Source organism: Streptomyces sp. NPDC030838, from assembly GCF_055572035.1.
The window spans coordinates 166961-223072 of sequence record NZ_JBVIED010000018.1; the positions used below are offsets into that span (position 1 = coordinate 166961).

Here is a 56112-nt window from a genome sequence, read left to right on the forward strand (position 1 = left end):
GCCGTCCTCCAGCGCCCGCACGAGCCGGCGCTGGCCGAGCGCTGGCTGGGCGGCCGGCGCCCCGGCCGCGACGTGCCCGCCGTCTACCTGGAGCACAACGCCCCGGACGGCGGCGTACCGAACACCCGGCACCCGTTCGCCGACCGCGACGACCTGACGCTCGTGCACGTCACCCACTTCAACCGCCTGTTCTGGGACAACGGCGGCACCCGCGCCGAGGTGATCGAGCACGGCGTGGTCGACCCGGGCCACCGGTACACGGGCCGGCTCTCCCGGGCGGCCGTCGTCGTCAACGAGCCTGTACGGCGCGGCCGGTACACCGGTACGGACCTGCTGCCCGCCCTGGCCGAGGCGGCGCCGCTCGACGTCTTCGGCATGCGCACCGACGGGCTCGCCGCCCACCTCGGGCTGGCCGAGGACCGGTGCCGGTCCGCCGACCTGCCGCAGAGCGAGCTGCACGCGGCAATGGCCGAGCGGCGGCTGTATCTGCACCCGGTGCGCTGGACCTCGCTCGGCCTGTCGCTGCTGGAGGCCATGCAGCTCGGCATGCCGGTGGTGGCGCTGGCCACCACGGAGGCGGTGGAGGCCGTACCCCCCGGCGCGGGCGTGCTGTCCACCCGTCCCGAGGTGCTGGCCGAGGCCGCCCGCCGCTATCTCGCGGAGCCCGAGGCGGCGGCCGAGGACGGGGCGCGGGCCCGCCAGGCGGCCCTCGCGCGGTACGGGCTCAAGCGCTTCCTGAACGACTGGGAGCGCCTGATCACGGAGGTGCGCTCATGACCGCATCGGTCGGTTCCCTGACCGCCGCACCGGACGCCGGTGGCCCCGGCTCCCTCGACATCACGCTGGTCTCCGAGCACGCCAGTCCGCTCGCCGCGCTCGGCGGGGTGGACGCGGGCGGACAGAACGTGCACGTCGCCGCTCTCGCGGGCGCCCTCGCCGACCGCGGGCACCGGGTGACCGTCTTCACCCGCCGGGACAGCCGGGAGCTGCCCGACCGGGTGCCGCTGCGCGACGGGGTCGAGGTGCACCATGTGCCCGCCGGACCGCCCGAGCCGCTGCCCAAGGACGAACTGCTGCCGCACATGGACGAGTTCGGGCGGTATCTCACCCGGGTGTGGCGGTCCCGGCCGCCCGATCTGGTGCACTCGCACTTCTGGATGTCGGGCCTCGCCGCCCTGCACGCGGTGCGCGCGCTGGACCTGCCGCTGCTGCACACGTATCACGCGCTCGGCACGGTCAAGCGCCGCCACCAGCAGCTCGCGGACACCAGCCCGCCGCAGCGCGTCGCGCTGGAGACCGAGGTGGGCCTGGGCTGCGACCGGGTGATCGCCACCTGCCGGGACGAGGTCGTCGAACTGGCCCGGATGGGCGTGCGCGCCGACAAGGTCAGCGTGGTGCCGTGCGGCGTCGACACCGACCTGTTCACCCCGCAGGGCCCGGCCGTCCCGCGCGGCCCGCATCCCTACCGGCTGCTCCAGCTGGGGCGCCTGGTCCCGCGCAAGGGAGCCGCGGTGTCCGTCGCCGCGCTGACCCTGCTGCCCGACACCGAGCTGGTGGTGGTCGGCGGCCCGCCCGCGCACCGGCTCGACGAGGACCCCGAGGTGCGCCGGCTGCGCGAGATCGCCCGCCGCGCCGGGGTCGCCGACCGGGTCCGGTTCACCGGCGGGGTGCCCAGCCGGCAGGTACCGCCGCTGCTGCGCGGCTCCGACGTGGTGCTGTGCCCGGCGGACTACGAGCCCTTCGGCATCGTCCCGCTGGAGGCCATGGCCTGCGGTGTCCCGGTCGTGGCCAGCGCGGTCGGCGGCCAGCTGGACACCGTCGCGGACCCCGGCACCGGGCGCCTGGTGCCGCCGCGCGACCCGCGGGCCCTGGCCCGGGCGGTCGCCGATCTCCTCGCCCGGCCGGAGGCCCGCCGGGCGTGCGGGGCGGCCGGCCGCCGCCGGGTGCTGCGCCGCTACACCTGGGGCCGGGTCGCCGCCGAGACCGAGGCGGCGTACTGCGCCGTCCTGGAGGCCGCCACGGCCGTGACGGAGGTGGTCTGAGGAGCGTCCGAGGGGCTCCTAGCGAGCACCGTCCGTCCACGCCGTCACCGCTGCGAGCACCGACGTTCGAAGGAGGTGCGGGTCCCGCCGCCGTCGCCGCGACGCGGTACGCCCGACCAGCATGAGCGAATCCCCTGCACTCGCCGCCGCCCGGTCGCACTGCCGGTCCCTGGAGCAGGCCCTCGTCCGGCTGCGCACGGACGGCCTCGGCCGGATCGCGGACTGGGGCGGCCGGCTGGCCGCCGTCCTCCCGGCCGGCGGCCGGCTGCTCGCCGCGGGCAACGGCGGCAGCGCCGCCCAGGCCCAGCATCTGACCGCCGAGCTGGTCGGCCGCTACCGGCAGGAGCGGCCCGCGTTCTCGGCGATCTCCCTGCACGCGGAGACCTCCAGCCTGACCGCCATCGGCAACGACTACGGCTTCGACCAGGTGTACGCCCGGCAGGTCGCCGCGCACGGCCGGCCCGGGGACGTGCTGATGCTGCTGTCCACCTCGGGCCGCAGCGCCAACCTGATCAGCGCGGCCGTCGCGGGCCGCCGGGCGGGGCTGCGGGTGTGGGCGCTGACCGGTCCCGCGCCGAACCCGCTGGCCGAGGCCGCCCACGAGGCGCTGTGCGTGGAGGCGGACACCACGGCCACCGTGCAGGAGGCCCACCTGGTCGCCGTGCACCTGCTCTGCGAGGGCTTCGACGCGGCCCTCGGCACCCCGGCCACCGTCCGGGACCGGGCCACCGTCGCCGGGAGGGTGTCATGACGGGGCCCCGGCCGCTGGTGGTCGTCGGGGACGTGCTGCTCGACGAGGACGTCGAGGGCGTCGCCACCCGGCTGGCCCCGGACGCGCCCGCGCCCGTCGTGGACGTCACCGACGACCGGCGCCACCCCGGCGGGGCGGGCCTCGCCGCCGCGCTGGCGGCCCGCGGCGGCCGCGAGGTGACCCTGGTGACCGCGCTCGGCGACGACGCCGCCAGCGAGGCCGTACGGCGGCAGTTGCGCGGCCGGGTCCGGCTGGTGGAGATCCCGCTGCGGGGCAGTCTGCCGGTGAAGACGCGGGTGCTGGCCGGCGGGCGTCCGCTGGTCCGCATCGACCGGGGCGGCGGTGAGCCCGGGGAGCCCGACGAGGCGGTGCGGGAGGCGCTGACCCAGGCCCACGCGGTGCTCGTCGCGGACTACGGGCGGCACACGGCGAGCGCCGTACGCCGGCACCTGGAGGCCGTCGTCCCGCGCACCCCGCTGGTGTGGGACCCGCACCCGAAGGGCGACCCGCCGGTGCCCGGCGCCCGGCTCGTCACGCCGAACGCGGCCGAGGCGCGCAGTCTGTGCCCGGGCGACGGCGAGTCGCTGCGCGCGTACGCCGAGCGCGGCTCCCGGCTCGCGGACCGCTGGCAGGCGGCGGGCGTGGCCGTGACGCTCGGGGAGCGCGGGGTACTGCTGACCCGGCCCGCCGCCGGTACGCCGATGCTGGTCCCGCCGCCGTACCGGGCGACCGGTGATCCGTGCGGCGCGGGCGACTGCTTCGCCGCGACCACCGCCGCCGCGCTCGCCGACGGCGCGCTGCCCGAGGAGGCGCTGCAGCGGGCGGTCGCCGAGGCCGCCGCGTTCGTGGCGGCGGGCGGTGCCGGGAACCCGGCGCTGTGGCGGACGGAGCCCGACGCCCCCGCCGGTCCGGTGCCGGGCACCGACGCGTTCGCGCTCGCCGAGCAGGTGCGGGCGCGCGGCGGCACGGTGGTGGCCACCGGCGGCTGCTTCGATCTGCTGCATGCCGGGCACGTCGGGCTGCTGGAGAGCGCCCGGCGGATCGGCGACTGCCTGATCGTGTGCCTCAACTCGGACTCCTCCGTGGCCCGCCTCAAGGGCCCGGGCCGGCCGATCAACCCGGTGGCGGACCGGGCCCGGGTGCTCCAGGCGCTCGGCAGCGTCGACGCCGTCGCGGTGTTCGACGAGGCCACCCCGCAGGCGCTGCTCAGCCGGCTGCGGCCGGACGTCTGGGTGAAGGGCGGCGACTACTCCGTGCAGGAGCTGCCCGAGGCGGAGACGCTGCGCGCGTGGGGCGGGCAGGCGGTCGTACTGCCGTACCTCGACGGCCGGTCGACCACCCTGCTGGCCCGCCGGGCCGCGCGGGCCGCCGTGTCGCTGAAACCCGGTGGGCCGGCGGCGTGAGCGTGCTGGTGCTGCGCGCGCTGGGCCTGGGCGACCTGCTCACCGCCGTCCCCGCCCTGAAGGCGCTGCGGCGCAGGCTGCGGGGCCACGAACTGGTGCTGGCCGCCCCCGGCCGGCTCTCGGCGGCCGCCACGGCGACGGGCCTGGTGGACCGGCTGCTGCCCGCCGAGGCCCCGGGCCGGGCCGTGCCCACCGAGCTGGCATGGCCGGGACCGGCCCCGGACGTCGCCGTGGACCTGCACGGCAACGGCCCGCCCAGCCACCTGCTGCTCCAGCGGCTCCGCCCACGCCGACTACTCGCCTACGCGCACCCCGGCACGCCCGAAATCCCCGGCCCGGTGTGGCGCGACGACGAACACGAGCGGGACCGCTGGTGCCGCCTGCTCACCTGGTACGGCATCCCGGCCGACCCGGCCGACCTGTCCATCCCGCCGCCCGCGACACCGTCGCCCGCCCCCGAGGCCATCGTCATCCACCCCGGCGCGGACGCCCCCGCCCGCTGCTGGCCGAAGGAGCGCTTCGCGGCCGTGGCACGGGAGCTGCACGCGGCGGGCCATCGGGTGGTGGTGACGGCGGGCGCGGGCGAGGCCGCCCTGGCCGCACAGGTCGCGTCGGCGGCCGGGCTCCCCGCCTCCGCCGTCCTGGGCGGCAGCGCCGACGTGCCGTTCGACCGGCTGGCCGCGCTGGTCGCGGGCGCCCGCTGTGTCGTGGTCGGCGACACGGGCCTCGCCCATCTGGCCACCGCCCTGGGCACGCCCTCGGTCGTCCTGTTCGGCCCGGTCGCCCCCCGCCTGTGGGGGCCGCCGCCCGATGCCCGGCACCGCGTGCTCTGGCACCCCGGCGACGACACCTCCGCCCGGCCGGGCGACGCCCACGGGCGGGTGCCGGACGAGCGGCTGCTGAGGATCACCGTGGGGGAAGTGCTGGCGGCGGTGCGGGACCTCCCGTGGGCTGCCGGGTGCGGAGCGTGGGTGGCTGGTCGCGCAGTTCCCCGCGTCCCTTGAGGTGGGTCCACTGGTTCTACCTGGAAGGGGCGCGGGGACCTGCGCGAACGGGCCCCACCGGGACGCACCCGGCGACGAATCCGACGCCGCCCGGCTCAGGCCGCCGTCTGAAGCTCCGCCCGGCGCTCCCCGGTCCGCAGCGGCCTGACCGGCGTCGGAGTGCGGCGCTGCCGCAGCAGGAAGCCCGTGCCGATCGCGCCGGCGATGATCAGGCCGCCCGCGACGAGGGCGCCGCGGGCGCCGGCGAGTTCCATCAGGAGGCCGAGGGCGGGCGGGCCGGCCAGGCCCCAGCCGGTGCTGATGCTGCCCCACACGCCGAGGACGCGGCCGCGCATGTGGGCGGGCGGGTCGGTCTGCAGCACGGTCGTGCCGGCGGTGTCGGAGACGGATTCCACGATGGCCATGGGCAGGACCAGGACCAGCAGGACGGCGAGCGACGGCGACAGTCCCGCCACCACCTGGAGCAGCGCGCCCGCCGCGGCCAGCGTGCCGACGAGCCGCACGGACGGCTTGCGCAGCCGGGCGCCGAGCACCGCGCCGAGGATGCCGCCGACGGCGAGCACGGTGGAGACGGTGCCGAAGGATCCGGCGTCACCCGCGAGCGGGCCGGTGACGAGGACGGCGAGGGTGAGGCCGTAGTTGCGGCCGAAGACGGCGCTGATGCCGGTGATCCCGGCGAGCGCGACCAGCCGGGGGCGCCGCGCGAAGAACGCCAGCCCCTCCCGGACGGTCATGTCGCCGCTCTCGCGGCCCTTGCCCTTCGCCCGGGAGCCCCGCTGGGCGGGGATCACCGCGCGGGTGCCCGCCCCGGCGATCGGCCGCAGGAACGGGATCACGGAGGCGACGAAGAAGAACGACAGACCGTTCGCGGCGTAGGCGGCGGCCGTGCCGAGGAAGCCGACCGTGACACCGGCGAACGCGGTGCCGGCGAGCCGCCCGGCGCTGTGCACCAGGGAGCCGACGCCGATGGCGGACGGGACGTCCTCCGGCCGGACCAGGTCGTTGCCCAGCAGGGCACAGGCGGGGCCGTCGACGGTGGCGATGGTGCCGGTGACGGCCGCCAGCACCAGCAGCACGGTCAGGTCGAGCCGGTCCGTCGCCACGAGCAGGGCCGTCGTCAGGGCGACGAGGCCGAGCAGCGCCTGGCTGACCAGGGCGGTCAGCTTCCGGGGCCAGCGGTCGACGGCGGCGCCGCCGAGCAGACTGATCAGCAGCGCGGGCGCGGCCTGCACGGAGATGGACAGGCCGGTCGCGGCGGCGGACCCGGTGATCTGCAGGACCAGCAGGTTCTGGACGGTGAGCTGCATCCACGTGCCGGCGTTGGAGACGAAGTTCGCCAGCGACCACCAGCGCATGCTCCGGTAGCGCAGGGACCGCCACGGCGAGCGGGACGCGCTGGGCGGGGGCACGGCGTCGTCGGACGCCGGGGCGGGGTCGGTCGGGGGCACGGGGGCAGCGTTGGTATCAGGCACGGCGGAGGAATCAGACACGGCGGTACTCGGCAGGGTGTTCCGGGGACTCGGGAGGATCGGGACATCCGTGGGAGTCGGGAACACCGGCTGCGCTGCGCGGTCACTCCACGGGATCTTTCGAACGAGCGTCGCCCATCGTGGCAGAAGGGACCCCGCGGTCCTGACCGGCCGCCCTCGCCGGAGCGGTGCCGATGCGGCCCCGAGGCGGCAAATCCGGGGCTGGCCAGGGGATTTGGCGCAACTTGTGCACTTCCTCACAAGGCTGCGGGGGCCTTCCCGGGACCTGTGAGCGAGTGCACAAGCACCCTGGGAATCCCGGGGAATTCCCCCTGTCACCCCCTCCCATTCACACCCCCGGGCCCGCGTTACGCCCGCCCCGGCACGGGCACCCGGGTCTCTGGGCGGGCCCCCGCCCGGGAGCCGCCGTAGCCACGATGGAGGGAGTGGACATGGGACACGGAGGAAACGTCATCGACGAGCTGGTGACGGACCACCGGGAGGTCGAGACGCTCTTCGGCAAGATCGAGGCGCTCCCGCCGGGCCACACGGACCGCAAGGTCTACGCGGACCAGGTCACCATGGAGCTGGTGCGCCACTCGGTCGCCGAGGAGGCCCATCTCTACCCGGCCGTGCGTGAGCACGTGGCGAACGGGGACGCCATGGCCGACAAGGAGCTCGAGGATCACGCCAAGGCCGAGCAGATCATGAAGGATCTGGAGGGCTGCGACGCGGACGATCCCGAGTTCGACCGGTTGATCGGCATGCTCATGAACGAGATCCGCTCGCATGTGGCGGACGAGGAGGGCAACCTCTTCCCGATGCTGCGCCAGTCCTGCCCCGCGGAGACTCTCGACGAGCTGGGCGACAAGGTGCGCCAGGCGAAGAAGATGGCGCCGACCCGTCCGCACCCGTCCGCCCCGGACAAGCCCCCGGCCAACAAGCTGCTCGCGCCCGGCATGGGATTCGTCGACCGGATGCGCGACATGCTGACGGGCCGCGGCAAGAAGGACTGAGCCCCGACCGGGGCCGTACGTCCTTCGGTGAACCCCCCACCCGCACTCGACCGCCATGGAGGTGTCATGGCCGGCATCACACCCCCCGACCTGCAGAAGGCCCTGTCCGGCGCGGAGTACCCGACGGACGCCAAGAAGCTGGCGAAGGTCGCCCGGGACAATCACGCGCCCAAGGAGATCACCGACCGGATCAAGCACCTGGGCAAGCAGGAGTTCCAGAACCCGGCCGAGGTGAGCAAGGCGGTGTTCCGCAACGAGTGACTCCCGCACGCGTACGGCGGCCGTGGCGCTCTGCCACGGCCGCCGTCGTGTGCGTCGTGTGCCGGGAGCGGCCGACCGGTTCAGCCGACGTAGCCGACCGGTTCAGCCGACGTACCGGCGTGCGGGCGACGACCGCCGCGCCTCCTCCAGGGCGGCGATCCGGGCCTCCAGCTCGGGCGGTACGGGGTCGCGCTGCCGCAGCACCCAGGGCAGCCCGGCCGCCGCGTGGGCGAAGGCCCGCGCCGAGGCCCGGTCGTGCGGCACCGTGCGCAGCAGGTACCAGGTGCGGCGCAGCGCCGACGGCCAGGGGCGGCGCAGCCAGGTGAACCACAGGGTGTTGCGCAGGCCGAGGACCCGCCGGTGGGTGCTGTCGCGGACCGGGGAGGCGGCGTGATGGATGGTGATCTCGGGGACGTAGCAGAGCCAGTGCCCGCGGCGCAGCAGGTCGGTGGCGAGCAGTTCCTCCTCGCCGCCGAGCCACAGCCCGGGGTGGAAGCCGCCGGCGGCGCGGAAGGCGTCGGTGCGCATCACGGTGGCGGCGGCGAGGAACGAGCCGAGGGCGGGGCCGGGCAGCCAGTCGGGGCCGGTGAGGGGCGAGTCGCGCAGTTCGGCGACGACCGGGTCCTCCTCGCCCGAGGGCTCGACGACGATCCGGGCCGTCACGGCGGCCAGCCGCGGATGGGCGTCCAGCAGGTCCGCCGCGTGGCGCAGCGAGCCCGGCTCCCACCAGGTGTCGTCGTCGCAGAAGGCCACGTACGGGGTCCGCGCGTACCGCACGGCGAGGTTGCGGCCGATGGCTCCGAGGTTGCGTCCGGGGCGCAGCAGCAGGACCTCCGGGTGGTCCCGGGCGACCGCCTCGGCGGTGCCGTCGTGCGAGCCGTTGTCGGTGACGATCACCGGGGGCCGTTCCGGCAGGTCGCGCAGGGTGCGCAGGGTGCGCAGCAGTTCGGGGCGGCGGTCTCGGGTGATCACCACGACGGTGGTACGGCCGTCGGGGCGGGCGGCGTGGTCGGTCACGGCCTCCTCCCCTCCAGCAGCCGGGCCGCCTGTTCGACCCGGGCGGGCAGCGGTGCGCGGTGCCGGAGAGCGGCGGGCAGCCGGGCGAGCACGCCGCGCAGGGCGGCCCCGGCCGCGGGCTCGCCCCGGGCGGCCGCCGCGGCGAGGCGGGCGGTGCCGCGCAGGGCGACCGGGGCGGGGCGGCGGAGCCAGGCGGTGAGCAGCTCGTTGCGCCACTGGACGGCGGAGCGGCCGGGCCGCCCGCCGGGGTCCGGGTGGTGCAGGGCGGTCACCGAGGGCACGTAGGACACGCCCCAGCCGCGCGCGGCCAGGTCGTAGGCGAGCAGGGTCTCCTCGCCGCCGAAGAACAGCACCGGGTGGTAGCCGCCGGCGTCGAGGAAGGCCCGGCGCCGCACCACGGCCGCGCAGGCGAGGAAGCCGAGCACCGGGGTGCCGGGGAGCCCGGGGTCGGGGGGCAGCGGGGAGGCGGCGAGGACGGAGTTGAGCGGGTCCTCGACGGCGTCCGGGCCGACGAGGGTGCGCGCGGCGAGCAGTCCCAGCCGGGGGTGCGCGTCGAGGAGGTCGGCGGCGGCGGTCAGCGCGCCCGGCGCCCACCACGAGTCGTCGTCGCTGAACGCGACATACGGCGTGGTGGCGTGGCGTACGGCGAGGTTGCGCCCGAGTGCCCCGGTGTTGCGGCCGGGGCTCAGGACGCGCGCGCCCACCGGATGGTCCAGGACCGCGGCCGCGGTGGCGTCGGCGGAGTCGTTGTCCACGACGATGACCGGCGGCCTCTCGGGCAGCTCGGCCAGCCGGTCCAGCGTGCGCAGCACGCTCGCGCGGCGGTTGCGCGTGATCACGGCGACGGTGATCCGCCCGACCGCGGGCTCGCGCGGCGGGACGGCATCGGTCATGGCCTGCTGGTGCACGGGGATCGCCTCACGTCCTTTCCTCCAGAAGCCTGCACACGGCGCCGACCACAGGGACCGACAGTCAGGGCCTTGCTGATACCCGGAGATCGCCTCACGTCCTCTCCTCCAGAAGCCTGCGCACGGCGCCCGTCACGTCCTGGGCGGTGCTGTCGTCCGGAGGGAGCAGCACGCTGGGGACGCCGTCCGGGCGGCGTGGTGCGCCCGGGGGGACGAGGGAGACGACCGGCGTGCCGGTGGCGGCGGCGAGGTGGGCCGGGCCGGGCGCGCCGGTCACGACCACGTCGGCGGCCCGCAGGACCCCGGCCAGCCGCCGGGGGTCGGTACGGCCGCCGAGGTCGACGGCCGTGTCCCCGCTGACGTGCCGGGTCAGCGCGGTCTCCTCCGGTCCGCCGGTGACGACGACGCGATGCCCGGCGTCGGCGAGCGCGGCGACCGCCGCCGCGCAGCGGTCCGGGTCCCAGGCGCGGCCGGGCGGCCCGGCGCCGGGGTGGACCACGACGTACGGGCCGTTGCCGGTGAGGACGGCGGTGTCGGGCGGGGGCAGGACGCGCAGCCGGCCGTCGTCCCCGGCCCGGGGGCGGAAACCCAGGGCGGCGGCGGTGTCGAGGGCCGCCCCGGCGCCGGGGTCGCCGCAGGCACCGACCCGATCCACGTGCGCCATCCGCAGCAGCCGCTCGGCGGGCCGCGGGCTCTGCCCGTCCGGGGTGACGAGGAGCGCCACGTCGTAGGCCCCGGCCCGCAGCCGCCGTACGAGCGCGTCCTCGTCCGCCGCCGCGTCCTCCGGGGGCTCCCACGGCGGCTCCCATACGACGACGTCGTCCACGTGGGGCAGCAGGCGGGCGGCGGGCGCGCCGCCGGGCCCGCACAGCACCGTCACCGGGTGCGCCCCGGTGGCGACGGCGCGGACGGCGGGGCCCGCGAGCAGGACTCCGGTGAATCCGTCGAGCCGTACGACCAGCGCCTTCACGGCCCTGCCACCCCCTGGCCGCCGGGCATGGCCCGCTCGGCGAAGTAGGCGATGGTCCGCTTGAACCCCTCCTCCCAGGGGACCCTCGGCGCCCAGCCGTAGACCTCCCGGGCGAAGGTGGTGTCCGGCCGGCGCCGGGCGGGGCCGTGGGCCCGGCCGGGCCGGTACTCCAGGCGGGACGGGGAGCCGGTCAGGCGGATCACCCGGCGGGCGATCTCCTCGACGGTCGCCTCGTCGTCGCCGCCGATGTTCACGGGCCGCACGGCCCGGCTGGCGGCCACCCGCAGCACGCCCTCGACGACGTCGTCCACATAGGCCAGCGACCGGGTCTGGCTGCCGTCGCCGTCCACGGTGACGGGGGCTCCGGCGAGCGCCTGCCGGACGAAGGTGGGCAGCGCCTGGCGGCCGTCCGACCGCATCCGCGGACCATAGGTGTCGAACACCCGCACGATCCCGGCGTCGATGCCGCGGGCGGTCGCACAGGCGGTGGTCAGAGCCTCGGCGAACCGCTTGCCCTCGTCGTGGGCGCTGCGCGGCCCGACCGGGTCGACCTGCCCCCAGCAGTCCTCGCGCTGCGGATGCGCCGCCGGGTCGCCGTAGACCTGACAGGCGGAGCCCAGCAGGAACCGCGCCCCGTCGCGCTCGGCGACGGCCAGCGCGTTGCGGGTGCCGGGGCCGGCGGCGTCCAGCGCGGCCAGCCGGCAGCCGAGGCAGTCGGCGGGCGAGGCGGGTCCCGCGAAGTGCAGCACCAGGTCGTAGGGCCCGGGAAGGGCATCCGGGCAGCCGGGGGCGCTCACGTCCCGCTCCAGGAACCGGAACCCGGGTCGTCCGGCCAGATGGCGGACTTTGTCGGCGGCCCCCGACGACAGGTTGTCCACACAGTCGACCCCGACACCGGCCTCGATCAGGTGTTCGCACAGATGGGAGCCCAGAAACCCGGCGCCCCCGGTGACCAGGGCCCGTTTCCAGCCGGGCCGTGACATCGGCAGCGGTATCGCGGAGAACGCCATCGGCGTCATGACACGGCCTCCCTTCCGTCGACGAGGGACCACTTCGCGTTGTGGAGGGATGGACGGCGAGCGGCGCCCGAGTGCCCCGCGGGGCCGTTTTCATACTCCGCCGTCCGGTGCCGCTGTGCCACATGAGGCCGCCGGGGCTCCTGGGGTCACCCGCTCGGGGGTCTCGTTCGCCCATCCGCCCCCGCGCCGTCGACGTCCGGCCACCCGGCCGGACGTCGCCGTCTGGTGCACTTCCCCTGGTTCCTGGGACAGTTGACGAGACCTCAGGGGGGACGTGTGACGAGACGTCAAAAGCGCTTCCACGCAGGCAGAACGGTACTGGCACTCCTCATGGCACTCGGCTCGACGGCCGGTGCGGCCCTGGTCGGGGCGGCACCGGCCGACGCCGCACCGGCGGCGGTCGACATCGCACCGGGCGTGGTCTACGAGGAGTTCGACCTCCAGGCGGCCAAGGGCCCGGCCCGCGCGCATGTTCTGGACGTCGACCTGCGGCATCCGAAGGTGAGCCTCGATCTGCTCTACCCGGGAGCGGTGGCCACGCGGTCCACCGTGTCGCGGCTCGCCGACGCCCAGGGCGCCGTCGCGGGCGTCAACGGCGACTTCTTCAACATCACCGAGGTCCAGCACCCGGGCGTCGAGGCGACCGGCGCGAGCGTCGGACCGGCGATCGCGAGCGGCCGGACGCTGAAGGCTGCGGTGCCGAACGGGCAGCGGTTCGGCCCGGCCCTGCCGCCCGGCACCTCCACCCGGGATGTGTTCGGGGTGGGCGTCGACCGGCGGGCCCGGCTGGACTCCCTGAGCCTGGACGGATCGATCACCACAGCCGAGGAGCGGGTGCCGCTCGGCGGCCTCAACCAGTACGCGCTGCCGGTGGGCTCCGTCGGCGCGTTCACCGCGGACTGGGGCAACGCCTCCCGGGTGCGCGCCATCTGCGGCACCGACACCGAGCGGGCCGCGCCGTGCAGCACGGACACCCACGAGGTGACGGTCCGTGACGGACGGGTGGTGGCGACCGACCAGCATCCGGGCGGCGGGCCGATCGCCCGCGGCACGACCGTGCTCGTCGGGCGCGAGGCGGGGGCGCAGTGGCTGCGCAAGCTCGCCGTGGGCGATGCCGTGCGGGTACGGCACCGGTTGGTGGCGGCCCGGTCCCACGGCGTGCCGTACCACTTCGCCGTCGGCGGGTATCCGGTGCTGTCCGGCGGGCAGCCGCTGCCCGGCCTGGACAACCGGACCGCGGCCGTGCGCTCCGCGGTGGGCCTCGCGGACGGCGGACGGCGGGTGCTGCTGCTCTCGCTGGACGGCTCCCCCGAATACCGCACCGGCCTGACGATCGCCGAGCTGGCCGAGGTCATGCGGCGGCTCGGCGCGGTCGACGCCTTCAGCCTCGACGGCGGCGGCTCCTCCACCCTGGTCGCCCGCGCACCGGGCGAGACCGCCGTGACCGTCCGCAACCATCCGGCGGGCGGCGCCGAGCGGCCGGTACCGAACGGGATCGGGGTGTTCTCGAAGCCGTGAGGGCCGTAAGCGCGGCGCGCACCACGTCATGCAGCCCGGAATTACGGTGTGACTCGCCCGTCCGGGCTGTGTCTGCCGTCCCGCACAGCCGATCATCTCAAGCTTCACGCTCAAGGTCACGGCGCTGCCGGTACAGAGCGTCAGCGGTCTCCCGGGTATCGGGGTGTCCGGGGCCGAGCGCCCTGACCCGCAGCTCCAGCGTCCTGGCGAAATACTCAAGCGCCTCCTCGGCCCGGCCCGCTCTCTGGTAGGCACGGGCCAGAAGATCCATGGTGAAGAGGGTATGCGGATGCTCGGAGCGGAGGAGGTCGCTCTGCGCGTGGACGATCTCGCGGATGGAATCGGCCAGACAGGGTCCGTGCCATGACCGCTCACGCAGCAGCATGGCGAAGGACGCAATACGCAACGCTAGCCGCTGGTCCGGGAGTCCTGCGGCGAGTCGCTGAAGCTCCGCCAGCCGATCGACACGGGAAGTGGCCAAGGCCCAGTGCGCCGCACCTGCGATAGCGATGGCGTCGAGAGGTCGACCGGACTCCGCTGCCCGCCGGGCTCGGAAAGCGGTGGCACCGTACCGGCGGGCCGCATCGTCGCCCAGTCGGTAGGCGGCCTGCGTCAGCAAGTCGTAGGTCCTCACCCGGACATCCAAGGGGACGCTCCGCGTACGCCTCCAAGCCGATCGGAGCTCCAGCAGACGATCACGCGCCGCGGCCGCACGCCCCTGCTCCAGGAGGTAGTCGCAGGAGGCAAGCAGGGCGTAGCGTCCGGGCGACGTCCTCAGAAACCTCGGGTCAACGGCCTGGAGGGCGGCCGCGCTCGCCTCCCAGGCGGGCCAGTAATCCCACTGAGCGACGCCTTCGCTGCTGGGCACCGTGCCGAGCATCATCATCTCGGCCAGGCACGCGGCCCGGTCGAGCTCGGCTGGTGACAGGTCAAGACGCCACAACTGGCAGGTGAACCAGTCGAGACGGGCTTCACCGTCAACGACTCGGACGAGCCCTCGTCGCCCCAGGTCGTTCAGCACCGTGCCCAGGCTGTACATCGGTATCCGCTGGGTCGGAGGCAGATCGTCGAGGGCCGAACGCCACCTGTGCGGGAGCGGATGCTCCTCAAGAAGCGACACGGGAAACGGCTCACCGTTCATCAGCGCGAGCGCGCCCAGAACGTCAAAGGGAGCGAGACCACCAACCTGCGGCACGTGGCCCACGGCGCGGCGGAGTTCACCCGTCAGTGAGGCAGAGGGGCCGTCAGGCCGTCCCGCTTCGAACATCACATGGGCGTGGGTCTTCGCCTTACGGAGGAAGCCATCGACGGTGACACCCGGTGAGAACCAGCGGAGGGCCTGGGTGAGCGCCAGCGGCAGATCGCCCAGCTGCTCGGCCAGCCGATCGGCGTCCCTTTCGGACAGCCCTTCCAGATTTGACGTCAGGAATTCTACCGATTCCCCGCGGCTGAAGGGTTCGACCTCCACGACCCTGGCCAGGTGCCGCCATCTGTCGGCCGGCGCGCGTGAGACGACGATGAGCTGGAAGCCGTGGTCCAGCAGTGTGTCGGGAAGGGACTCGGGGCCGGGAACGTCATCCAGGCGCAGTAGCACCGGAGGGCGCAGCCGGGGAATGAACTCGTTGGTGAACTCTTCCAGTTGCGCCTGAAGCTCATCGGACCAAGAGATGCTCGACAGGTACTGCCCGGAGCACTGAGGAAGCACCTCGCATCGGATCAGATGCGACTTCCCGACGCCTGGACCGCCGGTCACTACCACGATGCCGTCGCGGTTCAGCCGCTGGACGATCATGTTCGCGAGTGCCGGGCGTCTGACAGCGGCAAGTTGTCCAGTTCCCCGCCCGGACATCCCACCAGCCGAGTCCTCCGGAAGGGTCACCCAACTCGCCTCTCATGGGCTCGGCTTCGCGCCGAGGATTCAGCCGGCTGCGTCTGGCCGCCGGTCGCCGGTCAGCTTGTAAACGCCTTACGCACCATGGGAGTTACGTCACCGCACATCCGCGTACCAACGCTGGTCGGTGCTCAGGTGGTCGAAGCTGACCCACTCCTGCGCCAGCCGCTCGCCGCGCAGCATGAGGGCACAGGCCGCGTCGCGGTGCCTGGGGTGGAGCCAGGTGGCCAGTTCCTGTGCTCTTGCGGGCGCGATCTTCGCCTCCTTGGGCAGACAGCGGCCCGGTGTGCCGAGCTGGAGCAGCGCGTCGTACAGCTCGACGGCCGGGCGGATCGGCGGGAGGCCGGCAGGGGCGTGCCTACCGGCTCCGACCGGAATGCTCAGGCCGCTGACGTCGAGGTCTCCGAAATAGACGATGTCGGAGACCTGGTTCTTCGGAGTGATGCTCCCGATGGACCTCTGGAAGGTGCGGCCGATACCCCAGGCGACATGGCCGATCCGGTGGTCGATGTGCCGGAGCATGTGGGAGATCGACCAATAGGTGGTGGAGTTCTCGACGACGAGGAGTACACGCCCTTTGCCGATTATGTGGTATCCGCTGTCCTCTTCCAGTTGGGTCGAGCGGAATTCTTTGGTGAGCAACGGCGGATCGACTTGGAAGGAACTGATCAGGCTCAGCAACCGCTTCTTGTCAGAGAAGAGCGGCTTCGCCTTCAACGTGTCGAAGACTTTCTCCGCCGGGTGCTTCGGCTGCTGGAAGTAGTGATGCTGTCCGAAGATCTTCAACGCCCGCTCGCGAAGGGGGATCCGCATGCCCTCGTTCCCACGGTGCAGCCAGGTGTTCAGCGCCTCATAGGCGGCGCGGATCTTGCCCGTGGTGTGCGGCAAGGCCCAGTAGTCCTCGACCCACGACAGTTTGCTGTGCCAGGGTGGCATCGGCGGGATGCTTTTGCCGGCGGAGCGCATGGGCGCCAGGCTGATTGTCAGGGGTAGCGGAATTCTTTCGCCATCTGTCTTGGGTGAGGTCTTTATCCGGGCGGCATCAGCGAGTTGACGTAGGTATCCCGAGAGCACCCGGTTCGGCAGCTCCTTCTCGTTTCCGGTAAATCGCGCCATGCGATAAAATGACGTCTTTACGTCAGCAATCGACACGCGTTTCTCCGTGGTTCCCTTCCAGCCGCGATCGAGCTGTTGCTCATACAGCAAGGTCAGGAGTTCAAGCGCCTCCTCGCTCGGGTCTTCGGCCGGGGCAGGAAGGTCATTCGCTCTCATCGGGTCTTTCATCCTTGGTGAAGTAGCGGGCTGCCGAGATCTGTGGACCACCCGCCGTCGACAGGGATTCGTCCAGGTAGCGCCCGAAGACCTCGTCCACGGACAGGTACTTGCGCCGTGCGCGGAGGTCGGCGTCGTTGCGCAGTCTGATCACCAAGGGGAAGGTGTCCAACGCCGTGGTATCGAAGAGTCCGGTGGTGTAGATGAGTTGGACACCGAGCATGCGGGCGACGGACTGCTGAAGTCTCAGCAGGTAGGTGGCAGACGCCCGGCCGATCGGGTTGTCCAGGAAGAGTACGCCGGAGTGCTGGTTGCCGACCCGGCCTCGGTCGTTGGCACGCAGCGCGGCCATGGTGCAGTACAGCATGATGGCGGTGGTGAGAATCTGACCGCCGGAGAACACCGCCCGGATGTCGGACACGGAGACCCGGTCCGTGCGCAGTACGGTGTCGGGCTTGAGGATCGTCACCTTGAATCCCTTCGGCGCTCCGGCCGCCGCGACCCCCTTCAGGATCAGAGAGATACCGTCGCGCTTCGGTTCACGACCCGCGGCGACGGCTTGCACAGTGCTCTTGGCCGTATCGTCCACGAGCAGGCCCATGCGGTCCATCAGGGCCTCTTCGGAGATCTCTGCGAACTTGATCCTGAGAAACTTCTGGCCGGACCAGTCGCCGAGTCCCTTCGGTAGCCGGGAGAACCGCTCTGCGCGCCGCAGTGTGTCCAGCGCGTCGGCGACCTGTTGTGCCAGCTGTTGGACGATCGCCTTGCGATGGCGGTCGATCGTCTCCAGGTCGTCGGTGAGCGACCGGAGGCGTCCGCGCAGGGCAGCGGCCCACTCGGCGGCACGCTTGGGGAGCTCCGCCCGCTCGCCGGCAAGAATGATCTTGCGGCTGTTGGTTTCCAGTGTCAGGAACTGATCCCGGCTGGCATGGCGGACAAGCCGGTCGGCGTACCGGCGCTCCTCATCCTCCGCCGCCACCTGCCGTTTGCGCGCATCGTCATGGGCCGTCCTGGCTACCTGGTGGTCCGCTCTTGCGGCGGACAGGTCGCCCTCGAACGGTTCCGGATCGATCAGCTCTGCGGGTTCGAACTCCGAGAACTCCTCCCCGCCCAGCAAGAGGTGCTCGAACCCCAGACGGGCAGTCTGAGCATGTTGCAGAGACTCCTTCAACCACCGGTCGTGCCGGTCCAAGTCCTCCACCACCTGCCGGGCCCTCTCTCGCGCCTGCTTCGCCTCTTCGACGAGCCGCAGACCGTGACCGACATGGCGCGGCCTTTCGAACGGAGTCAGGTCGACCTCGGCAACGGGGGTGACGAACTTCTCGAACTCCTCCTTCCTGATGGTCTCCCGTGCGCTCAGTTCGGCAGCCCGGCTCCGCAATTCCGGTGCCGCCTGATCCGCGAGCCTGCGGGCCAGCTCGCGGGAGGCGGCGTCTGCGCCTTCCGGGCCGTCCAGCAGGTTCCGGGCCAGCTCGACGACAGAAGGCGGGTGATCGGTGAGTTCTGTCGCGATCTGACTCGCTTCGCCCTCGGCCTGCTGGAGGTCCGCGAGGAGCTGGTCCCCGACCGACGCTCGCAGGTAGGCCTCGGCTGCGTTCGCGTAGTCGCGTCGCAGCACCTCCAGCGGTGCGCCGGCCTGTTCCGGTGTTGCTGCCGCTTCCGCGTCCGTGGGGAGGCCGCCCAGTTCCTCCCGGAGCCGACTGGCGGAGGCACGTAGTCCGTCTGCCTCACGTAGCAGGCCGGCGGCTTGCTCGCGACCGTGCCGGGCTTTCTCTTCGGCATTCTTGGCCGCCTGTCGTTCGCGCGCGCCGGCTTCCCGATGCAGGGTGGCGGTGCTCTCCCACCCGGGGACCCGAGCCTCCTGGTCTGCGAGTGAGCGCAGGCGGTGGACCCGTTCGTCCAGGCCCCGCTGGGCAGCCCGGACCGGTTCGGCCTCCTCCACGACCGCCGTACGGGCCTGCGCCACCGCATCACGCGCCACGCGCAGTTCCTCGACTTCGCGCTCACCGCCGTCGACGAGCCGACGCTGGGCTTGCAGCCGGTCCTGAAGCTCGGCCAGGCGACCCGGCGGGAATTCCCTGCGCCACTCCTGGAGGCGGGCCGACAGTCTGGCGGCGGAGCTCCGCCGCTCGGAAAGCTCAGCCAGGCGCTCTTCGCGCCGTTCGTGGCGCTGCCTGACCAGACGGCGTTCCACATCGGCGGACCGCTCGTCGTACAGCGCCGGGTGCGGCGGGACAACGAAGTCGACCCCGCTGACCTGGAGATGCTCCTGGTCCACGGCTTCCGTGGTGCCCACCGCCAGGAACACGCTCGGGTGCGGTTCCCGGCTGCTGATGAGTTCCCGCGCCGCATCGAGCTGCGCCGGGTTGTTGAGCAGAACACCCCCGGCGAGCTGAGGCACCTGCCGGACGAGGGCACGGCGTCGGTCCACATCCGGTATCGCCGCGAGGTACTCCCAGCCGGTCCAGGCTGTGATGCCACCGTCCGAGAGGATTGCCTTGACACGCACCGCCTCGGGGGATGCGGGCAGCAGCTCGGTGCTCTCCAGGGCGATCCGGGATCGCTCGTCCTGTGCCTCGGCCACGCGCAGATCCGTGATCTCAGCGACGGCCTTGTCGTGTACCTCTGCCAGTCGGCTCCGGAGCGCCTCTGCGGCCGTGTCCAGGTCCCCGGGCCCGTGCCCGAGCAGATCCGTGAAGGCGGCATCCGTGCTCAGCGCCTGCGTCCGCGCTGCCGCAGCTTCCCAGTCCTGTGTGGCCGCGTCGAACGACCGGTGCAGTAGGGCCAGACGCGCCTCCGCTTCCCGGACGGCCTGCGCGGCGGCCTGTTGCTCGGCTTCGAGCCGCTTGGCCTCGGCTTCCAGCACGTCGAGTCGGCTGGCATTCTCCGCGGCGGCGGCAGTGGCCTGGTCCACTGCGGTCGCCGCGGGGGTGTCGGGCGGGAGCACTCCGTCCCGGACGGCGGTCGCGATCGCGTCGTGCACCTCGCGCACACGCTGCTCGGCCGACTCGGCCTCCTTCAGCTGGCCGATCGAGCGGCCGAGGGCCGCGTTGTGCTCCGCCTGGTCGGCCTCAGCCTGAGCGGCGACCGTCTGTGCGGTGGACTCGATCTCTCCCGCCTTGCCGAGCAGGCGCTGCACGGCGTCGCGAAGAGCGCCGACGAGCCGCGCCGCCGCCCGGTCCCGGGCCGCCAGCGCGGGCTGTGCGGCCTCCTCGGCGGCCGCCACCACTGCGCGGAGGTTGCTCAGCCGCTGCTCTGCCGTGAGCTGCCGTAGGAGCGTCGGGGTGATCGCCCAGGCCGCTGCCACCGCCTCGGCCCGCCGGGCCTCGGACTCCGCGCTCGCGTACTCCGAGGCCGCGTCCTCCCAGCGGAGCCGCGCCAGTAGACGCTCCAGCTCCACGGTGACCGCTGCCAGCCGGTTGTACTCGGCCTGCTGCTTCCCCCGCTCGGCGGCAAGTTGTGTGCTCTCCTGCTGGATGCGCTGGACGGCGGCGGCCTCGGCTGCGGCGCGGGCGCTCAGTCGCCGCAGCAGGACGGCCATGCGCCGGCCCGCGGCCGTCCTCTGTTCGCGCGTCTGGTCGGCACTCTGACGCGCTTCGGCCAAGGGCTGCAGGATGTCAAGTGCCCCTTGGGCGAAGTCACGTTCGAGAAGCAGTTCGCTGCGCAGATGGAGTCGGCCTGCATAGGTGTCCAGCAGATCCGCGAGTTCCCGGGCTGGGCCGACGGGCAGGACAGCGCCCAGCAGGAAGTTCACGAAGGCCATGTCGCTGGTGAAGGAGAACGCTTCCGCCGCCTCGCCCTCGTCAGCGTTCATGCTGCGCTGATACCTGAACAGCTCGGGGTCCAGGCCCAGTTCGGCCAGCCGTTCGGTCCACTCGCCCTGACGGTCGAAGTCGTCGTACTCCATGGTGGGATCGGCGGCGTTGGCCGTCGCGAGCTCGTTCAGGTACGCGGCCTGTCTGAGGTAGCGGTTGCTGGACGAGAAGGGAAGGCTGTCCAAGCCCAGCCTGGCTGTGGGACGGAAGTGATACCAGCGTTCAAGCAGATTCCGCGGGTCGGAAGACTCCCGCTGGTCCTTCCACTCCAGCACCTTGCCGGTGATCAGTCGCCGGCCACTGCGGGCATGCGTCCACTCCAGCACTACGTGCGCCGTGTCCTTGGGCAGAACGAAGCGTTCAAGGACACCGCCTCCGGTCGCGCCGACGACCTGCCGCCGTCCGGGAAGGATCACAGAGAAGATCAACTTGATCAGGACCGACTTACCTCCTCCGTTCTCGAGGAAGAGAACGGTCGCCGGCGAAGGACGCCGCACTGGAGCTCCGGCGCTGAACAGCGACATCTGGGGGCCTGAGACGGGTCGTCCGACTGCACTGAAGTCCAGAAGAACGTCCTGATACCGGGCTCCGGCCGGACCGACGGACTGGAGCACCACCCGGGACAGCTCATACATCGGCGTCGGCCTTCGGCACGTCGTTCGGCTCAGGGTCCCGCGCACCAGGAACACCGGCCCGCAGCGTGCCGGTCGGATCCGTGATCGGAGGGACGATGCCGAGGCGCAGCAGTTCCGTGAAGGCGGTGGTGGACGCGAGGTCACGCACCTGCACCTGGTACCGCGGCGTGGTGCGGTAGACCCTTTCCTCGGCGTCGATGTCCTCGACCAACACCAGAAGGCCATGGTCCTCGAGGAAGCGCAGCGCGCGGGACGTCATCGCCCTGGTCGAATTCAGGGCTGCGCGCTTGTCCTTGGTCTCGGAGGTTTCGGGCCGACGGGCGTAGGCGCGCCACGCTCGCTCCAGCTGCGGTGTGTCGGACGGGGCGTCCTCGGGGCTCTCCGTCTCCTCCGCCCGTCGTTGCAGTTGCCGGCAGATTTCCCGGACAGTCTCGTCCACCAGGCTTGCCTTCACCCTGCCGATGTAGCCGTCATCGTCCAGGTCGGCGGGGCGGGGAAAAGCCAGGGCAGCCACCGCGAGGTGGATGATTCCGTGCAGCGCTTTTTCGCCGTCTCCGCGGTGGCGTGATGTACGGGCGTAGTCCTCGATCTTCGTCTCGAATGCCGATCCTTCCACGGCCCCCAGTACAGCGCCGGTGGCGGGGCTGACGTTGACCACGTGGAGGCCAAGGCTGAACGCGATCCGGTCGGTCAGGAACCGGAAGCCGTCGTCCTCGCGATAGCGGCGGACGAGGCTCCCGTAGTCGTGGTCCTGGGAGGGGTGCAGGCGAGGGCGCATGCCGTAAGCGACCAGCTGGGCCGCGCCCTCCGCGTCGGAGACAGTGATGGTGTCACTCATTCGGCGGCGTCCTCGGGAACGGGGGTGTGGCCCGAGTCGGCGTCGAGCGGCGTGGTGATCGCAGCCGAGTAGAGCAGCAGGTCGTCCCCGCCGAAACGGGGAAAGTCGAGCGGGTCTCCAGTGCGCACTCCGACGAGGACGTGGGAATCGCCCCGCTGGATCCGTTCGTCGATCGGCGGACTGAACGCGTTGACCGCACGGTGCAGAAGCAGTGCGGCCGTACTGGGCGCCGTCTGCCCGGCCTCAGTCAGTAGGTCGCTCAGCGGTCGCGGCGCGCCACGCAGATCGAGCAACGCATCGGTGACGGCCCAGTCCTCCAGGGTGAAAGGAGGCTTCTCCGCCGTCTCCTCCAGGAGGGGCTCTGGAATCTCCTCGCCAAGCCGCTCACGTTCCGGTGCAGGCTTGAGCAACCGAGCGACCAGGGACGGCAGGCCAAGCAGAGCGGGAGGTTCGGGACCGACGGCGGCCCGGAAGAACCCCTCACTGACCAGAAGAGCGTCTCTGAGGGACAGTCCCAGAAGCGGTCTGAGTACCTGCCCGTGGAGATCGAGTACGGCGCGTCGAGGAAGCTCGGCGAACTGCTGCCGGTCCTGCTCCTCCCGGAATAAGGAGCGGGCCGTGAGCAGCCTCTTCTGCAACTGCATATGGCGGCGGATGCAGTCACGGACGATGCTGACCAGCTCCGCGGCGCGTTGCTTCTGAAGGGGCTCGTCGGACTTGTCGCGCGCCTCGCTGATGTTGCGCAGGATGCGGTGCTCGTACGCGTAGCGTTCCTCGATGTGCTCCAGCGCGTTCGCGAGCAGCTCCGGCACCTCGTGCTCCCAGTCCACCGAACGCACGTCCCGCGTGGTGGCGTCCAACAGCTGGCGCAGCATCTCTCCGTACTGCACCGTACGGTAACGGGCCTGCTCGGCTGCGAGTTTCGCCTCGGCGAGCCTGCCACGCTTGATCAGACTGCCGAGCTTCACCTCTGCTGCGATCTGCGCCGACTCCACGTCCGTGTCGAGCGCACCGACCAGGACGTTGATCGCCTCGTCCGTGGCACGGAGGTAGACGTTTCCTTCCGGACCCGCCCGCTCGACCAGCAGGTTGAACTCGAAGGCGTAGCGCCGGTAGACACCATCTTCGTCGACCGACCCGTAGGTCTCGCTGAAACTCCGATCCACGGTGCCAACGTTGATCAGTCGCTGCAGTACATGGCGCGCCACCTTTCGATGTTCCTCGACTCCGCGGTCCGGTGCCTGGAGTGCGACAAAGCGCTCCACCTGGTCGAGGACCTTGTCTTGACTTGCCCCGGAGTCGAAATCCATCGAGATGGTGACCTGATCGATGGTGTGCAGGGCGATCTCGGCCAGCTGGTAGATCCCCGCGTCCACCCAGCGCAGGCTGCCCTTGTTCTCGTCCAGCGCCTGTAAGGGGGCCGTGCAGGCAAGTGCCTTCGCCCGGCGTACCAGCCCTTCATCGGGGAGATTGGCGGGCGCGGCCTCTCTACTGTCGTACACAGCACACAACGGTAGTCAACTCGCCGGGCCAGTGTGACGGAAAGGTCCAACTGCACCCGCACGGGCACAGGCGGGGCACTGCGACACAGCGTCCCAGATGCCGCTCTACATGGCCTGACCGCAAGCACACCGCCCTACCGCAGCAGCCTCAGAGCCGTCCGGCACGGGGATCTTCCCTCAGCGGCACTCTGGGATCCGCATGCCCCAGATCTCAGGGTCTGAGGCTGCTGACGATGTCCGCGGTCGCCGTCAGACCGCTGTGGATCGTGGGGGCCACGCTCGTGCTGGCCAGGTAGAAGCCGAGCAGCAGGCAGACCAGCGCATGGGAGATCTTCAGTCCTCCGTTGCGCAGGAAGATCACCGCCAGGATCAGGAGCAGCAGCACCACAGAGATGGAAACGGCCATCGTCAACCTCCTCCGCCACGCCGTCACGCGTCCGGTTCACGGCGTTCGGCCGTAAGTGTGGCGTAGCGGAGGGTTCGTCCGGGCGGCTGACCTGTCCTCCGAACGTGTGGTTCTACGCCGGGCGGTGGGCGTCGAGGAAGGCCTCCAGGCCAGCGAGGTCGTCGGTGTTGAGGTGGTCGACGCCGGCGGCGAGCAGTTCGGTCCACACCGCGTCCCGCTCGGGACCGGGCAGGTCGGGGGTGGCCCAGAAGCGCACCCGCTGCCCGCGCGCGTGCGCCGCCCGCACGATGGTGTGCAGCTTCTTCCGCTCCGCCTCGGGGAAGGCGCCCACGCCCTGCCAGGTGAACTGCCGCGTCCAGTTGTCGCTGATCAGCGGGATGAAGGAGGCGGGCGCGGGGCCGCCGAGGTCGGTGAGCCGGCCGTCGTAGAAGGCCCGGCGGACGGTCTGCGCCTCCATGGGAGCGCGGGCCGCCCGGTCGCCGGAGATCACGGCGGTCACCGGGCCCGGGAGCACATGGCCGTGGGCGTACGTGGTGAACAGGTGCCGGTAGCGGCGCAGATGCCGGTCGAGTTCCCGGTAGGTCGCGGAGCCCTCGGTCTTGAGGTCGATGAGCAGCTGGAGGGAGCCCGGGTGGCCGCGGTACACGGCGCCGCGGTTCGCGCGGACGCGGGCGGCGAGCGGGTCGAGGTAGAGCGCCTCCAGGGTGCGGGCCGGGTCGAGGTCTTCCGGGTCGTGGGCGACGAGGAGTTGGTCGCCGACGAGGAAGATGTCCGCCTCGACGCTGCCGAAGCGGTGGTCGAGGGCGTCGAGGAGGGGGCGCGGGTGCTCGTAGTCGTTGTGGGCGTGGGCGCGCCACAACGGGCGCGGACTGTGACGCCGTTCGCCGGACCGCTGTTCGTCCGCGAGCGCGCTGCCCGCGGGCAGGGCGACGGTGCCCGCGAGGGCGGCGCCGAGGGTGGTGAGGGCTCTGCGGCGGGTGGTGAGGGCCATTGCGCTGCCTCCCTTGAGGTGCCGGACGGGGACGCAGCGAGTATGCGGTTGACGGGGCCCCAACAAACGTGTGCGGGCGGTGAGTTGGCCGGAGTGCCGTCAGGTGTTCACTTCGCCGGAGGGGCGCACACGAAAAAGCCCGCCCCTGGTCGGGCGGGCTTTTCCCGGAGGCGGTACGTCAGGGCGCCTGGAGGTCCACCAGTTCGGCCAGCGCCGTGCGGTGGGCGCCCGCGGTGCCGTAGGCGATCGAGTCGGCCTTGGCCCGCTTCAGATACAGATGGATCGGGTGCTCCCAGGTCATGCCGATGCCGCCGTGCAGTTGCAGCGCCTCCTCGGCGGCGCGGACGGCGACGGGGGCGGCGTAGGCCTGGGCGACCGCGACCGCCGTCTCGGTGTCCTCGCCGGTCGCGAGGGCGTCGGCGGCCGCGCGGGCGGCGGCCCGCAGATGGACGATCTCCAGCCACAGCTGGGCCAGGCGGTGCTTGAGCGCCTGGAATCCGCCGACCGGCCGGTTGAACTGCTTGCGGTCCTTGAGGTAGCGGACCGTCTCGGTCAACGTCCAGTCCGCGACGCCCAGTTGCTCGGAGGCGAGCAGCCCGGCCGCGCTGCGCAGGGCCCGGCGTACGGCTGGTCCGGCGGCGCCGATCCGGCGGGCCGGGGCTGCGTCGAGGGCGACCGTCGCCAGCGGCCGGGTGAGGTCGAGCGACACCTGCGGGGTGACGGTCGCGGCGGCGGCGTCGACCGCGTACAGCCCGCCGTCGTCCCCGGGCACGAGCAGGACGTCGGCGACGGCGGCGTCCGCGATGCCGGTCAGCTCCCCGTGCAGCGCCCCGTTCTCCACGCGTACGGCCTTCACGGTGCCGCCCGCCGCCACGTTCAGCGCGACGGCGAGGGCGCCGATGCGCCGGCCGGACGCCAGCTCCGCGACCAGGTCGTCGGCGTCGTCGCAGGCCAGCAGCGCCTCGGTGGCGACGACCGCGCTGGTCAGATAGGGCACCGGCGCGACCGCGCGCCCCAGCTCCTCCAGCACCACGGCGGCTTCGCGGTGGGTGGCGCCCTGGCCGCCGCGCTCCTCGGGCACCAGCAGCCCGGCGAGACCCATGCCGTCGGTGAGCGCCTTCCACAGCTGGAGGTCGTGCGGGGCGTCCGACTCGGTGCGCGCGAGCACGGCGGCCGCGTCGCAGTGGTCGGTGAGGAGGTCCCGGACGGCGGCGCGCAGCGCCTCTTCCTCCTCCGCGTACAGCAGGTCGGGTTCGGTCATCGGGCGAGGTCCTTCCAGGCGACGTCCTTGTCGGTGCGCGGTTCGGCGGGCAGGCCGAGGACGCGCTCGGCGACGATGTTCAGCAGGACCTCGCTGGTCCCGCCCTCGATGCTGTTGCCCTTGGAGCGCAGATAGCGGTACCCGGCCTCCCGGCCGGTGAAGTCGACCAGTTCCGGCCGGCGCATGGTCCAGTCGTCGTACGCCAGGCCCTCCTCGCCGAGGAGTTCCACCTCCAGGCCGCTGATCGCCTGGTTGAGGCGGGCGAAGGCCAGCTTCATGCCGGCGCCCTCCGGGCCGGGCTGTCCGGCGATGAGCTGCTGGCGCAGGCGTTCGCCGGTGAGGCGGGCGACCTCGGCCTCCACCCACAGGGTGAGCAGCCGCTGGTGCAGGTCGTGGGTGCGCAGTTCGGGGCGTTCCCGCCAGGCCTTCGAGACCGGGCCGATCATGCCGCCCTCGCGCGGGACGCGCATGCCGCCGATGGCGACGCGTTCGTTGTTCAGGGTGGTCTGGGCGACCCGCCAGCCGTCGCCGATCTCGCCGAGGCGCCGGGAGTCGGGGATGCGGACGTCGGTGAGGAAGACCTCGTTGAACTCGGCCTCGCCGGTGATCTGCCGCAGCGGGCGCACCTCGACGCCGGGGTCGGTCATGTCGCAGAGGAAGTAGGTGATGCCCTTGTGCTTGGGCACGCCCGGATCGGTGCGGGCGATGAGGATGGCCCAGCGGGCGAGATGCGCGCTGGACGTCCACACCTTCTGCCCGTTGACCACCCAGTCGTCGCCCTCCCGGACGGCCCGGGTGCCGAGCGCGGCGAGGTCGGATCCGGCGCCGGGCTCGCTGAACAGCTGGCACCACACCTCCTCGCCGGTCCACAGGGGCCGCAGGAAGCGCCGCTTCTGCTCCTCCGTGCCGTACTGGAGGATGGTCGGGGCGGCCATGCCGAGGCCGATGCCGTTGCGCCGCGGGTCGTTGTCGGGGGCGCCCGCCGCCTCCAGTTCGGCGTCGACGACGGCCTGGAGGGAGCGCGGGGCGCCCAGTCCGCCGAGGCCCTCCGGGAAGTGCACCCAGGCGAGTCCGGCGTCGAAGCGGGCCCGCAGGAAGTCCAGCCGCTCGGTGCCGGCAGGCGGATGCGCGGCCAGCAGCTCCTGGGTGCGGCGGCGCAGTTCGGCGGCGTCGGTCATCGGGCCTCCTCCATCACGACGGCGATCCGGCCGGTGCTGCGGCCGTCCGCCACCTTCTGCACGGCGGTCGCGGCCTCGCTCAGCGGTACGCGCTCGCTCACCAGCGGCTTGATCGCGCCCCGGGCGGCCAGCTCGGTGAGCTGGTCGTGGCAGTGCCGGACCAGCTTCGGGTTCTTGGTGTTGTACAGGCCCCAGTGCAGGCCGAGGATCGAGTAGTTCTTCACCAGGGCGTGGTTGAGGGCGGGGCTCGGGATGGTGCCGCTGGCGAAGCCGACGACCACGATCCGCCCCTCGAAGGCGACCGTCTTGGCGGACTGGGTGTAGGCCTCGCCGCCGACCGGGTCGTAGATCACGTCGGCGCCCCGGCCGCCGGTGGCCTCCTTGACGGCGGCGACGACGTCCTCGGCCCGCCGGTCGATCACCACGTCACAGCCCAGCTCGCGGGCGACGGCGGCCTTCTCGGCGCCGCCGACGACCCCGATGACGGTGGCGCCGGCCGCCTTGCCGAGCTGGACGGCCGCGCTGCCGACCCCTCCGGCGGCGGCGTGGACGAGCAGCGTCTCCCCGGCTTCCAGCCCGGCCCGCCGGTGCAGGCCGAACCAGCCGGTCTGGTAGCCGATGTGCAGGGCGGCGGCCTCGGCGTCGTCCAGCGACTCGGGCGCGGGCAGCAGGGCGGCGGCGTCCGCGACGGCGTACTCGGCGAAACCGCCGTACGGCAGCGCCGGGTTCCCGATGACGCGGCGGCCGTCCTCGATCTCGCCGCAGATCTCCACGCCGGGGGTGAACGGCAGCGGCGGCCGGATCTGGTACTGGCCCCGGCACAGCAGCGCGTCCGGGAAGTTGATGTTCGCGGCGCGCACCCTCACCAGGACCTGGCCGTCACCGGGCGTGGGCGGCTCGGCCTCCGCCAGGCGCATCACCTCACTCGGCTCGCCGTTCTCGTGCACGTGCCATGCCTGCATGCGGTGCCTCCACGCGACTGCTTCGTCCGACCGGGGTCGACGGCATACTAAGCGGTCGCTTGCCGATCAGGGAACAGTCGCGTGGGTCACCCGTCGGGGGAACGGTCGCGTGGGTCACCCCCTGGACGCGCTCTTCGGCCGCGCCCGCACATGCATGCGCTCGCCCTGCGGCCCGAACAGGCTCAGGAACTCCACCGGCCCCTCCCCCGTCGAACCGAACCAGTGCGGCACCCGGGTGTCGAACTCCGCCGCCTCGCCGGCCGTGAGCACCACGTCGTGCTCACCGAGGACGAGGCGCAGCTTTCCGGCCAGCACGTAGAGCCACTCGTAGCCCTCGTGGGTCTGCGGAGACGGTTCGAGACGCCGGCGTGGCTCGATGATCTTGTACGCCTGGAGCCCGCCGGGCTGCCGGGTGAGCGGGATCATCGTCCGGCCGTGCCACACGATCGGCTTGGCGGGCCGCACCCGGGGATCCCCGACCGGCGGTGCGCCGACCAGTTCGTCCAGCGGGACCTGGTGGGCCTGGGCGATCGGCAGCAGCAGCTCCAGGGACGGCTTGCGCTGCCCCGACTCCAGGCGCGACAGCGTGCTCACGGAGATGCCGGTCGCCTCGGACAGCGCCGCGAGCGTCACCTCCTTCTCCTTCCGGATCCGCCGCAGCCTCGGGCCCACGCCCGCCAGAACGTCATCGGTACTCATGGCCCCACATTGCAGTTTCGGCAAACTTGTTTGTCAATACGGCACAGGCTGGGCGACCGTCGGGCGTGGAGGTGGTCACCATGACCGAGAAGTCCGAGACCTACGAAGTGATCGTCGTCGGCGGCGGCACCGCCGGCCTGTCCGCCGCGCTGGTCCTGGGGCGGGCCCGGCGCCGCACCCTGGTCGTCGACGCGGGCGAGCCCCGCAACGCGCCCGCCGCCCATATGCAGGGCTATCTGTCGCGGGACGGCATGCCGCCCGCCGAGTTCCTGGCGCTCGGCCGCGAGGAGATCGCCCGCTACGGCGTCGACCTCGTCCGGGACCGGGCGGTGGACGTCACGCGCGACGCCGACGACGGTGACTTCGCCGTGGCCCTGGCTAGCGGCCGGACCGTGCGCGCGCGGCGGCTCGTCGTCACCACCGGGCTCAAGGACGAGCTGCCCGCCGTGCCCGGCGTCGCCGAGCGGTTCGGGCGCGATGTGCTGCACTGCCCGTACTGCCACGGCTGGGAGGTCCGCGACCGGGCCTTCGGTGTGCTCGCCGCGACGCCGCTGAGCGTGCACCAGGCGCTGATGGTCTCCCAGTGGTCGAAGGACGTGACGTTCTTCCTGCACACGGTCGCCGAGGACGAGCTCTCCGACGTCGACCTGCGCCGGCTGGCCGCGGCCGGGGTCGCCGTCGTGCCCGGCGAGGTGGCGGGCCTGGTGGCCGAGGACGACCGGCTCACCGGGGTGCGGCTCGCGGACGGCACGGTGCACCCGCGCGAGGTGCTGTTCGTCTCGCCGCGCGCGGTGCCGCAGACCGGGCTGCTGGAACGGCTGGGTGCCGAACTGCACGAGACCCCGTTCGGCAGCTACCCCGTGGTGGATGCGAACGGCCTGACCACCGTGCCCGGGGTATGGGCGGCGGGCAACGCGATCGGCTTCGCCGAGCAGGTCGTGCACGCGGCGAGCGGCGGCTACCGCGCCGCCGCGGCCCTCAACGGAGAGCTGCTGATGGCGGACCTGGACGCGGCGGTACGGGTGTAACCGGGCCCTGGCCGGTGCGCCACGGCTCCCGCCCCGCGGGCGCGGAACCGGCCCCGCCGGTGCGCCAGCTCCCCGCCCCGCGGGTGCGGAACGCGCCCTGCCGGTGCACCAGCCCCCCACCCTGCGGGGGCCGAACCCACCCCACCGGTCCACCACGCCCCCACCCCGCAGGTGCAGAACCCACCCCACCGGTCCACCACGCCCCCACCCCGCAGGTGCAGAACCCACCCCGCCGATGCACCACAGCCCCGCCCTGCGGGCGTACAACCGGCCCCGCCGATGCACCACGCCCCCGCCCCGCAGGTGTACAACCGCCCCCGCCGGTGCACCATGAAACGCATGTTGCTGGCCCGGCTCGCGCAGGTGTCCCGGGAGGTCGCCGCCACCTCGGCGCGGTCCCGTAAGACCGCGCTGCTCGCCGAGCTGTTCCGCGAGGCGGAGGCGGCGGACGTCCCGGTGGTCATCCCGTATCTGGCGGGCCGGCTGCCGCAGGGGCGGCTCGGCGTCGGCTGGAAGGTGCTCGGCCGCCCGGTCGTCCCGGCCGCCGAACCCACCCTGACCGTGCGCGAGGTGGACGCCCGGCTCACCGAACTCGGCACGGTGTCCGGGCCCGGATCGCAGGCCGAGCGGGCCCGGCTGGTCGGGGAGCTGATGGGCGCGGCCACCGAGGAGGAGCAGCGGTTCCTGCTCGGCCTGCTCACCGGCGAGGTGCGGCAGGGCGCGCTGGACGCGGCCGCGGTGGAGGGTCTGGCCGAGGCGACGGGCGCGCCGCCCGCCGACGTCCGCCGCGCGGTGATGCTGGCGGGCTCCCTGCAAGCGGTGGCCGAGGCGCTGCTCACCGACGGACCGGCGGCCCTCGACCGGTTCCGGCTCACCGTCGGCCGCCCGGTGCTGCCGATGCTCGCGCACAGCGCGTCCTCGGTGGCCGAGGCGGTCGGCAAGCTGGGCGCGTGCGCGGTGGAGGAGAAGCTGGACGGTATCCGCGTCCAGGTCCACCGGGACGGCGACACCGTACGCCTGTACACCCGCACCCTCGACGACATCACCGACCGGCTGCCCGAGGTGACGTCGGCGGCACTGGAGCTGCGCGGCGAGCGCTTCGTCCTGGACGGCGAGGTCATCGCCTTCGACGAGGACGGCCGGCCGCGCTCCTTCCAGGAGACCGCCGGACGGGTCGGCTCCCGCGTGGACGTGGCGACCGTCGCACGGCAGATCCCCGTCTCCCCCGTCTTCTTCGACGCCCTCGCCGTCGACGACCGCGACCTGCTCGACCTGCCCTTCTCCGAACGGCACGCGGAACTGGCCCGCCTGGTGCCCGAGCCGATGCGGGTGCGGCGCACGGTGGTGTCCGGCCCCGACGACCTGCCCGCGGCGGAGGAGTTCCTGGCCGAGACGCTGGCCCGGGGCCACGAGGGCGTGGTGGTGAAGGATCTCGCCGCCCCCTACAGCGCGGGCCGGCGCGGCGCGTCCTGGCTGAAGGTCAAACCCGTGCACACCCTCGACCTGGTGGTCCTGGCCGCCGAGTGGGGCCACGGCCGCCGCACCGGCAAGCTCTCCAACCTGCACCTGGGCGCCCGGCGCGCGGACGGCTCGTACGCCATGCTCGGCAAGACCTTCAAGGGCATGACCGACGCCCTGCTGGCCTGGCAGACCGAACGCCTGCGCGAGCTGGCGGTCTCCGACAACGGCCACGTGGTGACCGTGCGACCGGAACTGGTCGTGGAGATCGCCTACGACGGTCTGCAGCGCTCCACCCGCTACCCGGCCGGCGTCACCCTCCGCTTCGCCCGCGTGGTCCGCTACCGCGAGGACAAACGGCCGGAGGACGCCGACACCGTGGAGACCCTGCTGGCCGCCCACCCGGAGGTACGGCGGTGACGGCCCGGCGGAGCGCGGGCCTGCTGCTGTTCCGGCGCACCGAGCAGGGCTTGGAGGTGCTGCTCGGACACATGGGCGGCCCGTTTTTCGCCCGGCGCGACGCCGGGGCCTGGACCGTCCCGAAGGGCGAGTACGACCCGGCCGAGCCCGCCTGGGAGGCGGCCCGCCGCGAGTTCCGGGAGGAACTGGGGGTGGCGCCGCCGGACGGAGAGGCCGTACCGCTGGGCGAGGTCCGGCAGACCGGCGGCAAGATCGTCACGGTGTGGGCGGTGGAAGGGGATTTCGATCCCGACTCCATCGACCCGGGCACCTTCACCATGGAGTGGCCGCCGAAGAGCGGACGCCTGACGGAGTTCCCGGAGCTGGACCGGGTCCGCTGGTTCGGCCTGGACGCGGCCCGGGCCGTGATCGTGACGGCCCAGGCCGCGTTTCTCGACCGGCTGGCGGAGCACTCGCCCTGAGGAGACGCCCCGCGTTGCGGCTCCCGCCGCCGCGCGCGAAGGTCGAAGCACAGTCCCTTGCCAGGAGGTCAGCCATGCCCATCGCGACGGTGAACCCGGCGAACGGCGAGACGCTCAAGACGTACGAGGCCATGGGCGAGGAGGAGATCGAACGCCGGATCCAGCTCGCCGAGGCCACCTTCCGCACCTACCGGACGACCTCCTTCGCCGAGCGTGCCCGTCTGATGCACCGGGCCGCCGACCTCCTCGACGAGGACCAGCAGCACATCGCGAAGGTGATCACCACCGAGATGGGCAAGCCGGTCCGGCAGGCGCGCGCGGAGGCCGCCAAGTGCGCCAAGGCCATGCGCTGGTACGCCGACCGCGCCGAGGAACTGCTGGCCGACGAGGAGCCCGCCGAGGCGGATGTGAAGGACTCCGGCGCCTCCCGCGTTCGCGTCCGCTACCGTCCGCTGGGCCCGATCCTCGCGGTGATGCCGTGGAACTTCCCGCTCTGGCAGGTGATCCGGTTCGCCGCGCCCGCGCTGATGGCGGGCAACGTCGGCCTGCTCAAGCACGCCTCGAACGTGCCCCAGACCGCCCTCTACCTGGAGGACCTGTTCCACCGCGCGGGCTTCACCGAGGGCACGTTCCAGACTCTGCTGATCGGCTCGGCCGCGGTCGACGACATCCTGCGGGACGAGCGGATCAAGGCGGCCACCCTCACCGGCAGCGAGCCCGCGGGCCGCGCGGTCGCCTCCACCTCCGGCGAGATGGTCAAGAAGACGGTGCTGGAGCTGGGCGGCAGCGACCCCTTCGTCGTGATGCCGTCGGCCGACCTGGACCGGGCCGCCGAGGTCGCGGTCAACGCCCGTTGCCAGAACGCCGGGCAGTCCTGCATCGCCGCCAAGCGGTTCATCGTGCACACGGACGTCTACGACACCTTCGCCGAGCGGTTCGTGGCCGGGATGAAGGCGCTCAAGGTCGGCGACCCGACGGACGAGGAGACCGAGGTCGGGCCGCTCTCCAGCGAGCAGGGGCGGGCCGATCTGGAGGAGCTGGTGGACGACGCGGTGCGCAGCGGGGCGACCGTGCTGTGCGGCGGCCACCGGATCCGCCGGCCCGAGCTGCCCGGCTGGTACTACCCGCCGACCGTGCTCGCCGGCATCACCCGGGAGATGCGCATCCACCGCGAGGAGGCGTTCGGGCCGGTCGCCACGCTGTACCGGGCGGGCGATCTGGACGAGGCGGTGCTGATCGCCAACGACTCGTCGTTCGGGCTGAGTTCCAACGTCTGGACCCGGGACGAGAACGAGGTCGACCGGTTCGTACGGGACCTGGAGGCCGGCGGGGTGTACGTCAACGGGATGACCGCGTCCCACCCGGCGTTCCCGTTCGGCGGGGTGAAGCGGTCCGGGTACGGGCGTGAGCTGTCCGGGCACGGAATCCGCGAGTTCTGCAACATCACCACGGTTTGGCACGGTGCGTGAGGGCCGCGCGGCTACGATCCCGGGTGTGAACCGCGAAGTGACTCTGCCTCTGATCGTCGACGACCGCGGGACCTTGCAGGTGGCCGCGGCCGATGTGAGCAAGCTGCTCCGCATGGTCGGCGGGCGGTGGCTGCATCTCGTCGAGGCCGGCGAGGAGGGGCTCGACGAGGACACGGTGGCCGCGTTGACCATCGAGCTGGCGAAGCTGGCCGACCGTATCGATGTGGCGTGCATCGCGCACAGCAGCGGGAGCACGCCGTAGCAGGTGCTCAGGCGCGGCGCCTGGACCTGCACTCCTTCTGGAACTCGTAGACGATCCAGGTGCCCGCGATGAGGACAGCGAGCAGCACCGAGACGCCGACCAGGAACGGGAAGATCATGGCGTCAGCATGACAGACACCCGCCCCGGCCGGCGCACCGGCGTCCGCGCTAGCGAATCGGCATCCCCGACAGTGTGCGGGCGATCACCAGGCGCTGGATCTCGCTCGTCCCCTCGAAGATCGTGTAGATGGCGGCGTCCCGGTGCATCCGCTCCACCGGGTACTCCCGGGTGTAGCCGTTGCCGCCGAGGATCTGGATGGCCTGGGCGGTGACCTTCTTCGCCGTCTCGCTGGCGAACAGCTTGGACATCGAGCCCTCGGCCGCGGTGAACGGCTTGCCGTTGATCGCCATCCAGGAGGCACGCCACACCAGCAGACGGGCGGCGTCGATCCGGGTGCGCATGTCGGCGAGCTGGAAAGCGACGCCCTGGTTGTCGATGATCGGGCGGCCGAACTGCTCGCGGGTCCTCGCGTAGTCGAGGGCGACCTCGTACGCGGCGCGGGCGGTGCCGACCGCCATCGCACCGACGGCCGGACGGGACGCCTCGAACGTCGCCATCGCCGCGTTCTTCACGCGCTCCCCGCCGGAGGCCTTCGCCTTCTCGCGGGCCCGCGCCAGCCGCTCGTCCAGCTTCTCCTTGCCGCCGAGCAGGCAGGAGCCGGGCACCCGGACGTTGTCGAGGACGACCTCGGCGGTGTGCGAGGCACGGATGCCGTGCTTCTTGAACTTCTGGCCCTGGGACAGGCCCGGCGTGTTCGGCGGGATGATGAAGGAGGCGTGGCCCTTGGAGCCCAGCTCCGGGTCGACGACCGCCACGACCACGTGCACGTTGGCGATGCCGCCGTTGGTGGCCCAGGTCTTCGTGCCGTTGATCACCCACTCGTCCTTGGCCTCGTCGTACACGGCCCGGGTGCGCATGGAGGCGACGTCGGAGCCTGCGTCCGGCTCGGAGGAGCAGAACGCGGCGACCTTGACGTCGTTCGCGTCGCCGTACATCTGGGGGATCCAGGTGCCGATCTGCTCCTCGGTGCCGTTGGCGAGGACGCCGACGGCGGCGAGGCCGGTGCCGACGATGGAGAGGGCGATGCCCGCGTCGCCCCAGAAGAGTTCCTCCATGGCCATGGGGATGCCGAGGCCGGTGGGGTCGAAGTACTGCTGGGCGTAGAAGTCGAGGGAGTAGATGCCGACCTTCGCGGCCTCCTGGATGACCGGCCAGGGAGTCTCCTCACGCTCGTCCCATTCGGCGGCCGCGGGGCGGATGACGTCGGCGGCGAAGCCGTGCAGCCAGTCCCGGACCTCCTTCTGTTCGTCGTTGAGCTCCATGGTGAACTCGGCCATGTCCCCTCCAGCGGCGGCGCACGTGCGTGTTACTTGCGGTAACCGCAGTCTGTTACCGGCGGGTAGGAAAAGTCAACTCACCCGTCGCCCCCGGCAGCCCGTTCGATGGTCTCGGCGTGTTGAGTGTTAGTTTGCGCAGGCGTCACCGATTCACACGGGTGGGGAGAGCTCATGGACACCACGCAGCGGACCGAGCAGCAGCGGTCCGCCGACCGCCGACGGCGCGAGCTGCTGGAGGCCGCGGACCGGGTGGTGCTGCGCGACGGGCCACAGGCGTCCATGAACGCCATCGCCGCCGAGGCGGGCATCACCAAGCCGATCCTGTATCGCCACTTCGGCGACAAGGGCGGGCTCTACGCGGCGCTCGCCAAGCGGCACACGGACGCGCTGCTGGACTCCCTGCGGGCGGCGCTGGACGCGCCCGCGGACCGGCGGGAGCGGGTGGAGTCCACCCTGGACACATATCTGGCGGCCATCGAGGCACGGCCGCAGGTGTATCGCTTTCTGATGCATCCGGCGGAGGGCGGTCAGGCCGGGGACCAGGGCTTCGACGTGGGCAAGCACTCGGCGCCGGTGCTCCGCAGGATGGGCGAGGAGCTGGGCAAGGTCATCCAGGAGCGGGTGGACCTCGGGCCGGACAGTGAGCGGCTGGCTCGGGTGTGGGGGCATGGGATCGTCGGGATGATGCACGCCGCCGGGGACTGGTGGCTGGGTGAACGTCCCTGTTCGCGGCAGGAGTTGGTGCGGGCTTTGGCTGACCTCTTGTGGGGACGGCTTGCTGCGGCTGGGGACAAGATGGGCGGTCCGGGGTTCTGACGGTCGCATTTTCGGCTGCGGGCCGGTGGGGGCTGGTCGCGCCCACGCGGCGGAGCCGCATATTGATACAGCCCCGCGCCCCTGAGTAGGTCACCCTGACCGGCGCCAGGAAGCTCGGGCCACCTGTCGCATCAACCTGCGGTGGCGCCAGCCCGTCACGCGGTCCGCGTACACCCTGCCCTCCAGGTGGTCGCACTCGTGCTGGAGGCAGCGGGCGAAGAAACCCGTGCCGTGGATCGTCACGGGCTCGCCGGTCATCGTGAAGCCCTCGACCACGGCGTGGTCATAGCGCTCGGTGCCCGCCTCCAGCCCCGGCAGGGACAGGCAGCCCTCGGGGCCCCGGATCACCACCCCGTCCGTCTCCACCAGGCGCGGGTTCACCACATGTCCGAGATGCCGGACATCCTCGTCGTCCGGGCAGTCGTACACGAACACCCGCAGCGACTCCCCCACCTGGTTCGCCGCCAGGCCCACCCCCTGGGCCGCGTACATCGTCGCGAACAAGTCCTCCACGAGCCGGGACAGTTCGGGGCCGAAGTCGGTGACCTCCGCGCAAGGGGTGTGCAAAGCGGGGTCGCCGAGCAGGGTGAGGGGCCGGACGCGCCCGTGGGCGCCCGGGATCGAGCCGTGTCGCATGGGCGCAAGGGTACGGTTCCCTCAGCCGCCGCTGCCCACGTGGCACGGGCCGGGATTCGGGAGTGCGAATGGATCTCGATAGGCTGACCACCACCACGTTGCCGACAGGCTTGAGGGCGGCGCGTACGCAAGGAGGATCGAGAACTGATGGCAGGCAACTCGGACCCGCTCACGCCGCGGGCCAAGCTGGCCGTGACCGCGGGCAAGGCGGTCGCTGCGGCATCGCGGGCCGCGGGACGCGGCAGCGGTTCGGTGATCGGCGGCCGGGTGGCGCTGAAACTCGACCCCGACCTCCTCGCCCGGCTCGCCCAGAACCTGGACGTCGTCCTGGTCTCGGCGACCAACGGCAAGACCACCACCACCCGGCTGATCGCCGAGGCCCTGCGGGCCGCGGGCCCGGTGGTGTCCAACGCGCTCGGCGCCAACATGCCGGCCGGCATCACCTCGGCGCTGGCGGGCGGCTCGGACGCCAAGTACGGCGTCATCGAGGTCGACGAGAAGTACCTCGCGGGCGTCGCCCGGGACACCGACCCCAAGTGCATCGCGCTGCTGAACCTCTCCCGCGACCAGCTCGACCGGGCCGCCGAGACCCGCATGCTCGCGGAGAACTGGCGTGAGGGCCTCGCCGGGTCGAAGGCCGTGATCGTCGCGAACGCGGACGATCCGCTCGTCGTGTGGGCCGCGTCCTCGTCCCCGAATGTGATCTGGGTCGCGGCCGGGCAGATGTGGAAGGACGACGCCTGGTCCTGCCCCGCCTGCGGCGGTGTGATGCAGCGCCCCGGCGACGACTGGTTCTGCGGCGAGTGCGGTTTCCGCCGGCCCACCCCGAGCTGGGCGCTCTCCGGCGACCACGTCCTCGACCCGCACGGCTCGGCGTGGCCGATCCACCTTCAGCTGCCGGGCCGCGCCAACAAGGCCAACGCGGCCAGCTCGGCCGCGGTCGCCGCCGTGTTCGGCGTGCCGCCGCAGGTCGCCCTGGAGCGCATGTACCAGGTGCAGGCGGTGGCCGGGCGGTACGACGTCGTCCAGTTCGAGGGCCGTGACCTGCGGCTGCTGCTGGCGAAGAACCCGGCCGGGTGGCTGGAGACGTTCTCCCTGATCGACCCGCCGCCCACCCCGGTGATCCTCTCCGTGAACGCGCGCAGCGCCGACGGCACCGACACCTCCTGGCTGTGGGACGTCGACTACACCCGGCTCACCGGCCACCCGATCTTCGTCATCGGCGACCGCAAGCTCGACCTGGCGGTGCGGCTGGAGGTCGCCAACCAGCACTTCCAGGTCTGCGAGAACCTGGACCAGGCCGTGCAGATGTGCCCGCCGGGCCGGATCGAGGTCATCGCGAACTACACCGCGTTCCAGGACCTGCGCCGCCGCGTCGGCAACTGAGTGAGTCGAAGGACAATGACCATGAGCGACAACAGTCTGCGGATCGTCTGGATCTACCCCGACCTGCTCAGCACCTACGGCGACCAGGGCAACGTCCTCGTCGTGGAGCGCCGGGCGCGGCAGCGGGGCCTGGACGTGGCCCGGCTCGACGTACGCAGCGACCAGCCGATCCCGACCTCCGGCGACATCTACCTCATCGGCGGCGGCGAGGACCGGCCGCAGCGGCTCGCGGCCGAGCGGCTGCGCCGCGACGGGGGTCTGCACCGGGCCGTGGGGAACGGCGCGATCGTCTTCTCCGTCTGCGCCGGCTACCAGATCCTCGGCCACGAGTTCATCAACGACCTCGGTCAGCGCGAGCCCGGCCTCGGCCTGCTCGACGTGGTCTCGGTGCGCGGCGAGGGCGAGCGGTGCGTCGGCGACGTGCTGGCGGACATCGACCCGCGGCTCGGGCTGCCGCCGCTGACCGGGTTCGAGAACCACCAGGGCGTCACCCACCTCGGCCCGACCGCCCGCCCGCTCGCGCAGGTGCGGCTGGGCAAGGGCAACGGCACGGGCGACGGCACGGAGGGGGCGTACAACGACACCGTGTTCGGTACGTACATGCACGGCCCCGTGCTCGCCCGCAACCCGCTCATCGCGGACCATCTGCTGAAGCTGGCGCTCGACGTCAACGCGCTGCCGCCGGTGGACGACCGGTGGTACGAGGCGCTGCGCAACGAGCGCATCGCGGCTGCGCAGCAGCCTGCGTAAACCGGGTTTTGACGCGCAGTTCACCAGCCCGTCTGACGGTACGTCCGCACAGGTGAGCGGGGTCGTCCAGCAGGCGGACGCACGGTTCGGCCCCGCCCCCTTGTGCCGCTAGGGTGGCGGGGATTCCCGCCGGACAACGTGGTCCGGTCCCCGGCCCACGTTGAGAAGGTATTTCGGGCTATGCGCATTGGTGTCCTCACGTCCGGCGGCGACTGCCCCGGTCTGAACGCCGTCATCCGGTCCGTCGTGCACCGTGCCGTCGCCGACCACGGCGACGAGGTCATCGGTTTCCGGGACGGCTGGAAAGGCCTCCTGGAGGGCGACTATCTGAAGCTCGACCTCGACGCGGTCGGCGGCATCCTCGCCCGCGGCGGTACCATCCTCGGCTCCTCCCGGGTCCGTCCCGAGCATCTGCGGGACGGCGTGGAGCGCGCCAAGGGGCATGTCGCGGAGCTGGGCCTCGACGCGATCATCCCGATCGGCGGCGAGGGCACGCTGAAGGCGGCCCGGCTGCTGTCGGACAACGGCCTGCCCATCGTGGGCGTGCCGAAGACCATCGACAACGACATCGCCGTCACCGACGTCACCTTCGGCTTCGACACGGCCGTCGGGGTCGCCACGGAGGCCCTGGACCGGCTGAAGACCACCGCCGAGTCGCACCAGCGGGTGCTGATCGTGGAGGTCATGGGGCGGCACACCGGCTGGATAGCCCTGCACTCCGGAATGGCGGCGGGCGCGCACGCCATCGTCGTGCCGGAGCGGCCGTTCGACATCGACGAGCTGACCGCGCGGGTCGGCGAGCGGTTCGAGGCGGGCAAGCGGTTCGCCATCGTCGTCGCCGCGGAGGGGGCCAAGCCGAAGCCCGGCACCATGGCCTTCGACGAGGGCGGCAAGGACATCTACGGGCACGAGCGGTTCGCCGGGATAGCCCGTCAGCTCTCCGTCGAGCTGGAGCAGCGGCTCGGCAAGGAGGCGCGGCCGGTGATCCTCGGGCATGTGCAGCGGGGCGGTACGCCTACGGCGTATGACCGGGTGTTGGCTACGCGGTTCGGGTGGCACGCGGTGGAGGCCGTTCATCGCGGGGAGTTCGGGCAGATGACGGCGTTGCAGGGGACGGACATCGTGATGGTGCCGTTGGCTGAGGCCGTGTCGTCGTTGAAGACGGTGCCGTCGGAGCGGTACGCGGAAGCGGAGTGTGTGCTTTAGCCGTCCTGGCGGGTGCGGGTTGTGTGTGGTGCTCGCGCAGTTCCCCGCGCCCCTTGAGTTGGCATAGCTGCCCCCGGTCGCAGAGGTGACCGGGGGCAGCTCTACTCTTGTGGGCGGACATCAGCACAAACCCCCCACGAATCAGGAGCCGGCGGATGGATCACAGCGGGCACGGCATGACCATGGATCTGCCGCCGTTCACGCTGGGGCAGGGGCTTCAGTGGTCCGCGGACCCGTTCTTTCTCGTCGCTTGTCTGCTGGGGCTGGCGCTCTACGCATGGGGTGTCGTCCGGCTGACCCGGCGGGGTGACAAGTGGCCCGTCGGGCGGACCGCCTTCTTCTCCGTCGGTGTGCTGAGCATCGGGCTGATGATGAACACCCAGCTGAACGACTACGGAATGGTCATGTTCAGCGTGCACATGGTGCAGCACATGGTGATCAGCATGCTGTCGCCGATCCTGATCCTGCTCGGCGCCCCGATCACGCTGGCGCTGCGGGCGCTGCCGCCGGCCGGGCGGGGCCGCAAGGGGCCGCGCGAGCTGCTGCTGTTGCTGCTGCACAGCCGGTACATGCGGATCGTCACCCACCCGGTGTTCACGATCCCGCTGTTCATCGCCAGCCTGTACGGCCTGTACTTCACCCCGCTGTTCGACTTCCTGATGGAGTCCAAGCCGGGGCACACCGCGATGATGGTGCACTTCCTCGCGGTCGGCCTGGTGTTCTTCTGGCCGATCATGGGCGTGGACCCGGGCCCGCACCGGCCCGGCTATCTGATGCGGATGCTGGAGCTGTTCGCGGGCATGCCGTTCCACGCGTTCTTCGGCATCGCGCTGATGATGGCCTCCACCCCGATGGTGAAGACGTACGAGAACCCGCCCGCCTCCCTCGGCATCGACGCGCTCTCCGACCAGAACGCGGCGGGCGGCATCGCCTGGGCGTTCAGCGAGATCCCGTCCGTGCTGGTGCTGATCGCGCTGCTGTTCCAGTGGTACGGCTCGGAGCAGCGGCAGGCCAAGCGCAAGGACCGGGCGGCGGACCGGGACGGCGACAAGGAACTCGAGGCGTATAACGCCTATTTGGCCTCACTGAACGCACGAAGCCGCTGAACTTCTTTTCCGGGCGGTTCGGTTCAGTAGCATGAAACGCGTCGGGGGGACCGCCGGGGGGAGCGGTGATGACCGTTCGCGTTGTCGTGCGCAGGGCCGTGATCACGCTGGTATTCGTACTGGCATTGAGCGGATGCGATCGCGACGCACACGTGTTCGCAGTAAAGGCCGTGGCGGCGGGCGTGCCGTCCCTCGCGCCGTTCTTCGACGAGGACGCGGGGCTCGGCCATGACGCCGACGTGCGGTCGAGGGCGGCGCCCGGCGGAGTCCAGCAGGGCGACACACCCGGTCTCTACGGCGGCACGAAACAGCCGGAGATCTGTGATGTCGACCGGCTGGAGGAATTTCTCAGGGATCCCAGGAATGACCATAAGGCACAGGCCTGGGCCAATGCCCTCCACATCACCACGGGTGAGATTCCGGAATATCTCGATCGGCTGGCACCGGTTCTGCTCCGGACCGACACGCTCGTGAAGAACCACGACTACAAGAAGGGAAAAGCGGTCCCCTTCGACGCCCTGCTCCAGGCCGGAATCGCGATTCTCGTCGATGAGCGGGGACTGCCCGCGGTGAAGTGCTCCTGCGGAAATCCGCTGCGGCCCTTCGAGGGGGATGCCCGGAGGATTTCGGTCCGGTTCGAGGACGGCAACGAGAAGTGGCCCGGCTTCGACCGCTCGTCCGTGGTCGCCGTACGGCCCGCCGCCCGGACCCTGGACCGGCTGGCCCTCGTCGACGTCGAGGACCCCGGCCGGGGCATCCACCGGCCCGCCGGGACGACCGGCGCGGACGACTCCGCCTTCGACGCGAGCGAGCCGCGCACGGTGCCCGGCGTGGCCGGGACGACGTTCGGGCGGGCGAGCCGACTGCTGGCCGAGGCCGGGCTCGCGGTCGCGGTGGACGGGGGCGGGCTGCCGCCGGACGACGCACGAGTGACGGCGTCGGATCCGCCGGCGGGGACCGAGCTGCCGTTCGGGGAGTACGTGACGCTGAGCGTGGACGGGGGCAGCGGCTCGGGGAGCGGGTCGGACACTCCCCCGGACTCGTCGGGGTCCGGGGACTCCACGGGCTCCCCGGGCTCCACGGGCTCCCCGGGCTCATCGGGTTCCGCAGGGGTCGGGGACTCCCCCGGGTCCTCGGGGTCCCCTGGGCCCTCCGGCTCCTCGGAGCCGTCCGGTCCGTCCGGGTCCGGGGACCCCTCGGACTCGCCGGGCTCACCGAGCTCCTCGGACTCGCCGGGCTCATCGGACTCCCCCGGTTCCGCCACGCCAGCCCCCTCCGCCTCGCCGGAGGAGCCGTCCGGTCCGGCGTCGCCGACGCCCTCGGCGCCCGGCGCGCCCTCACCCTCGTCCGAGCGGCCTCCGTCCTCGTCCCCGACCCGGCAGGAGCCGCCCTCGTCGCCGTCCTCCTCCGAGCCGCCGCCGTCGGCGTCCCCGGCCCCGCCGAGCGGTCCGCCCGCCGACCAGACGCCGACGGGCCAGCCGCCCCCGGCCCAGGCGCCGTCACCGGATCCGCCCTCCAGCACCCCGGGCACCGCCGTATCGACCGCCACCGCCACTCCGTAGTCCCCCGCAGAAACGGGAGTCACCGGATGCCTTCTGGATCACCGACGTCGGGAGTGGGCCGGGTCATCGCCGGCCGTTATCTGCTGCTGCACCGGCTCGGCAGCGGCGGGATGGGGCATGTGTGGCTGGCCCACGACCAGAGACTCGCCTGCGAGGTGGCGCTGAAGGAGATCGTGTTCCGGGATCCGGCGGAGGCGGACCACGAGCGGGAGGCGCGGGTCGCGCGGGCGCGGGCGGAGGCCCGGCACGCGGCCGGGCTGCGCGGGCATCCGCATGTGGTGACCGTGCACGACGTGCTGGAGCACGAGGGGCTGCCGTGGATCGTCATGGAGTACGTGGCGGGGGCCGTGGACCTGCGGGAGCTGGTCGCCCGGCGCGGCCCGCTCGCCCCGGCGGAGTGCGCCCGGATCGGCCTCGCGGTACTGGACGCGCTGACCGCCGGGCATCAGCGGGGCGTCCTGCACCGGGATGTGAAACCGGCGAACATCCTGCTCGCGCCGGACCGCACCGGGGCGCCGTACGGGCGCGTCCTGCTCACCGACTACGGCATCTCGGTGCAGCCGGACGCCGGGGAGCCGCGGTACACGCTGGCGTCCGCGCTGGTGGGCACGGCGGGCTATCTGGCGCCCGAGCGGGCCACCGGAGGGCCGCCCACCCCGGCCGCCGATCTGTTCTCGCTGGGCTGCACGCTGTACTACGGCGTCGAGGGGCGCGGGCCGTTCGAGCGCGAGTCGCAGCTGGCGGAGCTGACCGCCGTGGTCGCCGAGGAGCCGCGCCCGCCGGTGCGCTCGGGCGCCCTGGAGCCCGTCCTGCGGGCGCTGCTCACGAAGGATCCGGCGCGGCGGATGGCGGCGCCGGAGGCCGAGGCGGCGCTGGCCGGGATCGTCACCCCGCAGCCGCAGGGGTACGGCCGGACGCAGACGGATCTCGGGTCGCAGCCCCCGTGGAGCCGGACGCCGGACGGCCCGGGGTTCGGGCCCGCCCCGCCCGGCGAGGGCCGCCGGCCGCTCCCCCGGGCGCTGCGGGCGGCGCTCGCGGGTGGGCTCGGGCTGGTGCTGGCGCTGGGCGGGGTCTGGTACGCGACCGCCGACCGGTCCTCCGGCAAGGGCGCGGAGACGGGGTCGCCGTACGGCGAGGGCGTGGGGCTCGCCCGGCCGCTGCGGAACGGGGATTGTGTGCTCGCCGACTGGCCCGGGGAGCGGTTCGCCGGGACGCCCCGGCTGTCGCTGGATCCGAGCTGCCGGGACGCGGTGCCGGACGGGCAGGTGATGGGGTTCGTGCCGGCCGCGTCCGCCGCGCAGGCGCGGGAGCTGGGGCCGGAGCGGTGCGAGGAGCTGACCCGGGAGGCCCGGGAGCGGCTGGCGGACGTGCGGAGCCTCGCCGTCGTACCGACCGAGCAGGGGTTCGAGGCGGCCGGGCGGCGGACGGCCTGTCTGCTGCTCGGTGCGTACGGGCCGGTGTACGGGCCGCTCGGCGGGCATCGCAAGCCGGGGATGACCTTCCGCGACACGGCGAGCATGCAGAAGCGGGACTGCCTGGAGGTCCGCTCCCCGCGGGACGTACGGCTGGCCTCCTGTGCGCGGCGGTACGACGAGCAGGTGCTGGGCTTCACCCGGCTCGCGAAGGGCCTCACCCTGGCGCAGGCCCGCAGCCGGTCGGACGCGGCGTGTGCCCGGGACGTGCCTCCGGGTGACTACGGATTCGATCCGTCGGCGTACGAGGCGGGGTCGTGGACCGGCCAGGGGGCCTGGAAATCGGGCACACATCTTGTCGTGTGCACCGTACGGAAGCAGAACGGGGGCACCATGGAGGGGGACGAGCCATGAGGAGGGTGTTGCGATGCCCGGTTCTACGGACGGTTCAACGAAGACCATGGGGGTGCTCACCATGGGTGGGCTCGTCGTGGTGACGGCCTACACGGTGGCGCTCGGCAGCAACGGCTGGCTGTGGTTCGGCTGGGTCGTGCTGGGCCTGATCACCCTCGCCATGGTGGCCACCCGCAGCACCTGAGATTCCGTTTCCGGGCTACTCCTGGGCGAGTCGCCCCGCCGAGTGCACCCCCGGCTGGTACTTGGGCAGCCGGGCGGTGACCTTCATGCCCGCGCCCAGGGCGGTCTCGATGACCAGGCCGTGGTCGTCGCCGTACACCTGGCGGAGCCGGTCGTCGACGTTGGACAGCCCGATGCCGCCGGACGGGCTGACCTCCCCGGCGAGGATGCGGCGCAGCAGGTCGGGGTCCATTCCGGCGCCGTCGTCCTCGATGACCACGAGGGCCTCGGCTCCCGCGTCCTGCGCGGTGATGCTGATCCGGCAGGTGTCCGCCTTGCCCTCCAGACCGTGTTTGACGGCGTTCTCGACGAGCGGCTGGAGACACAGGTACGGCAGGGTGACCGGCAGTACCTCGGGGGCGATCTGGAGGGTGACCGAGAGGCGGTCGCCGAAGCGGGCCCGGACCAGCGCCAAGTAGTGGTCGATGGCGTGGAGTTCGTCGGCGAGGGTGGTGAAGTCGCCGTGCCGGCGGAACGAGTAGCGGGTGAAGTCGGCGAACTCCAGGAGCAGTTCGCGGGCGCGCTCGGGGTCGGTGCGCACGAACGAGGCGATCACGGCGAGCGAGTTGAAGATGAAGTGCGGGGAGATCTGGGCGCGCAGGGCCTTGATCTCGGCCTCGATCAGCCGGGTGCGGGAGCGGTCGAGGTCGGCGAGTTCGAGCTGCACGGAGACCCAGCGGGCGACCTCGGCGGCCGCCCGTACCAGCACGGCGGACTCGCGGGGCGCGCAGGCGACGAGGGCGCCGTGGACCCGGTCGTCGACGGTGAGCGGGGCGACGACGGCCCAGCGCAGCGGGCAGTCGGGGGCGCCGCAGGCGAGCCGGAAAGCCTCGCCGCGGCCGGTTTCCAGCGGGCCGGCGAGCCGTTCCATGACCTCGGCGCGGTGATGGGCGCCCACGCCGTCCCAGACCAGCACCTGGCTGTCGTCGGTGAGGCAGAGGGCGTCGGTGCCGAGCAGGGTGCGCAGCCGGCGGGCCGACTTGCGGGCCGTCTCCTCGGTGAGCCCGGCGCGCAGCGGGGGCGCGGCGAGGGAGGCGGTGTGCAGGGTCTGGAAGGTGGCGTGTTCGACCGGGGTGCCGAGGCCGCCGAGGTTCTGGGTGCGGGCGGTGCGCCGGCCGAGCCAGAAACCGGCGGCGAGCAGGGGCAGGACGGCCACGCAGAGCCCGGCGAGGAAGCCGATCACGCCTTCACCTCCGTGCGCAGCTGTTCCGGCAGATGGAAGCGGGCCAGGATGGCCGCGGTGCCGGCCGGGACGCGGGCCGGGGTGGCAAGCGACACCAGCACCATGGTGAGGAAGCCGAGCGGCACCGACCACAGCGCGGGCCAGGCGAGCAGGGCGTGCAGCGGGCCGCCGCCGGGGAAGCCGGCCATGGTGGCGGCGACGGCGGCGAACGCGGAGCCGCCGCCGACCAGCATCCCGGCGGCCGCGCCGGGCGGGGTCAGCCGCCGCCACCAGATGCCGAGCACGAGCAGCGGGCAGAACGAGGACGCCGAGACCGCGAAGGCGAGCCCGACCGCGTCGGCGACGGGCAGTCCGCCGACCAGCACGCTCGCCACGAGCGGGGCGGCCATGGCGAGCAGCGTGCCGAGCCGGAAGTGCCGGACGCCGCGCGAGGGCAGCACGTCCTGGGTGAGCACTCCGGCGACGGCCATGGCGAGCCCGGAGGCGGTGGACAGGAACGCGGCGAACGCGCCGCCGGCGAGCAGTGCGCCGAGGAGGTCGCCGCCGACCCCGCCGATCATCCGGCCGGGCAGCAGCAGGACGGCCGCGTCGGCGTCGCCGGTGAGGGTGAGTTCGGGGGCGTAGAGGCGGCCGAGCGCGCCGTAGACGGGCGGCAGCAGGTAGAAGGCGCCGATCAGGCCGAGCACGGCGACCGTGGTGCGGCGGGCGGCGACGCCGTGCGGGCTGGTGTAGAAGCGGACCACCACGTGCGGCAGGCCCATGGTGCCGAGGAAGGTGGCGAGGATCAGTCCGTACGTGGCGTAGAGCGGGCGGTCCTCGCGGCCCTCGGCGAGCGAGGTGGACATGCCGCCGTTGCTGCCGCGGTCGGCGGCCGGGACGGGGGTGCCGGGAGCGAAGGTGAGGCGGGTGCCCTGGTCGATGCGGTGGGTGCCGGCGGGCAGGCGGATCTCGGTGCCGTCGTGGGCGCGGCCGTCGACGGTGCCGTCGACGGTGACGGTGAGCGGGCGCTCCAGGCGCAGGTCGAGGGTGGCGTCGACGCGGACGGCGCGCTGGTCGCGGAAGGCGGGTGGTTCGTCGAAGGCGCGGCGGGGGCCGCCGTCGGCCTGCCAGGCGAGGACCAGGAAGAAGGCGGGGACGAGCAGGGCGGTCAGTTTCAGCCAGTACTGGAAGGCCTGCACGAAGGTGATGCTGCGCATGCCGCCCGCGGCGACGATGGCCACGACGACGACCGCGACGATGATCCCGCCGAGCCAGTCCGGCGCCCCGGTCAGCACGGTGAGGGTCAGGCCCGCGCCCTGCAGCTGGGGCAGCAGATAGAGCCAGCCGACGCCGACGACGAAGGCGCCCGCGAGCCGCCGTACCGCCTGCGAGGCGAGCCGGGCCTCGGCGAAGTCGGGCAGGGTGTAGGCGCCGGAGCGGCGCAGCGGGGCGGCGACGAAGAGCAGCAGCACGAGGTAGCCGGCGGTGTAGCCGACCGGGTACCAGAGCATGTCCGGGCCCTGGACGAGCACCAGGCCCGCGATGCCGAGGAAGGAGGCGGCGGACAGGTACTCGCCGCTGATGGCGGCCGCGTTCAGGCGGGGGCCGACGGTGCGCGAGGCGACGTAGAAGTCGGAGGTGGTGCGGGAGATGCGCAGGCCGAAGGCGCCGACGAGCACGGTCGCCAGCACGACGAGGGCGACGGCGGGGACGGCGTACGAGGAGTTCATGACACAGGGGCCCGGTCAGCGGTCCTCGACCAGGCGGACGAAGTCGCGTTCGTTGCGTTCGGCGCGGCGCACGTACCACTGGGCGAGCAGGACCAGCGGGGCGTAGAGGCAGAAGCCGAGCACCAGCCACTGGAGGCGGCCGGCGTGCGGGGCCGCCGCGAAGACCAGGGGCAGCGGGCCGATCAGCAGGACGAGGACGGCGCAGACGGTCAGGGCGGCGCGCAGCTGGGTGCGCATCAGGGAGCGGACGTAGGTGTGGCCGAGGGTGGTCTGCTCGTCGATCTCGGTGCGCGGGCGGTAGGCGCCGGGGACGCGCCGGGTGCGGCGGGGCGGGCCGGTGACGACGACGCGGCGGTCGGCGGGGCTGTTCGGCACGGTCACGGCCTCCTCATCAGCAGGTCCCGCAGTTCACGGGCGTGGCGGCGGCTGACCTGGAGTTCCTCTGAGCCGACCAGGACGCTGACCGTGCCCGCGTCGAGGCGGAGCTCGCCGATGTGGCGCAGGGCGACCAGATGGCGGCGGTGGATGCGGACGAAGCCGCGGGAGCGCCAGCGCTCCTCCAGGGTGGACAGCGGGATGCGGACCAGGTGGCTGCTGCCCTGGCCGGTGTGCAGCCGGGCGTAGTCGCCCTGTGCCTCGACGTGGGTGATGTCGTCGACGGCGACGAAGCGGGTCACGCCGCCCAGCTCGACGGGTATCTGGTCGGGGTCGGGCTCGCTCACGGGGATGCGGGGGGCGGTGCCGCGCAGTTCGGCGGCGCGGCGTATCGCCTCGGCCAGGCGTTCCTTGCGGACGGGTTTGAGGACGTAGTCGACGGCCTTGAGATCGAAGGCCTGCACGGCGAAGTCCTCGTGAGCGGTGACGAAGACGACCAGCGGGGGCCGGGCGAAGCCGGTGAGCAGCCGGGCGAGGTCGAGGCCGTCGAGGCCGGGCATGTGGATGTCGAGGAAGACGACGTCGATCGCCTCGGGCCCGTCGGGTCCCGACTCCAGGGCGCGGTTGATCCGGCGCAGCGCCTCGGTCGCGTCACCGGCGCCCTCGGCACTGCCGATGCGGGGATCGGCGTGCAGGAGGTAGAGCAGTTCCTCCAGCGAGGGGCGTTCGTCGTCGACAGCCAGGGCGCGCAGCATGAACCCGGAGTGTAGGAGTAATTCGTACGCCTGCACACGGGCAGTCGCGTGCCGGTCCTCGGGGCGTTCCCGCTGGATACAGTGCCGCCATGAACAGCAGGCCGGCACCGTTCGACGACCTCGACCGGAAGATCGTCACCGCGCTGATGGCGAACGCGCGGACCAGTTTCGCCGAGATCGGGGCGGCGATCGGGCTGTCCGCCACGGCGGTGAAGCGCCGGGTGGACCGGTTGCGGGAGACCGGGGTGATCACCGGGTTCACGGCGACGGTGAAGCCGTCGGCGCTGGGCTGGCGTACGGAGGCGTATGTCGAGGTGTACTGCGAGGGCGCGGCCCCGCCGCGGCGCCTCGCGGAGGTGGTGCGCAACCATCCGGAGATCGCCGCGGCGATGACGGTGACGGGCGGCGCGGACGCGCTGCTGCATGTGCGGGCGCGGGATGTGGAGCACTTCGAGGAGGTGCTGGAGCGGATCCGCGCCGAGCCGTTCATCCGGAAGACGATCAGTGTCATGGTGCTGTCCCATCTGCTGCCGGAGAGTCCGGAGGCGGGCGCGAACCAGCCCGCTCCGGACGACGCAGGAGACGTGCGTCACACCTGATCAGAACGCAGCGATCCTGCGTGAACGCGCAGGTTTCGTTTCTTGTCGAGCGTCCGGGGCTCTTTCTACCGTGGTGTCAACCCTCAGTCGACACCGCAGGAAGCGGAGGAACCCCTCTGTGTCCGAAACACGTGTGCCGCGCCGGCGGCGCTTCCTCGTCTGCGAACCCAGACACTTCGCCGTGCAGTACGCGATCAATCCCTGGATGCATCCCGATGTCCGGGTCGACGTCGACCTCGCCCAGGAGCAGTGGCAGAAGCTGATCGCCGCCTACCGCGCCCACGGGCATACGGTCGACAGCGTGGAGCCGGTGGCGGGCCTGCCGGACATGGTCTTCGCCGCGAACTCGGCGTTCGTCGTCGGCGGCCGGGTCTTCGGCTCCCTCTTCCACGCCCCCGAGCGCCGTCCCGAGTCCGTGCACTACGAGACCTGGTTCAAGACTGCGGGCTACGACGTGTACCGGCCGGAGTCGGTGTGCGAGGGCGAGGGCGACCTGGTGTGGACGGGCCGCTACGTGCTGGCCGGCACGGGGTTCCGCACGGCCCGGGAGGCGCACCGCGAGGCGCAGGAGTTCTTCGGCCACCCGGTGATCAGCCTGACGCTGGTGGACCCGTACTTCTACCACCTGGACACGGCGCTGTTCGTCCTCGACGACTCCGCCGACGGCAACAACGTCGTGTACTACCCGGAGGCGTTCTCGCCGGGCAGCCGTGAGGTGCTGCAGCGGCTGTACCCGGACGCGGTGCTCGCCACCCGCGACGACGCGATGGCGTTCGGCCTGAACTCGGTGTCCGACGGCCGCCATGTCTTCATCGCCCCGCGGGCCGAGGCGCTGGCCGCGCGGCTCGACGACCACGGCTATGTCCCCGTCCCCGTCGACCTGTCGGAGTTCCACAAGGCCGGCGGCGGCATCAAGTGCTGCACTCAGGAGATCCGTTCATGACCGCACCCGCCCGTACCGCCCGCGACTCCGCCGAGCTGATCGCCGCGGAGCAGCCGGTCCTCGCGCACAACTACCACCCGCTGCCCGTGGTGGTGGCCCGTGCCGAGGGCACCTGGGTGGAGGACGTCGAGGGCCGCCGCTACCTGGACATGCTGGCCGGCTACTCGGCCCTCAACTTCGGCCACCGCCACCCGGCGCTGATCGAGGCCGCCCACCGCCAGCTGGACCGCCTCACCCTCACCTCGCGCGCCTTCCACAACGACCGGCTCGCCGAGTTCGCCGAACGCCTGTCCGCGCTCACGGGGCTGGACATGGTGCTGCCGATGAACACCGGCGCGGAGGCGGTCGAGAGCGGCATCAAGGTGGCCCGCAAGTGGGCGTACGACGTCAAGGGCGTCCCCGCCGACCGGGCGACGATCGTGGTCGCGGCGGAGAACTTCCACGGCCGGACGACGACGATCGTCAGCTTCTCCACGGACGAGACGGCCCGGACCGGCTTCGGCCCCTTCACCCCGGGCTTCCGGATCGTCCCCTACAACGACCTGGCCGCGCTGGAGGAGGCCGTCGACGAGACCACGGCGGCGGTGCTGATCGAGCCGATCCAGGGCGAGGCGGGCGTGATCATTCCCGACCAGGGCTATCTGGCCGGGGTCCGCGAGCTGACGCACCGCGCGGGCTGCCTGTTCATCGCCGACGAGATCCAGTCCGGCCTCGGCCGCACCGGCCGCACCCTCGCCGTCGAGCACGAGGACGTCGTCCCGGACGTCGTCCTGCTCGGCAAGGCGCTGGGCGGCGGCATCGTGCCGGTGTCGGCGGTGGTCGCCCGCCGCGAGGTCCTGGGCGTCCTGCACCCCGGCGAGCACGGCTCCACCTTCGGCGGCAACCCCCTCGCGGCCGCCGTCGGCACGGCCGTCGTCGACCTGCTGGAGACCGGCGAGTACCAGCGCCGCGCCGCCGAACTGGGCGTCGTCCTCCGGGGCGGCCTCACCGACCTGGTCGGCAAGGGCGTGCTCGGCTTCCGCGCCCGCGGCCTGTGGGCGGGCGTCGACATCGACCCGGCCATCGGCACCGGCCGCGAGATCAGCGAACGCCTGATGCGCGAGGGCGTCCTCGTCAAGGACACCCACGGCTCGACGATCCGCCTGGCGCCCCCGCTGACCATCACGGGCGAGGAACTGCGGTCGGCGATCGGGGCGTTGGAGAAGGTACTGGCACAGGGCTGAGTCCGGGCCCTTCCCTTGGGTCGCCGTCTCTTCAACCATATGGGGAACCCCTGACCGGGAGGAGCGTTCCCCTTGTTCTACCGCCTGCTCAAACACGTCCTGCTGGGCCCGCTGCTGAGACTGGTCTTCCGGCCCCGTATCGAAGGCCTCGACCACGTCCCGGCATCGGGTGCGGCCATCGTCGCCGGAAACCATCTGTCGTTCTCCGACCACTTCCTGATGCCGGCGGTGCTGAGGCGGCGGATCACCTTTCTGGCGAAGGCGGAGTACTTCACCGGGCCCGGGCTGAAGGGGCGGCTCACCGCCGCCTTCTTCCGCAGTGCGGGGCAGATCCCGGTGGACCGGTCCGGGAAGGACGCGGGGCAGGTGGCGATCCGGGAAGGGCTGGGCGTCCTGGCGAAAGGGGAACTGCTCGGGATCTATCCGGAGGGGACCCGGTCGCACGACGGGCGGCTCTACAAGGGCAAGGTCGGGGTCGCGGTGATGGCGCTGAAGGCCGGGGTGCCGGTGGTGCCGTGCGCGATGATCGGCACGTTCGAGGCACAGCCGCCCGGCCGGGTGGTGCCCCGTATCCACCCGGTGGTGATCCGCTTCGGCGAGCCGCTGGACTTCTCCCGGTACGCCGGGATGGAGAACGAGAAGGCGATCCTGCGCGCCGTCACGGACGAGATCATGTACGCGATCCTGTCGCTGTCCGGACAGGAGTACGTCGACCGGTACGCGGCCGTCGTGAAGGCGGAGGAGGCCGCCGCGAAGGAGCGCAGGTTCCCGCGGCTGCCGCTGAGCTGACGCTCTGCTGTCGGCCGACTCCCGTGCCGTCTCGGCCCTGTACACCGTACGGTCGGCACATGAAGCGTGCTGTGGTGATCGGAGCGACAGGGCAGATCGGGCGACCGGCGGTGGCCGCGCTGGTACGGGACGGCTGGGAGGTGACGGCCGCCTCGCGGGGCGGCGGCCGGGCCCCGGAGTGGCCCGACGGGGTGCGGGCGGTGCGGCTGGACCGCGAGGACGACGCCGCGCTGGCCGCCGTACTCGGCGACGGCTGCGAGCTGGTGGTGGACGTCGTCGCGTACGGGGCACGGCACGCCCGGCAGCTGACGGACCTGTCCGGACGGATCGGGTCGGCGGTGGTGATCTCCACGGTGTCGGTCTACGTGGACGACCAGGGCCGTGGCTTCGACACGATGGGCGAGCCCGGCGGGTTCCCCGAGTACCCGATGTGGCTGCGGGAGGACCAGCCGACCGTGGCTCCCGGCGACGCCACCTACAGCACGGGCAAGGCGGCCCTGGAGCACGAACTCCTCGCGGCGGGCGACCGGTTGCCGGCCACGCTGCTGCGCGCCGGCGCGGTGCACGGCCCGTACAGCCCGCTGCCGCGCGAGCTGTACTTCGTGAAGCGGAACCTCGACGGACGGCGCCGGCGCGTCCTCGCGTACGGCGGGCTGAGCCGGTTCCACGGGGCGCAGGTGCGCAATATCGCCGAGCTGGTGCGACTGGCGGCGGCGCGGCCCGGCTCCCGGGTGCTCAACGCGGTGGACCCGGACGTGCCGACGGTGGCCGAGATGGGGGAGGCGGTGGACGCGGTGATGGGGGTGCGGACGGAGACGGTCCTCGTGGACGGTCCGCCGCCCGGTCCGGCGGTCGGCAAGTCTCCGTGGTCGGCCGAACACCCGGTGGTGTGCGACATGTCCGCCGCCGAGCGGGAGCTGGGCTACCGGCCTGTCGTGTCCTACGCCGAGAGCCTGCCGGAGACGGTCGAGTGGCTGGCGGAGCGGCTCGCCGACGGGCGGGACTGGTGGGAGGCGTTCCCGATGCTGGCCGGGGTCTACCCGGACCTCTTCGACTACGCCGCGGAGGACGCCTGGTGTGCGGCGCACGGATGAGGTGAGGGGCGGCGCCGGCCGCCCCTCACCTCGTACCGTCGGCGCTTACGGCTTGGGCGTGGCGTGCGGTGCGCAGGTCACGTCCTCGGCGTCCAGCCTGCCGGTGAGCAGGTAGGCGTCCACCCGCTCGTTGACGCAGGAGTTCACGAGGCTGGTGACGCCGTGGGAGCCCGCGTCCTTCTCGGTGATCAGGCGGGAGCCCTTGAAGCGCTGGTGCAGTTCGAGGGCACCGCCGTAGGGGGTCGCCGCGTCGCGCTCGGCCTGGACGATGAGCACCGGCGGCAGGCCCTTGCCGGTCTTCACGTCCACCGGGGTCTGCTGCTTCACCGGCCAGGTCGCGCAGGGCAGGTTCATCCAGGCGTTGGACCAGGTCAGGAACGGGTAGTCGCGGTGGAGCCGGGTGTTGTCCCGGTCCCAGCGCTCCCAGCTGGTGGGCCACTTGGCGTCGGCGCACTCGACGGCGGTGTAGACGGCGTTGCCGTTCTCGGAGGCGGCGTTGCCCGCGGTGTCGGTCAGGTCGGGGGCGGCGGCGTCGACCAGAGCCTGGGTGTCGCCCGCGACGTACTTGCTGAACACCGTGGCGACGGGCACCCACGCGGAGTCGTAGTACGGGGCGCTCTGGAAGAAGCCGATCAGCTCGGCCGGGCCGACGACCCCGCCGATGGGCTCCTTCTTCGCGGTGGCGCGCAGCTGCAGCCACTTGGCCTGGACCTCGGCGCGGGTGGTGCCGAGGTGGAAGGTGGCGTCGTTCTTCGCGACCCAGTCCTGCCAGTCCTGCCAGCGGGTCTCGAAGGCGACGTCCTGGTCCAGGTTGGCCTGGTACCAGATCTTCTCGCGGGACGGGTTGACCACACTGTCGGTGATCATGCGGCGGACGTGGCCCGGGAAGAGCGTGCCGTAGACGGCGCCCAGGTAGGTGCCGTAGGAGACGCCGAGGAAGTTGAGCTTCTTCTCGCCGAGCGCGGCGCGGATGACGTCGAGGTCGCGCGCGGTGTTCGGGGTCGTCATGTACGGCAGCATCGCGCCGCTGCGCTCGTAGCAGCCCTCGGCGTACTCGCGGGCCAGCTTGCGCTGGGCGAGCTTGTCGGCCTCGGAGTCGGGCACCGGGTCCATCTTGGGCGCCTTGACGAACTCCTGCGGGTCGACGCAGGAGATGGGCGCCGACTTGCCGACACCGCGCGGGTCGAAGCCGACGAAGTCGTACGCCTTGGCGACGTTCTGCCAGACCGGGGCCTTGGTGGTGACGCGGCGCGGGAAGCGCAGCCCGGAGCCGCCGGGGCCGCCCGGGTTGTAGACGAGGGCACCCTGCCGCTCGGCCTTCGTGCCGGTGTTGCCGATGCGGTCGACGGCGAGCTTGATCTGCTTGCCGTACGGCTTGGCGTAGTCGAGCGGCACGGTGACCCAGCCGCACTGGATCGGCTTCTCCAGTCCCCAGTCGGCCGGGCAGTCCTGCCAGTCGATGCCCTTGTGCGCGGCGCGGGCCGCGGCGATCGCGACGCCCCGGGCCTCCCGGTCCTGACCGTGGCGGGCCTCGGCGGCGGCCCGGCCGGCACCGGCCGTGGTGCCCGCGTCCGCGCCGGCGGTGGCGCCCGCGTCGGCGCTGGCCGTCGGTGCCGCGACCGCGCCGGCTATCAGAGTCGCCGCGACGAGCACACCGGCCGAACCGAGTGCCGTAGTCCGCCTGTTCGGTCTGCTGTCCCTCAAGTGGAGCCTCCCCCTGCATCGTTGCGATGGACAGGGGGATCCTGGCGGCTGCGCGGCCGCGGGGAACAGGGGTGGCCGGGTTTTCTTTGCCAATCCGATAACCGGATCAGCCGATCCCGCTCAGCGGAAGACCCGCGAGGCGCGTCAAAAGCCCACGAGGTGCGTCAGCGGAGGTCGGCCAGCGCCTGGTCCAGCAGCCGGCGCAGCCGCAGCGCGTCCGGCGCGATCGCGCTCACGAGCACGGCGGGCCCGGCGAGCGGCATCAGCGCCGCCCCCTCCCCCAGCACCCGCGCTGCCGCTGGCCGCGCGGCGAACTCCGGCCGTACGACGATGAGTTGCCCCACGGCCCGGTGGCCGCCGAGCCCGGCCGGACCGTCCCAGCCGCCGGGCGCCCCGGGCCCGCAGGCCAGCTCCTGGTCGAGCACGGTCCGCCCGGCGACCCGCACGGTCAGCCGGCTGGTCAGCCGCCCGGGCTCCTCTCCCACCCGCCCGAGCACCTGCTCCTCGCGCAGCACCAGCCGCCCCGCCGCCGCGACGTCGACCCGTGTGCGCACGGTCAGTTCGCTGCCCGCGGCGCAGATCAACTGCTCGGGCAGCCAGTGCAGTTCGCCCCCTTCGGCCACGGTGAGCCGTACGTCGTACCGGGCCTCGCCCTTGGCCTGGCCCGGCAGGGCGATGGTGGCGGCGGCCGATCCGACCCGCAGCCGGGCGCGCTCGGCCACCTCCGCCTCGACAGTGAACCGGTCACCGCCCAGCGGCCCGCTCATCGCGCCGACCAGCATGACCCGCGCCTCGCTGCCGCTCCCCCGGGTCCGCCGCAGCGCCAGCGGGCCCTCGCCCGCGAGCACGGGCAGCGCCGTACCGCCGCGTCCGTCGTCGACGGCGCGGATCCGTGCCGTGGCCCG

Annotated in this window: 50 protein-coding genes (2 of these 50 only partly in view); 26 read left to right on the forward strand and 24 right to left on the reverse strand. The window is 72.5% G+C overall.

Annotated features, from left to right (window positions below):
• The 5 genes from ACZ42A_RS35065 to ACZ42A_RS35085 form a co-directional block, all read left to right on the forward strand.
• Window positions 1–777, forward strand: partial view of a glycosyltransferase gene (locus ACZ42A_RS35065; protein ID WP_468531373.1) — the 3' portion only. It extends 189 nt beyond the left edge of the window; 777 of the gene's 966 nt are visible here — the last part of the coding sequence; its start codon lies beyond the left edge, outside the window; its stop codon occupies window positions 775–777.
• A complete protein-coding gene (locus ACZ42A_RS35070; RefSeq protein WP_468531374.1) occupies window positions 774–2042 on the forward strand; it encodes a glycosyltransferase in 1269 nt (422 codons plus the stop codon). Before ACZ42A_RS35065 ends, ACZ42A_RS35070 begins: the two co-directional genes overlap by 4 nt.
• Window positions 2043–2163: 121 nt before the next feature.
• On the forward strand, window positions 2164–2793 hold the full coding sequence (locus tag ACZ42A_RS35075) for a D-sedoheptulose-7-phosphate isomerase (RefSeq protein WP_468531375.1): 630 nt from the start codon (window positions 2164–2166) through the stop codon (window positions 2791–2793).
• Window positions 2790–4196, forward strand: a complete 1407-nt coding sequence (rfaE2, locus tag ACZ42A_RS35080) for a D-glycero-beta-D-manno-heptose 1-phosphate adenylyltransferase (protein ID WP_468531376.1) — start codon at window positions 2790–2792, stop codon at window positions 4194–4196. Before ACZ42A_RS35075 ends, rfaE2 begins: the two co-directional genes overlap by 4 nt.
• Window positions 4193–5200, forward strand: coding sequence for a glycosyltransferase family 9 protein (locus ACZ42A_RS35085; protein ID WP_468531377.1), 1008 nt, complete (start codon window positions 4193–4195; stop codon window positions 5198–5200). The genes rfaE2 and ACZ42A_RS35085 overlap by 4 nt, the downstream gene beginning before the upstream one ends.
• A 95-nt stretch (window positions 5201–5295) precedes the next feature.
• Here ACZ42A_RS35085 and ACZ42A_RS35090 read toward each other — a convergent pair whose 3' ends face one another.
• The gene (locus ACZ42A_RS35090) at window positions 5296–6555 is read right to left on the reverse strand and encodes an MFS transporter (protein WP_468531439.1); all 1260 of its coding nucleotides are present in this window, start codon (window positions 6553–6555) and stop codon (window positions 5296–5298) included.
• Between the two features lie 566 nt (window positions 6556–7121).
• Between ACZ42A_RS35090 and ACZ42A_RS35095 the strand changes: the two genes are divergently transcribed.
• A complete protein-coding gene (locus ACZ42A_RS35095; protein ID WP_468531378.1) occupies window positions 7122–7685 on the forward strand; it encodes a hemerythrin domain-containing protein in 564 nt (187 codons plus the stop codon).
• A gap of 66 nt (window positions 7686–7751) precedes the next feature.
• On the forward strand, window positions 7752–7946 hold the full coding sequence (locus tag ACZ42A_RS35100) for a DUF2795 domain-containing protein (RefSeq protein WP_468531379.1): 195 nt from the start codon (window positions 7752–7754) through the stop codon (window positions 7944–7946).
• A gap of 102 nt (window positions 7947–8048) precedes the next feature.
• Here the strand turns inward: ACZ42A_RS35100 and ACZ42A_RS35105 are convergent, their stop codons facing one another.
• From ACZ42A_RS35105 to ACZ42A_RS35120, 4 genes are all read right to left on the reverse strand, one after another.
• The gene (locus ACZ42A_RS35105; protein WP_468531380.1) at window positions 8049–8963 is read right to left on the reverse strand and encodes a glycosyltransferase family 2 protein; all 915 of its coding nucleotides are present in this window, start codon (window positions 8961–8963) and stop codon (window positions 8049–8051) included.
• Window positions 8960–9856, reverse strand: a complete 897-nt coding sequence (locus ACZ42A_RS35110; protein ID WP_468531381.1) for a glycosyltransferase family 2 protein — start codon at window positions 9854–9856, stop codon at window positions 8960–8962. The genes ACZ42A_RS35105 and ACZ42A_RS35110 overlap by 4 nt, the downstream gene beginning before the upstream one ends.
• A 109-nt stretch (window positions 9857–9965) precedes the next feature.
• Entirely contained in the window at window positions 9966–10841 is an 876-nt protein-coding gene (locus ACZ42A_RS35115) for a glycosyltransferase family 9 protein (protein WP_468531382.1), read from the reverse strand.
• Window positions 10838–11860: an NAD-dependent epimerase/dehydratase family protein gene (locus ACZ42A_RS35120; protein WP_468531383.1), complete on the reverse strand. Its 1023-nt coding sequence runs from the start codon at window positions 11858–11860 to the stop codon at window positions 10838–10840. Before ACZ42A_RS35120 ends, ACZ42A_RS35115 begins: the two co-directional genes overlap by 4 nt.
• A gap of 330 nt (window positions 11861–12190) precedes the next feature.
• Here ACZ42A_RS35120 and ACZ42A_RS35125 point away from each other — a divergent pair, with 330 nt between their 5' ends.
• Window positions 12191–13378, forward strand: coding sequence for a phosphodiester glycosidase family protein (locus ACZ42A_RS35125; protein ID WP_468531384.1), 1188 nt, complete (start codon window positions 12191–12193; stop codon window positions 13376–13378).
• A 97-nt stretch (window positions 13379–13475) separates the two neighbouring features.
• Here ACZ42A_RS35125 and ACZ42A_RS35130 read toward each other — a convergent pair whose 3' ends face one another.
• The 11 genes from ACZ42A_RS35130 to ACZ42A_RS35180 all read right to left on the reverse strand — a co-directional run bounded on the left by ACZ42A_RS35130 (window position 13476) and on the right by ACZ42A_RS35180 (window position 28828).
• Window positions 13476–15170 (reverse strand): tetratricopeptide repeat protein, encoded by a 1695-nt coding sequence (locus ACZ42A_RS35130; RefSeq protein ID WP_468531385.1) that lies wholly within the window; start codon window positions 15168–15170, stop codon window positions 13476–13478.
• A 195-nt stretch (window positions 15171–15365) separates the two neighbouring features.
• Window positions 15366–16541: a Wadjet anti-phage system protein JetD domain-containing protein gene (locus ACZ42A_RS35135; protein WP_468531386.1), complete on the reverse strand. Its 1176-nt coding sequence runs from the start codon at window positions 16539–16541 to the stop codon at window positions 15366–15368.
• Window positions 16528–20880: a hypothetical protein gene (locus ACZ42A_RS35140; RefSeq protein WP_468531387.1), complete on the reverse strand. Its 4353-nt coding sequence runs from the start codon at window positions 20878–20880 to the stop codon at window positions 16528–16530. Before ACZ42A_RS35140 ends, ACZ42A_RS35135 begins: the two co-directional genes overlap by 14 nt.
• Window positions 20881–20983: 103 nt before the next feature.
• Window positions 20984–21829 carry a hypothetical protein gene (locus ACZ42A_RS35145; RefSeq protein WP_468531388.1) on the reverse strand — a complete coding sequence of 282 codons (846 nt, stop codon included), beginning with the start codon at window positions 21827–21829 and terminating at the stop codon, window positions 20984–20986.
• The gene (locus ACZ42A_RS35150) at window positions 21826–23331 is read right to left on the reverse strand and encodes a hypothetical protein (protein WP_468531389.1); all 1506 of its coding nucleotides are present in this window, start codon (window positions 23329–23331) and stop codon (window positions 21826–21828) included. Before ACZ42A_RS35150 ends, ACZ42A_RS35145 begins: the two co-directional genes overlap by 4 nt.
• Before the next feature lie 211 nt (window positions 23332–23542).
• Window positions 23543–23737: a hypothetical protein gene (locus ACZ42A_RS35155; protein WP_365768608.1), complete on the reverse strand. Its 195-nt coding sequence runs from the start codon at window positions 23735–23737 to the stop codon at window positions 23543–23545.
• Window positions 23738–23849: 112 nt separating this feature from the next.
• Entirely contained in the window at window positions 23850–24728 is an 879-nt protein-coding gene (locus tag ACZ42A_RS35160; protein WP_468531390.1) for a phosphatidylinositol-specific phospholipase C/glycerophosphodiester phosphodiesterase family protein, read from the reverse strand.
• A gap of 178 nt (window positions 24729–24906) precedes the next feature.
• Window positions 24907–25989 (reverse strand): acyl-CoA dehydrogenase family protein, encoded by a 1083-nt coding sequence (locus ACZ42A_RS35165; protein WP_468531391.1) that lies wholly within the window; start codon window positions 25987–25989, stop codon window positions 24907–24909.
• Window positions 25986–27167: an acyl-CoA dehydrogenase family protein gene (locus tag ACZ42A_RS35170; RefSeq protein ID WP_468531392.1), complete on the reverse strand. Its 1182-nt coding sequence runs from the start codon at window positions 27165–27167 to the stop codon at window positions 25986–25988. The genes ACZ42A_RS35165 and ACZ42A_RS35170 overlap by 4 nt, the downstream gene beginning before the upstream one ends.
• The gene (locus ACZ42A_RS35175; protein ID WP_468531393.1) at window positions 27164–28129 is read right to left on the reverse strand and encodes an NADPH:quinone oxidoreductase family protein; all 966 of its coding nucleotides are present in this window, start codon (window positions 28127–28129) and stop codon (window positions 27164–27166) included. The genes ACZ42A_RS35170 and ACZ42A_RS35175 overlap by 4 nt, the downstream gene beginning before the upstream one ends.
• 114 nt (window positions 28130–28243) lie before the next feature.
• Entirely contained in the window at window positions 28244–28828 is a 585-nt protein-coding gene (locus tag ACZ42A_RS35180; protein ID WP_468531394.1) for a helix-turn-helix domain-containing protein, read from the reverse strand.
• Window positions 28829–28908: 80 nt separating this feature from the next.
• On the opposite strand from ACZ42A_RS35180, the gene ACZ42A_RS35185 reads away from it, so the two are divergent.
• The 5 genes from ACZ42A_RS35185 to ACZ42A_RS35205 all read left to right on the forward strand — a co-directional run bounded on the left by ACZ42A_RS35185 (window position 28909) and on the right by ACZ42A_RS35205 (window position 33926).
• Complete coding sequence (locus ACZ42A_RS35185; RefSeq protein WP_468531395.1) at window positions 28909–29856, forward strand: NAD(P)/FAD-dependent oxidoreductase; 948 nt, start codon at window positions 28909–28911, stop codon at window positions 29854–29856.
• A gap of 339 nt (window positions 29857–30195) precedes the next feature.
• Window positions 30196–31734 carry an ATP-dependent DNA ligase gene (locus ACZ42A_RS35190; RefSeq protein ID WP_468531396.1) on the forward strand — a complete coding sequence of 513 codons (1539 nt, stop codon included), beginning with the start codon at window positions 30196–30198 and terminating at the stop codon, window positions 31732–31734.
• Complete coding sequence (locus tag ACZ42A_RS35195; protein ID WP_468531397.1) at window positions 31731–32195, forward strand: NUDIX hydrolase; 465 nt, start codon at window positions 31731–31733, stop codon at window positions 32193–32195. Before ACZ42A_RS35190 ends, ACZ42A_RS35195 begins: the two co-directional genes overlap by 4 nt.
• Window positions 32196–32269: 74 nt before the next feature.
• Complete coding sequence (locus ACZ42A_RS35200) at window positions 32270–33664, forward strand: NADP-dependent succinic semialdehyde dehydrogenase (protein WP_468531398.1); 1395 nt, start codon at window positions 32270–32272, stop codon at window positions 33662–33664.
• A gap of 25 nt (window positions 33665–33689) precedes the next feature.
• Window positions 33690–33926 carry a DUF6213 family protein gene (locus ACZ42A_RS35205; protein ID WP_468531399.1) on the forward strand — a complete coding sequence of 79 codons (237 nt, stop codon included), beginning with the start codon at window positions 33690–33692 and terminating at the stop codon, window positions 33924–33926.
• Between the two features lie 167 nt (window positions 33927–34093).
• Here the strand turns inward: ACZ42A_RS35205 and ACZ42A_RS35210 are convergent, their stop codons facing one another.
• Window positions 34094–35323, reverse strand: coding sequence for an acyl-CoA dehydrogenase family protein (locus tag ACZ42A_RS35210; protein WP_468531400.1), 1230 nt, complete (start codon window positions 35321–35323; stop codon window positions 34094–34096).
• Window positions 35324–35494: 171 nt separating this feature from the next.
• On the opposite strand from ACZ42A_RS35210, the gene ACZ42A_RS35215 reads away from it, so the two are divergent.
• Complete coding sequence (locus ACZ42A_RS35215) at window positions 35495–36139, forward strand: TetR/AcrR family transcriptional regulator (RefSeq protein WP_468531401.1); 645 nt, start codon at window positions 35495–35497, stop codon at window positions 36137–36139.
• A 90-nt stretch (window positions 36140–36229) separates the two neighbouring features.
• On the opposite strand, the gene def is transcribed toward ACZ42A_RS35215, so the two are convergent.
• Window positions 36230–36775: a peptide deformylase gene (gene def, locus ACZ42A_RS35220; RefSeq protein WP_468531402.1), complete on the reverse strand. Its 546-nt coding sequence runs from the start codon at window positions 36773–36775 to the stop codon at window positions 36230–36232.
• A 147-nt stretch (window positions 36776–36922) separates the two neighbouring features.
• Between def and ACZ42A_RS35225 the strand changes: the two genes are divergently transcribed.
• From ACZ42A_RS35225 to ACZ42A_RS35255, 7 genes are all read left to right on the forward strand, one after another.
• A complete protein-coding gene (locus ACZ42A_RS35225) occupies window positions 36923–38161 on the forward strand; it encodes a DUF1727 domain-containing protein (protein ID WP_468531403.1) in 1239 nt (412 codons plus the stop codon).
• A 21-nt stretch (window positions 38162–38182) separates the two neighbouring features.
• Window positions 38183–38911: a type 1 glutamine amidotransferase gene (locus ACZ42A_RS35230; protein WP_468531404.1), complete on the forward strand. Its 729-nt coding sequence runs from the start codon at window positions 38183–38185 to the stop codon at window positions 38909–38911.
• 180 nt (window positions 38912–39091) lie between these two features.
• Window positions 39092–40117 (forward strand): 6-phosphofructokinase, encoded by a 1026-nt coding sequence (locus tag ACZ42A_RS35235; protein WP_468531405.1) that lies wholly within the window; start codon window positions 39092–39094, stop codon window positions 40115–40117.
• A gap of 155 nt (window positions 40118–40272) precedes the next feature.
• Entirely contained in the window at window positions 40273–41223 is a 951-nt protein-coding gene (locus ACZ42A_RS35240; RefSeq protein WP_468531406.1) for a cytochrome c oxidase assembly protein, read from the forward strand.
• A gap of 152 nt (window positions 41224–41375) precedes the next feature.
• The gene (locus ACZ42A_RS35245; RefSeq protein WP_468531407.1) at window positions 41376–42785 is read left to right on the forward strand and encodes a DUF6777 domain-containing protein; all 1410 of its coding nucleotides are present in this window, start codon (window positions 41376–41378) and stop codon (window positions 42783–42785) included.
• Window positions 42786–42811: 26 nt separating this feature from the next.
• Entirely contained in the window at window positions 42812–44611 is a 1800-nt protein-coding gene (locus ACZ42A_RS35250; protein WP_468531408.1) for a serine/threonine-protein kinase, read from the forward strand.
• Between the two features lie 13 nt (window positions 44612–44624).
• The gene (locus ACZ42A_RS35255) at window positions 44625–44795 is read left to right on the forward strand and encodes a hypothetical protein (RefSeq protein WP_468531409.1); all 171 of its coding nucleotides are present in this window, start codon (window positions 44625–44627) and stop codon (window positions 44793–44795) included.
• A 15-nt stretch (window positions 44796–44810) separates the two neighbouring features.
• On the opposite strand, the gene ACZ42A_RS35260 is transcribed toward ACZ42A_RS35255, so the two are convergent.
• Genes ACZ42A_RS35260 through ACZ42A_RS35275 form a run of 4 tightly spaced genes read right to left on the reverse strand, consistent with a single transcriptional unit; the run spans window position 44811 to window position 48855 of the window.
• The gene (locus ACZ42A_RS35260) at window positions 44811–46016 is read right to left on the reverse strand and encodes a sensor histidine kinase (protein WP_468531410.1); all 1206 of its coding nucleotides are present in this window, start codon (window positions 46014–46016) and stop codon (window positions 44811–44813) included.
• Complete coding sequence (locus ACZ42A_RS35265; RefSeq protein WP_468531411.1) at window positions 46013–47725, reverse strand: sodium/solute symporter; 1713 nt, start codon at window positions 47723–47725, stop codon at window positions 46013–46015. The genes ACZ42A_RS35260 and ACZ42A_RS35265 overlap by 4 nt, the downstream gene beginning before the upstream one ends.
• A 15-nt stretch (window positions 47726–47740) precedes the next feature.
• Complete coding sequence (locus ACZ42A_RS35270; RefSeq protein WP_468531440.1) at window positions 47741–48100, reverse strand: hypothetical protein; 360 nt, start codon at window positions 48098–48100, stop codon at window positions 47741–47743.
• Between the two features lie 2 nt (window positions 48101–48102).
• Window positions 48103–48855, reverse strand: coding sequence for a LytR/AlgR family response regulator transcription factor (locus ACZ42A_RS35275; RefSeq protein WP_468531412.1), 753 nt, complete (start codon window positions 48853–48855; stop codon window positions 48103–48105).
• Window positions 48856–48944: 89 nt separating this feature from the next.
• Between ACZ42A_RS35275 and ACZ42A_RS35280 the strand changes: the two genes are divergently transcribed.
• From ACZ42A_RS35280 to ACZ42A_RS35300, 5 genes are all read left to right on the forward strand, one after another.
• Complete coding sequence (locus ACZ42A_RS35280) at window positions 48945–49454, forward strand: Lrp/AsnC family transcriptional regulator (protein WP_468531413.1); 510 nt, start codon at window positions 48945–48947, stop codon at window positions 49452–49454.
• Between the two features lie 118 nt (window positions 49455–49572).
• Window positions 49573–50397, forward strand: coding sequence for a dimethylargininase (ddaH, locus tag ACZ42A_RS35285; RefSeq protein ID WP_468531414.1), 825 nt, complete (start codon window positions 49573–49575; stop codon window positions 50395–50397).
• Window positions 50394–51620, forward strand: coding sequence for an ornithine--oxo-acid transaminase (gene rocD, locus ACZ42A_RS35290; protein WP_468531415.1), 1227 nt, complete (start codon window positions 50394–50396; stop codon window positions 51618–51620). Before ddaH ends, rocD begins: the two co-directional genes overlap by 4 nt.
• Window positions 51621–51692: 72 nt before the next feature.
• Window positions 51693–52409, forward strand: a complete 717-nt coding sequence (locus ACZ42A_RS35295; RefSeq protein ID WP_468531416.1) for a lysophospholipid acyltransferase family protein — start codon at window positions 51693–51695, stop codon at window positions 52407–52409.
• Window positions 52410–52468: 59 nt separating this feature from the next.
• Window positions 52469–53503: an NAD-dependent epimerase/dehydratase family protein gene (locus ACZ42A_RS35300; RefSeq protein ID WP_468531417.1), complete on the forward strand. Its 1035-nt coding sequence runs from the start codon at window positions 52469–52471 to the stop codon at window positions 53501–53503.
• 45 nt (window positions 53504–53548) lie between these two features.
• On the opposite strand, the gene ACZ42A_RS35305 is transcribed toward ACZ42A_RS35300, so the two are convergent.
• A complete protein-coding gene (locus ACZ42A_RS35305) occupies window positions 53549–55207 on the reverse strand; it encodes an alpha/beta hydrolase (RefSeq protein WP_468531418.1) in 1659 nt (552 codons plus the stop codon).
• Between the two features lie 164 nt (window positions 55208–55371).
• On the reverse strand, window positions 55372–56112 hold the 3' portion of the coding sequence (locus ACZ42A_RS35310; protein WP_468531419.1) for an urease accessory protein UreD. 24 nt of this gene lie beyond the right edge of the window; only the last 741 of its 765 coding nucleotides appear in the window; its start codon lies off the right edge, out of view — the gene reads right to left on this strand; the stop codon is at window positions 55372–55374.

Coding starts and splice junctions, on each gene's coding strand:
- ACZ42A_RS35070 (WP_468531374.1), top strand. CDS start 774: ATGACCGCATCGGTCGGTTCCCTGACCGCCGCACCGGACGCCGGTGGC.
- ACZ42A_RS35075 (WP_468531375.1), top strand. CDS start 2,164: ATGAGCGAATCCCCTGCACTCGCCGCCGCCCGGTCGCACTGCCGGTCC.
- rfaE2 (WP_468531376.1), top strand. CDS start 2,790: ATGACGGGGCCCCGGCCGCTGGTGGTCGTCGGGGACGTGCTGCTCGAC.
- ACZ42A_RS35090 (WP_468531439.1), bottom strand. CDS start 6,555: ATGCGCTGGTGGTCGCTGGCGAACTTCGTCTCCAACGCCGGCACGTGG.
- ACZ42A_RS35095 (WP_468531378.1), top strand. CDS start 7,122: ATGGGACACGGAGGAAACGTCATCGACGAGCTGGTGACGGACCACCGG.
- ACZ42A_RS35100 (WP_468531379.1), top strand. CDS start 7,752: ATGGCCGGCATCACACCCCCCGACCTGCAGAAGGCCCTGTCCGGCGCG.
- ACZ42A_RS35110 (WP_468531381.1), bottom strand. CDS start 9,856: ATGACCGATGCCGTCCCGCCGCGCGAGCCCGCGGTCGGGCGGATCACC.
- ACZ42A_RS35120 (WP_468531383.1), bottom strand. CDS start 11,860: ATGACGCCGATGGCGTTCTCCGCGATACCGCTGCCGATGTCACGGCCC.
- ACZ42A_RS35125 (WP_468531384.1), top strand. CDS start 12,191: ATGGCACTCGGCTCGACGGCCGGTGCGGCCCTGGTCGGGGCGGCACCG.
- ACZ42A_RS35130 (WP_468531385.1), bottom strand. CDS start 15,170: ATGATCGTCCAGCGGCTGAACCGCGACGGCATCGTGGTAGTGACCGGC.
- ACZ42A_RS35135 (WP_468531386.1), bottom strand. CDS start 16,541: ATGAGAGCGAATGACCTTCCTGCCCCGGCCGAAGACCCGAGCGAGGAG.
- ACZ42A_RS35140 (WP_468531387.1), bottom strand. CDS start 20,880: ATGTCGCTGTTCAGCGCCGGAGCTCCAGTGCGGCGTCCTTCGCCGGCG.
- ACZ42A_RS35145 (WP_468531388.1), bottom strand. CDS start 21,829: ATGAGTGACACCATCACTGTCTCCGACGCGGAGGGCGCGGCCCAGCTG.
- ACZ42A_RS35155 (WP_365768608.1), bottom strand. CDS start 23,737: ATGGCCGTTTCCATCTCTGTGGTGCTGCTGCTCCTGATCCTGGCGGTG.
- ACZ42A_RS35160 (WP_468531390.1), bottom strand. CDS start 24,728: ATGGCCCTCACCACCCGCCGCAGAGCCCTCACCACCCTCGGCGCCGCC.
- ACZ42A_RS35165 (WP_468531391.1), bottom strand. CDS start 25,989: ATGACCGAACCCGACCTGCTGTACGCGGAGGAGGAAGAGGCGCTGCGC.
- ACZ42A_RS35170 (WP_468531392.1), bottom strand. CDS start 27,167: ATGACCGACGCCGCCGAACTGCGCCGCCGCACCCAGGAGCTGCTGGCC.
- ACZ42A_RS35175 (WP_468531393.1), bottom strand. CDS start 28,129: ATGCAGGCATGGCACGTGCACGAGAACGGCGAGCCGAGTGAGGTGATG.
- ACZ42A_RS35180 (WP_468531394.1), bottom strand. CDS start 28,828: ATGAGTACCGATGACGTTCTGGCGGGCGTGGGCCCGAGGCTGCGGCGG.
- ACZ42A_RS35185 (WP_468531395.1), top strand. CDS start 28,909: ATGACCGAGAAGTCCGAGACCTACGAAGTGATCGTCGTCGGCGGCGGC.
- ACZ42A_RS35190 (WP_468531396.1), top strand. CDS start 30,196: ATGTTGCTGGCCCGGCTCGCGCAGGTGTCCCGGGAGGTCGCCGCCACC.
- ACZ42A_RS35200 (WP_468531398.1), top strand. CDS start 32,270: ATGCCCATCGCGACGGTGAACCCGGCGAACGGCGAGACGCTCAAGACG.
- ACZ42A_RS35210 (WP_468531400.1), bottom strand. CDS start 35,323: ATGGCCGAGTTCACCATGGAGCTCAACGACGAACAGAAGGAGGTCCGG.
- ACZ42A_RS35215 (WP_468531401.1), top strand. CDS start 35,495: ATGGACACCACGCAGCGGACCGAGCAGCAGCGGTCCGCCGACCGCCGA.
- def (WP_468531402.1), bottom strand. CDS start 36,775: ATGCGACACGGCTCGATCCCGGGCGCCCACGGGCGCGTCCGGCCCCTC.
- ACZ42A_RS35225 (WP_468531403.1), top strand. CDS start 36,923: ATGGCAGGCAACTCGGACCCGCTCACGCCGCGGGCCAAGCTGGCCGTG.
- ACZ42A_RS35230 (WP_468531404.1), top strand. CDS start 38,183: ATGAGCGACAACAGTCTGCGGATCGTCTGGATCTACCCCGACCTGCTC.
- ACZ42A_RS35235 (WP_468531405.1), top strand. CDS start 39,092: ATGCGCATTGGTGTCCTCACGTCCGGCGGCGACTGCCCCGGTCTGAAC.
- ACZ42A_RS35240 (WP_468531406.1), top strand. CDS start 40,273: ATGGATCACAGCGGGCACGGCATGACCATGGATCTGCCGCCGTTCACG.
- ACZ42A_RS35250 (WP_468531408.1), top strand. CDS start 42,812: ATGCCTTCTGGATCACCGACGTCGGGAGTGGGCCGGGTCATCGCCGGC.
- ACZ42A_RS35255 (WP_468531409.1), top strand. CDS start 44,625: ATGCCCGGTTCTACGGACGGTTCAACGAAGACCATGGGGGTGCTCACC.
- ACZ42A_RS35265 (WP_468531411.1), bottom strand. CDS start 47,725: ATGAACTCCTCGTACGCCGTCCCCGCCGTCGCCCTCGTCGTGCTGGCG.
- ACZ42A_RS35275 (WP_468531412.1), bottom strand. CDS start 48,855: ATGCTGCGCGCCCTGGCTGTCGACGACGAACGCCCCTCGCTGGAGGAA.
- ACZ42A_RS35280 (WP_468531413.1), top strand. CDS start 48,945: ATGAACAGCAGGCCGGCACCGTTCGACGACCTCGACCGGAAGATCGTC.
- rocD (WP_468531415.1), top strand. CDS start 50,394: ATGACCGCACCCGCCCGTACCGCCCGCGACTCCGCCGAGCTGATCGCC.
- ACZ42A_RS35300 (WP_468531417.1), top strand. CDS start 52,469: ATGAAGCGTGCTGTGGTGATCGGAGCGACAGGGCAGATCGGGCGACCG.